This window comes from Sphingobacterium cavernae (genome assembly GCF_008520265.1).
Taxonomy (GTDB): Bacteria; Bacteroidota; Bacteroidia; order Sphingobacteriales; family Sphingobacteriaceae; genus Sphingobacterium; species Sphingobacterium cavernae.
In genome coordinates this window covers 57,672-115,342 of sequence record NZ_VIQM01000040.1, presented here as the reverse complement: position 1 = coordinate 115,342, position 57,671 = coordinate 57,672, and the positions used below count along the sequence as shown (strand labels likewise).

The following is a 57,671-nucleotide window of genomic DNA, read 5'->3' as shown; positions in this document are numbered from 1 at the left end:
ATCCGACGGTAATGATTCAAAAATAATCGTCGCTCCGGCTTCAGCTAAACGCAATAAATTCTTAAAAGTATTGACAGAAAAACACTTAGTCTCGGGCACATAAATCGCCTTGTAAGGATTCGCATTTTCTGCTGTGACAACTTTATTGTCTAACACTTTACTCTGTGAAATAAAGGCATCAGAAATAAAATCAAAACTATATCCCTGTCTTTGTAAACGTACTGATTGTTTGTAAAAAGATGTTGGATGTAGCCATTCGTCAACATGATGAACAGATAAAGTTTTAAATGCCCCTTTTGTATCATGCCACACGTCATAGACAGGCCAATAAATAAGCAATTCATTATCCGCTTTACCAGTTTGTAATACGGATTGTACGCGTGTCACGTAAGAATTCAAGCCCGGCAAATGATCCCAAAAAGAATTATTAGTTACAAAATTTGTTGATGCATAAAACAGCCATCCTGGAAAAGCTACATCCTGTGGTGTAAATGTCGTGCCGTGATAAACCACATGATTTACCCCAGATAAAAACAGCTGCTCCACTTCGGGTTTAGCCTGTGATAATGCCGTTTTAAAATGTTCTGTTAGCCAAGTGAACGTTTCTGAAGTAGTAAATTTCTTTCCAGAAAGATGAGTCCCAGAAGATGCAAACTTAAACATCATCGGATCTGGATCCACATTTCGAATATCTTCTTTGTCTCGACGAAGTCCTGGGATATCAAAGAAACTCGAACCGAACGTTTCGCATTCTGCAATATCTGTACTTGCATACAAATCAATTAAATTCCCTGGTGATCCGTGTGCTTGATTACGTGATAATGCTCCGTGCGTGTTGGCAAATTTTGTAAAAGGAACTAAAAAGTTGTTTTTCAAACACAGACTAATCACCTCTCTATAATCAGATTTTATGCGTGCTTCTTTGTCTTTATTTTCGCCCTTTCCCGAAAAATCCAGCAGGTGATTTTGTAATTTATAACCTTTAATACGTTCAAATTCTGCTAAGAATGAATCTGTCCAGTTTGCTCCGTAAACCTCATAACTGTCATTGAAGAATGAACGAACGTTCAGGTCCTTTCCTTTGAATGAATTTGCAAAATGATTAAGATATGATTGAGCAGATTCTTTGCCCAAATGATCTACTGTGTATCCTTCACCACCTGGAGCAGCTCTTTTGACTAATTGGCGTGTTCGCCCCGTGAATAATGCAATTACCTTAATATCTTCTTGTGCTGTCCATTCGCCTTCCTTCGCAACTAAATAATTATCTAGATTAACTTCCTCACCATTTGCTTTGAATGCACGTAGCGCTTGTAGTTTAGAAAATGTTTGTTTCTTATCGCTAACCTGAAGAGGAAATTTCAATTTCTCACCTTTCTTCAAATCAACCTCATCCAAAAAGAATTTGGTAGCAGCTTGTTCTTGGGTCACAAATGGCCCTCCGAATGGCCAGCCAGTACCTAGATTCATGTCTACACCCATACCTAATTTGGAAGACTGATCTGTGGTGACTTTCAACATCTCCATCCATCTATCAGATAAAAAGTTGATATAACGTTTTTCAAATCCTTTGGCACCATATATAGGTGTAATCTCCACGCCTCCAAATCCAGCTTGATTTATCAGCTTTAATTCACGCTCTAGATTGGGTTTATCTACAGCCGATCCCATCCACCACCATCTAGTCCAAGGTTTCATTTCTTTGGTTACTTGTGGCCACAAATCCTGTGCAATAGCTTGAAAAGAAGTCAAACTACCTGCTAATAATAGTGTTAATATTTTTTTCTTCAACATAATTTAGTCTAAATGAAATACAGTATTCAATGGAATTGATACAGGCGATAGGTCTTCATTGGTTTCCATGATATCCGACATATGTTTCCACCATTTTTGTACTATTAAATGATTCCCTAACTCCTGGGAAGAATTTCCCGAAAGCTGTTGTACTGCAAATAATATGTTAGTTTCTTCATCCAAAAATATTGTGTAATCCGAAATACCGCTTTCTTTAAGCAATGTGACCAATTCCGGCCATATTTCAGCGTGACGTTTTTTATATATATCCTGCATTCCAGGCTTCAATTTCATCTTAAAAGCTACTTTCATCGCTATTACATTTTTTTGTGAATATCAATCTCTATAATAGATAATGTGCCTTTAGCATTCGCATCATTGCGCGCGACCCCATCATCCAGTTTTTTCCCTCCAATTTCGGCGTGTTTATTTTCCTGTGCGGTGTACGAAGCCCCCTTCAACTTTACTGTTACCTTTTTGCCTTTTGTTCTTGGTAGTTGGATGGTATAATAACCCAATGTTGGTTTGGTAACAATATCTGCAATCAATTTATCATCCACATAAATTTCAAGTGGGTATGCTCTAGATCTAAAATTGTTCAACTTCACATCTATCTCATCGATAAAATCGGATTTGGCTAATGTGTACTCTACCCATGCGGTTTGCATTTTGCCATCGTTTACCCAATCCGATAATTCATTATCATCAAATGAAGAATTAACTTTATCTTGGTTGGTAGCTGCTTTGGCAGATTTTATTGGCAAGGTAATTCGCTTAATTTTCAAAGCTGGCTCCGACAATCCCGCTCCTCTGTCTAAATTAGAAGGGAGATTTTTGGAAGATAATTTCTCAAATAAACCATCCTTCACAAGGATCGGCTGTACTCCCCATGAAATATTATCCGAAAGCAGACCATTTGAATGTGCCGACAATTTCACTTCGCCGATTTGGTTATACAGTGTTCGCAACAATACTCTATTCACACCAGCCTCGACAGGCAATGATTCAGCTAGTATAAAGTTATTTGATCCCTGAGCAATTCCGCCACGCCATTCCATAGGTCCATCAAATTTAAAGTCAATCATATTTGTCGCTGTTGGGCAACGATTTCCATCCTTATCGACAACTTCGACTTCTACTAACACCATATCGTTGCCATCGGCAAAAAGACCATTTTTACCATGCTGATAATTCAACTTCAGGCGATAAGGTTCTCCAGCGGTTCGGATTGTTTTTTCATTTAATTTATTTCCATTCGCATCGTAAGAGATAGCTTTAAGGACACCCTTCTGATATTTCACATTCGAAAAAGTAAACAAAAACTCTTGAGATCGATGCCCCTCTCCAACCTTTTTATCGTTAATAAATAAATCTACTTTTTCTGCAGCTGATACCACAAAAACATCTTTGGTCGTGCCCTCAGCATAGTTCCAATGTCCAACAATATGTAATCCCTTTGGATCTGGTTCTACCCAACCATTCCACATCACTTGATGTGCGTAGAAAGCATCTTTAGGAATGCGCATCGCATCTACTTCGCCACTTCGACGGTAATTTTCTTTGCCTCTAAAGTGTGTATTTGAATCACTAAAAATAATATTTAAGCCACCCGAACTAACACGATTTCCTGTTCCAGGTCTTACTTTATAATATTCGTACCATCGATTAACAGCCTCAGCGGCAAAAGAATCTTGATTTCTGTTGTAATCACTTGCATTATTCCCTTTGTAAAGTGGACCTTCACCATTCTTGTGGTATGGATAGGTATATTCATCCCAATATTTGCGCAAAGCCTCGTCGCGCATATATTCTGTTGCAATCATGGGATGACGTGCACTTTTATTGATGTAAAGCATTTCGCCTCCATACTCCGCGATCTTGCTGTCCAGCATTTCACGGGAGCCAATAGCTTTTCCTCCATGTGGATCGTATTTATCGCGGATTTGTTTCATCTCAGCCATATGTTCTTCCGAGATAGATTCATTTCCACATTCATACATCAGCACACTGGGACTATTACGGTAATAAATTATAGCGTCACGCATGAGTTCTGTCCGATGCTCCCAACGACGTCCAGTTACATCTCTTTCTGCATCACCAGCTGGCAACATTTGCATTAATCCGACGCGATCGCAAGACTCCACATCTTGTTTCCAAGCAGTAACATGCATCCACCGAACTAGATTAGCGTTGCTTTCCACCATTAGTTTATTGCTAAAGTCGCTCAACCAAGGTGCGACCGATAAGCCCACAGCAGGCCACTCATTACTTGTACGCTGCGCATAACCTTTCATCATCAATACTTGATCATTCAAAAAGACCATACCATTACGAAATTCGGTTTTCCGAAAACCAGTTTTTGTTTCAACAAGATCAATTGCTTGAGTTGAGTTTGTGAGTTTTGTTGTAATTGTATACAAGTAACCGTATCCCCAATTCCAAAAGTTTACGTTTTGTAATGCTGATTTTGCAAGTAGGGTTTTTGTTTCTCCTACATTGATTTTGTAGGGTTGTGAAAATTCTTTCACCACCTTGCCTGTTGCATCACGAACTTCTACAATGAAATCACCTGATTCATTTTGAGAACTTTCATTCATTATTTCAGATTCCACAAAAAGATCCAACGTACGCTTTTTGATATCTATATTTTTTGCATAGGTATATACGCCAGTAGTTCCCAAGTTCGAGTACAATGGCAAAGTTTGATAGACGCTAGGTTTGAAATGTATCCAAACATTTTTAGGAAGTCCGCCATAATTTGCATTGAAATTTTTGTCGTTCCATTGGTAAGTACTGTTGGTCGCTTTTTCACGGTAAGACCAACTATTATCCGTACGAACTGCAATACTATTTTTTGCATTACGCTTTAGCACTTTGGAAATATCCAATCCAAATGCCATTACTCCGTTTTCGTGAATTCCGACGAATTCACCATTTACAAATATTTCAGCACCATGACGCGCTCCTTCAAATTCCAAAAAAACTTTGTCCAAAGGTACATCAGCTGGTAAATAAAGATTTTTTCTATACCAAACTATATTCGTGGAATGTTCGTGTATTGCTTTGGCAAAAGCTTCATTTTCGTTCCACGCATGTGGTAATGTGACTTGCTTCAACGTGGAATCATTAAAATTTTCTTTGTGTGCGTCTTTACTATCGCCAATATGTATACGCCATTCTGCATTAAGGCTAAGAACTTGCGAAATCTGAGCTTTAACGATATGACTTTGGAAGCCAATTATTAATAACAATAGTATAGTGACTGATTTATTCATCATTAAACTATTTCTTATCTAATAATTTGTATACTTCTACACCTGCTAATAAGAAACACCCTAATCCATAGTCTTCGAAATCTGGAACAGAAGAAAAACTAACGGGCTGCCCATCTTTAGGCTCTTTGCCCGTGCCTTGCAGATAACCCAAAAATCCTGAAGGATGAATTGCTTCTTTTACCATTGCATTCCACGCCAACTCCATCTTAGGTCTATATATTTTCTCGTCTAATAATCCATTCTTAATTCCCCATGCCATACCATAAACAAATAATGCTGTACCTGAAGTCTCTCTTCCTCCATAATTTGTAGGATCGTGCAGGCTCACATTCCAGAAACCATCCTCACGCTGACAAACCAACAAACCTTCCATCAATTCTTTGTAATCTTGTAAATATTCAGCGCGGTGCTTCTCATTCTCAGGAATCAAATCCAATACACGCACCAATGCTGCTACGACCCAACCATTTCCTCTAGACCAGTAGCAATCTTCACCATTTGGCTCTTTATAAGGCGGCACAAAATCTTTATCTCTCCACCACAATTTGTCTGCTTTATTGTACAATCCTCCACCTTCTTCATTCTTAGAATATGCATACATTTTGTACATATAATCAAAGTACTTGTCATCCTTATACATGACGCCTAACTTCGCAAACACAGGCATTGCCATCTGAATGGCATCAATCCAAGTCCAATCGTCGTACTTACCCGATGCGATGACATAATCAATATTTGTTTTAATATCTCTGATACGCTCAGGCTGTGGATCGATTTCATACAAATCCAAATAGGTTTGACCACAAGTTTGATCATCGGCATTTCTAGTTTTGGTGCCATTACGCAATCCCCATTTGTGATTTTCGCCCCAATCTACCGCATAATCATAATAGCGTTTGTCTTTATCAATCGTGTACAAAGCCATCAACCCTTCATAATACACGCCTCTGGTCCAGATATTACTCGGACGCCATCGCGTCGTGTAAAGCGGCTTGCCCGTATCGGGCCACTTATTCATAAAATAATTATTGGTTGATTGCAATACAGCTAATACTTCAGCTTTATCAATTGCTGGTTGAGTGACGGTAGTGATCTTACTTTTAGATGCGCATGCTGATATATAAATCAAGCTGCACAACAAGAAGGCATAAACGGCTATTTTATTTCTTTTCATATTAAATGAGCGGTGGTAAACGTCAAAAAATCTCCTTGCAAACGGTTTTTGTTTACAAGTGTATTGGTAATTGTAATTACGAGTATAAGGTAAATTAGCTTTTACAGCAACCTGTAGTGTCCTGCGAAAAGTCTTTTTTCTATGTTTTAAGCTATTTCAACATCTTCTTTAAGCCGATATTAGCATTTGTTTTTAAGTAATTAGCCACAAGTTTTGCATTCAATTCTGCGCCTGCTTTTATGGTATGTGTAGCATCTTTCTCTCCAAAATAGGTGGACTTCACAACATCTTGTCCTTCCTTTTCGTACACATCTATTATTAAATCTTGAAGGGGGATAAAATGAGCTCCACTTTGCATAGCAGCTTCTTTTGCCCAATCTGCATAATTTGATTTACGCACCTTATTATTATCCCATGAATTTCTTGGTATTGGCGAACAAATAATTGCGGTCGCACCTTTGTCCTGAATGTTTTTTACAAATCGACGAAGATAAAAGCCATAAGTATAGACCATTTCAGTTTGTTTCAAGAGTGGGTTAATCACTTCCTCGTAATTATCGGAATTGCCTTTCAACGTACCTCGTGCACGCAACGTGTCTACCACAGGGCTGGAATCGTTATGACCAAATTGCATGATGACATAATCACCTGGTTTAATATTATCTAGTACTTGTTGCCACAATTTTGGATTATTGTAATAGGTACGCGTACTCGTCCCTCCTAAAGCTTGATTTCTGATTTCAATCTGATTTTCATCAAAATAATTTGCAATAAAGCTTCCCCAGCCCCATTGCCCGTTGGACCCATCGCCTCTTCCATTTTTGACGGTACTATCACCTATTACGAACAGTCGGGGTTTAGTATTATCCTTTTGTAAAAATGAGTTTAGCATCAACAGTGATACGACACTTAAACAGATTAATAGTATATTTCTTTGCATAATTTGTTATTTTAAAAACTTTGAAATTTGATGTTTCAATGAAGTAAGCCCTTCCACGACAGAAGCGGCATTCTCCATTGCACCATCATAATTGGTGTGCGTATGATCACCTGGGAAATATTTGGATTTCACCAATTCAGCTCCTAGCTTGTCGTATTTTTGGGCTGTAATCTCATTGAGGTCAATGAAAGGTATTTTCTCTTCCGCAGCAATCTGTTTGGCCCATAGACCAAAATCTTGCTTTGCTCGCTTTACTCTTCCTTCTGAATCCCATTGATTACGTGGAATCATAGATAGTAAAATAGGTTTTACACCTTTTTTCTTTGCTTGTTTCACAAAGCGTCTCAAATTCTCACCATACGTACGTACTACTTCAAATTGGTTGTTTCCCCAGTCCAGCACAACAGAATCTTGTCCTATTCCACGAAGCACACCTCTATAGCCTTGGCGCGAAGTATCAGGTTTGCTGCCTTCATTATGTCCAAATTGGATTAATAAATAATCTCCTTTTTTCATCAAAGAATCAACTTTCGCCCAACGCCCCTCCTTCACAAAAGTTCGTGTACTTCTTCCCGCCATAGCATGGTTTGCAACTTGAATTTTTGTGGTATCCAAAAAATCTCCCAGCAACGTGCCCCAGCCCCAAAATTCTTTATTGCTATTTCGCACTGTAGAGTCTCCAATAATATAAATTGTGGGTTTTGAAGATTGCCACATAAAGGACATAAGGACAACTCCTAAAATCAACAATGCTATTGTCTTACTAATTTTCATTCTTCCTTGAAGATTACTTTTTATTATATTTTCTTACTACAATTTGGGGTTTGGTTGGCTTATCCATTCCTGTACCCAAATAATAACCTGTATGTGGCGGCTGATTGTATCCTACATTCTGCCAAGCAATGCTTAATCTATATTGCGGATCATGCATTAAGGTGTATACTCTGTGCGATGTGGGAATCGTAGTCGTGTAGATGCGCAATGATTGATTGTCGGCTGAACGCAAAATAAGTTCTTCACGCCAATCACCAATTATATCTGCTGACAAATTTGGGGTGCTCTTACTTCCGTTGATGGATATTGCACCTTCTGCAGTGAATATTCTTCCGTTATTGTATTTTTCGATATAATTTCCGTTTAATAATTCTCTGCTCAAGTCATTATCCCACCAAATCAGAAAATTAATTGATCTAGGTGCTCGACCGACAGATTCTCCTTTCATCGTATACGCATTGTAAGATCCTGACCACCACATGTAGGCTCCTTTGTAATTGGGGTCAACATTTGCAGCTACCCCACGTCCTACATCCTGATCTATAGCTCCTTTGTATAAGATTTCACCAGTTTTCGCATCCAAAAGTGAAACCCCAACTCCTTTGCGTCCGCCTTTTAACTCGTGCACACCAAATATCTCTAAACCAGCACGATCAGGATCCAAATCCGAGACATGCAAGGCATCACCATGTCCTAAACGCGTGCTATACAATCCTGTGCCGTTATCATCTATGACCATAGAACCAAAAATTATTTCATCCTTGCCATCTTGATCCACATCAGCTACAGAGAGACTATGGTACCCTTGACCTGAATAAGGGTTATTCCGACCTTCTGTATCAAAAACCCACCTTTTAACCAATTTTTTATCTTTATAATCCCAAGCAACCAAAGCTGTACGTTCGTAATACCCTCTGCTCATAATAACAGATGGATTTACGCCATCCAAATAAGCAACACAGGCCAAATACCGATCAGCACGATTGGCATTTCGGTCACCCCAAGAAATTAAATCTCCCCTTTCGGGTAAATAATCTACAGTATGCACTGCTGCACCTGTTAATCCATCAAAAACAGTAAGATATTCGGGACCTTCTAATATTCTTCCGTAAAAACGAGATGTTCGTACTGTATCACGCCAATCCGCTTGTGCATTGCCAATGTATTTTCCTAAGCCATCCTTTGTTCCATCGGCAGTTTTGCAGACCAATTCTGCACGCCCATCGCTGTCCAGATCGTACAGCATAAACTGCGTGTAATGCGCTCCTTCTCTAATATTTTTACCTAAATTTATTTCCCACAAGAAGGTACCATCGAGTTTGTAAGCCTGAAAAATAGGTTCGGATGTAATACCATTATGCGCGTTATCTCGAGCAATTCCGACTTGATGTACAACCAATTCGTATACACCATCTCCATCCAAATCGCCCACAGAAACATCGCCTGGCGTATACCCATTAGGTGTCTGTAGTGGGATATTCAGAAAAGGTTCATTTGAATGATTCTTCGAAAATGTAAACTTAGCTACCTCAGACTCCTTCTTACCGTCAATAAGTGTCAACGCATAAGTCACATCTCTATCGGACTGCAAACCTTTATCTTCATAATTCGTTCCCGCTATAAGTGGTGCTATATTTAGCTTAGTTTTCTTTTCTTTACCATATTGTCGATAAAGATTAAAAGCTGTAGCATATTCATCGGTACCGAGCAAACGCCAGCTCAAAAAAACAGAAGTCGGACTTGTCTTAATGCCTACCAAACCTCTATCCAAATATTCCATCTTTCGCTGTGCGAAATTCTGGCCTACTGTTAATAATAACACGAATAAGATGGTCATGCTGCGCATAAATCCCCTTTTCAATAATCTATGAGACAACATCTGTTATTATTCTTTCACCACCTTTTTGCCGTCAACCACAACATTCTCCAGCGTAAAATTCTTAATATAACTTTGTTTAATATCGCCTGAACGTGAGGCACGTACATTCATATTGATAAATGAGAAATCAGAAATTTCGTATTGAGGTGAATTGATGACATCAAATAAAATATCACAGTCCAAATCAATATTTTTGAACACAATATTTTTAGCATATGACATCTTAATATCTTTCTCCCCTTTTAAATCAAAGAATTGAGTCCATGGTTTAATGAAAAGTACACTTTTCGCATTGCCTTTTATGTTTTCAAGAGTAATGAATTTATATTCTTGAGGGGTATCTGGACGCATCTTCAATTGCAATACTTTTTGTGCTTGATCAACCGTATTATTTCTAAAAATAACGTTGTAGCTTAAGATCGATTCGCTGCCACAAGTCAATGCACTGTGACAAAATCCAAAAGAACAGTCTTCAATAATTATATTAGAATTAGGACCATTATTCGGGTCAATGTCTGCTTTTGGTCCTTTACCACCCTTTAGAGCAATAGCGTCATCATTAACTGACATATAGCAGTTCTTTATCAGTACATTTTTACACACATCCAAATCAACCGCATCCGAGCTCGGCGCTTTGACAGGCTCTTTCGGTGCTGTGATATGAAGATTCAAAAGTTTTAGATTTTCTACTTTATAAAAATGTGTTGTCCAGAATGGTGAGTTACGCAATTTGATACCCGAAATTTGCACATCTTTGCTGTTAGATACATACAACAAACGTGGTCGCATTTCATCCATATTGGTACAATTCGGATTAAACGCTCTACGCAACCAAAATGCTTTCCAATAACGCAAGCCGTTACCATCCAACATGCCTTTTCCTGACACCGTAAAACCATTGACCGCATCCGCATTGACAAGAGCCGAAAAATACTTCAAGGTCTGTCCTTCCATACGCGTAGTCACTAATTCAAAATGAGATATATCATCACTTCCCTTCAAAACACCACCTTCTTCCAAATGCAGGTGCGTATTGGGTTTGAAAAATAATGATCCGCTCAAATAAACACCTTTGGGAACAACAATAACGCCGCCACCTGCTTGGTGCGCTTTATCAATGATCTCTTGAATTTTTTTAGTCTGAAGAATTGTACTATCCTGTAGTACTCCGAAGTCTGTAATTTTATATTTTTTACCTAACTTATTTACGTCAACTAAAGTAGCGTCCGAAAACCACGCGCTAATAGCTTCTCCATTGGGAAACTTTTGTTGCGCATGAGCTGAAAAAGCACCAACACATAGGAAAGCAACAAGAATGTAAACTATACTATTTTTCATTGATTATAGTATCTAAGGTTTATAATAAGGCGAATAAAATGGCCTTTGATAGATGACTAAAACTATCAACAATATGTCGATTATCCAACCTGTAGCGTCCTGTTTTAGGGTCATTATATCTAATTCGTTACAAAAAAAAGCAAACCACTAAGGGTTTGCTCTTCACCATACAATTATTTAATAAACTATAAACCTGCTAATCTGTAAGGACGTTCACTTTCGGCATCTCGAATTGTGTATTATCCTTCGAACCTTTTGGCGTCCCAAAATAGAAATACAATGTCCTATTGACTTGATCACGCATTTTGTTTAATTCTCCTTCTGGACCATTTACGCCTGCATTGTTGTTAATTCCCAACGCTAATTTTGACCCTATTGCCGGAATTGCATCGAGGAAACTTACATTTCCTGTAGGTAATTGCGGATAGCTTTGTGGACCAGACATTCCATAAAAATCAAACAACCTAACAAACAAATCGTCTTGATCTGTAGCAACCAAAAATTTACCTTGTACACTATTAAACTGTATCCAATTGATATTTGAAAAATAACCTTTGAACTCCGGAAAATTCCAAGGACCGATTCCTGGATGTGAATCATTGTACATTTTTTCCCAGGTATTGCGTGTCACGCCGTGCATTCTGTTTTTCCAGACACGGTAAGGACCATTTCCTAACCATTTTGCAGATAACATATAACTTTCAGGAAAATCAAAACTTACCCCAGCAAACGGAACATCAGCATTTATGTGATAGGCATAATCCAATTTTAACCAACCGTCTGGACGCATGGTCCAACGTATATATTTCAAATCTCCGCTGTATGTCGCTTCTACAATTTTATTTTCGCCTTCTTCACTTGTACGTACACTAACAAAATTTGACTTGCCATTTACTAAAACTGGTCCATTTCGGAAAGCCATTTTCATGCTGTAATCATTCGCCAAATCAACGAGCAATCCTGTCTTCTTAGAAATAAAAGCCGTGATACCATTTGCTTTTAGGCTGAAATTCACAGAATCTTCTACTAGTTCAACTGTTGTTTTGGTATCAATTGGAAGAATCGTAGCTGTCAACGCCTTACTAACCTTCACCTGCCAAGACCAAGTGTAAATTTCATTGCCATCAGGACCAACCGCCGTCAATAATAATGCATCGTAGTTTTTCCAATTAGCAGCCAAATTCATTTTTACATAACCACTATCTGTAGGATTAATAGTAGGACTCGTAATGGTATGTAGAACTTCTTCCGCAATTCCAGATTCATTGTCATAAGGTTTGCGATAATTTACTAGGCGATACTCAAATTTACACGCGTTCAAATTGATGAAATGAAATCTATTTTCAACCTTGATATTTCCATCAAAATTTGCAGGAAGCTTTTTCATTTTAATGTGAACTGGGGAATAAATCTCGCGAATGGCATAAAAACTTCCCTCTTTTTGACGATGTGGTCCCAATATTCCATCTGGTGCATTGACACCATTCACATCCAACTGGTTGTTGAAATCTGTGCGCACAAGCCCTTCGTCTGCCAAATTCCAAATAAAACCACCGGCGCCTAATTTAGATTTCCAATGTAATTCCCAAATATCAGCTAAACCTGCAGCCGCGCCACCATCATCTTGCGCATGCAAAAATTCCGTAGGCATATAAATATTTGGACCTTCCAATATCTTTTTCGTAGAATAAAAATCCTCGTAATGATTACAATCAATACCGTTAATCTCGTTTCCTGGACGGTGATGAGCATGAATTACCGTTCTATTGGAAAGATCATATTTTTTATATTCATCCACTAATTCTTTATTATGACCACCTTCATTTCCATTCGCCCAAAAAATAATGCTCGGATGATTTACATCGCGTATTACCAGCTCCTTTACTAACTTACGACCTACTTCGGTACCGTAAGCTTTTTGCCATCCTGCTAATTCATCCAGCACATACAAGCCCAAGGAATCACAAATCTCTAAGAATGATTTATCGGGAGGATAATGCGCACAACGTACCGCATTCATATTCATTTCTTTGATTAATTTGACATCCATCAAATCTATGTTCCGATTAACAGAACGTCCTGTCTCTGGCCACCACACATGACGATTTACGCCCTTTAGCTTTATTTTTGTGCCATTCACATATATCCCATCGCCTTGACGCACTTCAAATGTTCGGAAACCGAATTTTTCAGTTTGCGTATAGACTGTCTTATTATTTTGAATTAAAGTATATGTAGCAACATAAAGATTTGGTGTCTCGGCAGTCCATAGTTTTGGATTAGAAACTTTAAATTCAGTTGAAATAACAGAATCTTTCGGTTTTACATCCGTCGTTTTCGTAGCTACAATTTTCCCTGCTTTATCTTTAATATCTATTTTGACTTTAGATTTTGTTTGAACGCCATCTAAGTAGACATTGCTTTTGAATGTACCATCAGCCTTTGCATCAATAGCTGTCCATGAAATATTTTGCTGTGGAACAGCCTGTAAATAGACTGGACGATAGATACCACCGAAAATCCAATAATCTGCCAATCGTTCTGCATTGTTTACGGTTCTTTCTTTTGACATCTTCCGAACAACAACTTCCAAATTATTTTTCCCGCCAACTTTTAGCTTATCCGTAATGTCATATTCGAAGCGATAGAATGATCCCTGGTGCACATCTCCAGCTAATTGACCATTTATTTTCACCTCTGTATCGGTCATTGATCCCTCGAAAACAATACTTACTTTTTTACCTTTCCAATTGGATGGTATAGTAAAAGTATGTCTGTAAACGCCATATTCTTCATTGAATTGAAAATTTTTGCCATAGGTTACGTAATCGCGTCCATAGTTATAACTTCCAAAACCTTGTTGTTCCCAGTGACTAGGAACAGCAATTTTTGACCATTTGCCTGCTTTGCGACCACCCGAAACCCAAAAATCCCATTCTACAGTATTTACATTGTCTTTACCTGACAGAAACTGTTTTTCCTTAGTTGACTGCGCAATGCTTAGTATTGCATTGAAAACAAACAATATTGTAAGAAGATAAAACTTGAAATATCGTGGCATAGGTAAATATGAAATTTATAACTGATTATTGATCTAAAATAGAAAACATAAACCACCTCACTGTCCTGCACTATCCTATTACTGCTTCATATTCTGATTAGCCCATTAAGCAGTAAACAACACAGTAGCTATTGTGAAAAATCAGTAAATAAGGATCTGATCCAATACAATTCCTTCATCAAGAGCACGGATATTAATCTGGAGTTTATCTGATCCCGAATTAAAATATTTAATACCTCTAATAGTTCGATTGGTCAACACATTTTCTTTCCATTCTTCCGATCTTCCCACTGTTTGAATCTCGTATATCTGTTCTTCACTATCATTTATTGATACTGCAAAACGAAGTTTCTCTCCGTTCACAGGATGATTTGGAGCCAAAGCGAAATCAATATTTAAAAATTCTTTCTTACCAGTGCTTACTGTATAATTGACAGCTGTAGAGTCGTTCAAATGTATTGCTTTACTATTGTATCCTAATCCATATGATTTAGGAATTTCTCCTGTATAATAATCGTAATCTGTCCCATCTATTATGGCGATATAAACCGTTTCAGATTTCATTTCTGTTTGTGCATTTTCACGGGGAATAAGATGAAAAACCTCTAAGTTGCGCGGTTTGTAATTCATCATTCTCTTCCATTTCCCATTTGCTATTGTATCATACATCTGTGTCAAAGATTCTACTTTATCAAATGCTAAATCACTGTCTTCCCATGACCCTTTATCGTGTCTTGCTAATTGCGCGTATAAATGCTTGTGATTCATGGCTGCTGAAGCACGTACCGGATATTCCACAAGTTGAAACCAACTACTTTGTTTCTGCAGTGGGATCTTGTTCGATAATTTGGCAACTCTTCTATCCAATTGATCATAGTCTTCAATCCTATCACGAATTTCATTCTCCGACCAAGGTAAATCCTTCACTTTCTTTGTATATGAATCCTTCTCTTCGGTGCGTGTATTGCCCATGAATTCGGGTTTGCGAATATATGCCAAACGATAATATTCATTAGCTATTTCAGTCAATTCGCTTCCTAATTTTTTGCCAAATTCTCTACTATACCAGTCATTCATATATTGATCAAGGCCTTCCTTACTATCCTGAATTTTATTAATATTCCATGCCATGTCCAAGAACATTTCTATTGTAAATTCTGCAGGCTTGATATCTCCAACATTCAGAATCCAAATATTTTTAACGCCTTTATCATATGCAGTTTTCATCTGTGAATAGACGAGAGCGGGATGATTGGTGGACAACCACAAATAATCATGTGGCCTTCCCCAATACGATGCGTGGTAATACATCCCACTTCCTCCTGATCTTTTCTGTTCTTCTGCTGTCGGAAAATGGCGAATATATCCGTAATTGTCATCGCACCACACCAATGTCACATCATCAGGAACTTCTAGACCGAGTTTGTACACATCCAATACTTCTTTGTATGGGATGAAAACTTGAGATACTTGCTCTACATTTGGATTAACGAAATCGGCAATTAATTTACGCTGGTCTTTGATTATATTAGTGAGTGCTACACGTTGTTCTTCAAGTGTGTTTGCACCCAACATTTTACTATCGTGCACTCCCCGTATCCCTAACGTGTAAATATTATCCGAACCGGCTAATTGTCTAACTCTTTCTTCCCAAAATTTAACGACATGATCCCGATTATTCACATAGTCGTATGTACCATTACCAGCAATTTTCCATTCAGCATTGGTATTACGCATCATAGGTTCACAATGCGAAGTACCGATGTAAATTCCATATTTATCGGCTATTTCTTTATTTTTTGGTGTCAAATAAAAAGCAACTGTACATTCGTGCATTGCTGGCCAAAAAGTATTTGCCCGTAATCGTAATAATAATTCGAAAATTCGTTCATGTGTACGCGGACCAATTTCTCCAGTTTTACTTTCTGGATCGTGCGTAAGTGAACTCCACGGCAGCAATGCAAAATCTTCATCATTTAGAAAGATTCCACGATGTGCTACTGATGGATAATCAATATGTTTAAAGTCAGAAACAAAATTGTATTTCTTACGCTTCAATGGTGTAGAATCAGCCCACCATTCCCAAGGTGAGACACCAATCATTCGGGATAATTCCAATATGCCATACGCTGTACCGCGTTTATCACTACCGAAAACAATTAACTGATTTTTGATGACTTGAATTAAAAATCCTTCTGGTTGTTGTTCTAAAGTTTGTATGTCTGCACCACTCAAATGTTTTTGAATGGATGGTGAAATTCCAAGTGTTCCTATGAGAATTGTTCCCTGTCTACCTTCAAGAATATTTGCATCAAAAACCGCTTGATAATCATTTTTAAAAATATCTAATGCTGTACGTACAACTTGATCCGGAGTTGACATATCTAAAGCTATCTTTAGTTCCTTTCCTTGCTTAAAAAGGACTTCTGCTTGTAATTGAGAAACATTAAATAAAATAAAAGAAATTGCAATGAGTTGATACCCTATATTTTTCATCGGCATAGTATACATAATGAGGTGAAGTCTGAACGACAAAAAATCTGAACCTATTTTAAGGCTCAGATTTTTAGTAGATTTTATAAAAAGAATTATTGAATCTTGAAAGGCAAATACCAATTATTCATATCCATAAGCTTTGCTCTTACTTGGGCTGCTTTCGGATTATTCGCTTTGTTAAGCTTTTCGTATACTTTATTTGCTAAGAAAGAAGCATCGTTTCTTCGACGCGCAATTCGTACCAAATCAGACCATCTTCCGCCTTCAAAGGCCAATTCTAATGCTGCTTCTTCTATGATCTTATCTTCCAAATCTTCAATTGGAACATTGTATTCCACCATCATCGAACCATAATTATTTGCTGTACCAGGCCCGAATTTAACCCCTGGAAAATCAATAGCTGGAAGCATAGCTCTTCCTCTTACTCCCACATTACGGTACCAAACTCCTCTAACAATATATTGATTATCACGCGCATCGAAATGATAAGGCGATGATTCTGAATACATAACACGATTTGCACCGAAGCCTTTATGTGAAATTTGAGATTCTAATTCAAAAAAGCTTGCTGGAGCCAATGTTCCATTGGAGTTAAATGCACCATAATAAAACGCCGATTTAATACCGTTGTTTAATAATGCATACGCAATACGACCTTCACCATCACGGTTAGCTGCCTCAGCAAAGCGTAAATGTGCACCAGCAGCTCGCGCAATATTCCATTGACCACCTTTATTAAGAAGTGTCAATTTAGCACTTGAATTATCCGTGTACTTCGTTATGACAGGATCACCCGAATTATCTATTGTATAAGACATTTTTCCACGTGCGTCCCAAGGAATCCCGTTGATATTCGTCTTGCTATCCCATACATCCATGATATGTTGTGCGGGTCTTATTTGATATTTACCTTCTTTGGAAGCTAATTCAATAAACGGATTGCCCGGAGCAAAAGAATTATGGTAAGGTATAGCCCAATTCCATTCTGTATTCCAATGCCTATTGGTATTTGGAAGTGCAAATAAACTGCGCCAACCCTCGGTAAGTGAATTTACCAATGAGGAACCCTCTTGAGCGCGAGCAAAGGAAACTTGTATATTTGCATCTGCGCTATCATACCAGCCCACGCGGTTATGGTTGAATTGTTGACCTATATTTGAATTATTATCTTCTGCACCTAACAATTTTTTGTACCAACGAGCAGCTTCCAAATAATTTCCTTTCCACAGGTATAATTCACCTATGATATGCGGTTTGTTTGCAAATACTTTATTTGTAATGTACCCGTCTGTAGTGAATAACAGAGACGCTCCAGCAGGATATGCGAAATATTCTGTATAAGGAAGATCCTTTACGTCATTTATTAATTGATCTATAAGATCAGAAAATTTAGTCTTTTGAATAGTGTTTAAATCTTTAATCTGCGTGACGTCTTCAATATTGGTGTCGATATATGGAATTTCGCCAAAATGTATTCCTAATTGTAGATACAACCAGGTTCTTAGAACCATAATATCTGAATAACGCTGCTCAAACTCTATATTTGATAATTTGCCTTGCTGCTGCATAATTTTAAAATTATGCAACGCGTCATTACAACTAAATATAACTTTATAAAATAAGGATGGGTCCGCATAAGGGTTACCTGCAGCAACTTCGTGATTGGATAATTGCTGTAAATAAGGATTAGCATTACGTGTCACATCTACCAAATCTGCGCGAAGCTCATTCCATAAAATGTATTTGTCTCCCAGGGACGCAAACTGACCATATATCCCCAATACAGCTGCATCTGCATCCGCTAATGTATTGTACATTAACGATTGATCCAATTTGTCCTCGGGGTGCAGATCCAAGGTTTTACTACACGAAATGGCAAGTATACTGATACAAACTGTACCTATTAAAAAACTTTTCGAAAATCTTATCATATTCATAATATTATAACCCTAAACGTACTCCGAATTGGAATGATCTAAATTGAGGCTCTAGCGTAACATCAATACCTTGATGGAAAATATTTGCGGATTGAGCAAACTCAGGATCATAACCTAAATACTTCGAAAATGTGAATAGATTATTCGCTGTACCATAAATCCTTACATATTTGATTATTGCTTTATCAACAGGGAATAAATATTCCGCCGACACCTGTCTCAATCTTAGATACGATCCATCTTCAATCCAGCGATCTGAAAATCGTGCATTTCCCATTGGATCATTGTACGATGCTTTAGGTACAGTTGTCACCTGTCCTTCAGCCTTCCATCTGTTGTTTAATAATTCTGTTTGGTTGTAAAAATTACTACCTGATTCTAACTGTGATCTCGTATAGTTATAGATATCATTTCCTAACGAATGCGTAATTAAAGCTCCAAATTTCCAGTTTTTATACGTGATGGTATTATTCAAACCTCCGTATAAATTTGGTGATGGATTACCAATAATAGTTTTATCGTTATCGTCAATTATCTTATCTCCATTACGATCTGTGAATTTAGCATCACCAGCTCCGAAAAGAATTTTTTCACCCGCAGTATTAAGTACACCTAATCCAGCAGCTGCCGCTTCTGCAGCTGTACTGTAAACCCCTTCGAACGTGTAGCCGTAGAAAGCATTTGGGGATTCTCCTATTTTGGTAATCATCGTTCCGCCTGCGTATTCCGTGTACATTGTCTCTGGAATATCGTAGATAGAAGCTTTCGTATGGCTAATGGTTAGTGCTGCATCCCATTTCACTTTGGAGTCTACAATTCTTCCAAATACCGAAGCATCTACACCTTTCACATCCAAACTTCCATTATTAAACAAATAATAATTTACTCCAGAAACTACATTTCCGCGGTTATAGGCTAACATATCTTTTGTGCGATTTCTATATACATCTACAGAAACATTAAAACGCTCTTGTGCAAAAGATAAATCCAAACCAGCATTAATTTTCTCTACATTCTCCCATTGCAAATAAGGATTCGAAACACCATTGCGTACTAGACCTTGTACACCTAAGAAGTTTTGGGATACATAACTATCTCTAGCATTAAAGTTGCCAATATCATCATTACCCACTATTCCGTAGCTTACTCTTAATTTAGCAAGATCCAAAACCTGGCTATTTTTCAGGAAATTCTCATTTGAGACAATCCAAGCTGCACCTATTGCAGGAAACACAGCATATTTATGACCATTTAACTGAACACCCTGAGTCACTTTATTTCCAAATCGTGAGGAACCATCCAAGGAAAGGGAAGCATTAAAAATGTAACGATTTCTAAAAGTGAAATTCGACAAGGCATATCCCGTTTGGTTTGCCCATTTGCCAATATATCCGCCATAGCTACGCGAAGAAGCTGTTGAATTACCAATACTTACCAAATGATCCGTAGCCGAATTAAAACCTAAAGCATAATCTTGTTCTGCATCGTGTTGCTGATACCTGAATCCTCCTATTGCTTGAATCTTGAATTCAGTGTCGTATTCCTTTTTAAATTCAAGACGTATGTCATTGGAAATGCTATAATATCTCCCCACTTGCGTTCCCAATCTACTGAATACTTCCATATTATTAACCGTATCCTTAGCTACGCCCTTTTTAGGAATAAAGAAATCCTCTTGCGATTTATCATAAGTCACGGCAGTAAGATTACTCAATGTCAATTCATTATTGAAGTTATAATCAAAGTTGATGGATCCGTGAAAACGATAAGCTTTCTTATTATTAATACCATTAAATACCAATTGCATAGGATTTGAATACCCGAAATAATCTGCTTCAGCGTAATTCGGCGAAACGGTTCCATCTGCAGCCAAATCATGTGTATTCAAAAATGGTGCTTTCATCATCGACAAAAAGATAGGGTTTGTTTTAGGAGATAAGCCCTGATCTTTTAACCCTTGTTGTCCGTAGCCCACGGAAATATTAGTCCTTGCGGACAATTTCTGTGCTAAACGCATATCACCGTTAAATCGAGCTGAATACCTATTTTGGTTCGTATTATCGATAATACCTTTTTCGTTATTGTAACCTACAGACAAAGCATAGTTTGCGATGTTATCACCACCGGTTACACGCAGAAAATAATTTTGATCTAAAGAATTTTTTAAAACCTCGTTTTGCCAATTTGTCTCGTTGTGATAAACTGGATATTGTAAGAAATTGGGATTATCATTATTGAATGGCATAGCTCCGATTTCTTCTCCTGTAAACGGCGAAGTAGCTAATACATCATTCAAGTAACTTCTGTAATTGTAAGATTTCATCATCGGAATAGCTTTGGGTCTGAAATTATAACCCGTGCTAACTTGTAGATCGATCTTTGTTGCAAGTTCCTTGGCATGTGTCGTATTAATCACCACAATACCATTGGCTGCCCTAGCACCATATATAGCCGTTGATACAGCATCTTTCAATATAGTGACATCCTGAATATCGCGAATATCGATATGTTGAAGTGGATTATTCTCATGTCCTGACGTAATTGACGGCGTCAACATCTCAGCATTATATACGACACCATCTACGATATATAAAGGTTGATTTTGCGCATATAGCGAACCGATGTTACGAATAAATAGATTAGCCCCCATACTTGGAGTTCCTGATTTACGAACAACATTTACACCAGATAATTTACCTTGCAAATAACTTGTAATAGTCTCTGAATTTTGTTCCCATGCGTTGATCGTAGCTTTTTGAATGGAACCTGCCGCAAATAGGACACTATTATCTCCAAAAACTGTTTCGGTAGACTCAAAATTTGAATTGTAACCAACAGGATAGATTTTAATCTGCATAGCCTGATCAAATAATACAGGAACAGACTTCTCCACATAGCCATCCATTGAGACTTGAATAACAGCCCAACTATTATTAACATTCAATTCAAAAGCTCCGTTGGTGTCGGTCAATTTAGCCACGGCTTTACCATAGGTAATACGTGCTCCCACTACAGGTTTATTAGTTCGGCTATCTATCACTACACCTTTCACCGATTTCGTTTGTTGCACGGACACATTTGTAGCTTGTTTATTTTGACTGTACGCAGATACAGCATGCACACTCGCTAGTAGGCAAAACGTCGTAATCTTTAAATTAAAAATATTATTAAACTTTATCATGCGTATAGATTATTGAATAACAGGAACAAATCGTAAATATTCCAAAATAATAGGTCCGGTGCCGTTAGACATTACAATAAGGGGTAAGTTTCCAAAATTGTCTTGTGTTACTTCGCCCAAATACACTTCATTATGATTCAGCGGTTGCACGTCAAATTTGAAACGAGTGTCGCTATTTCCTAGGTGATTGATTACTGATTTTTTGTATAAATCAACCTCATTTGCAGAGGTAAGCGCAGGATTTAAGAAGTGTACATACTGTGAAAAAGCTGCAGTTTGCGGATCTCCAAATAATCCCATAATCGCTCTTCCATACACTTTATATTTCACCACATTCATAGCTGTAGCCCGGTATTTAACATAAAATGCTGTTACACCATGCCCATGAACTTCAATATCATTGTATAAATTCCCTAGCGTATCTCTTTTGTCTCTGAAATAAGTATTGCCACGTTTGTCGGATTGCTTATAGCCAATCGGATTGACACCCAATACTACTTTTTCTTTAATCTGATTCGCAATGTCAAAATTGATGTTCTTGATTCTGTACACCACACCATTACTTGTTTTGTGTCGTGCTATTACACTCCCAGCTGGGATTGTAAATTTTGTTCCACTGATAGTCGTTAATTCCTGCGTTAATTCATTCTCTAATAAATCGCCTTCAACAATAAAATCTCTTAACAAGAATTTTTTAGCAAAATAAGTGGTCGTACTATCTGGTCGATGGGTATTACCTTCTTCGTAATTGGTTTTAAAATAGGGATATAACTTCGTATACTCCGATTCAAATACGGCATCATCTACGACAAAGTATGTATACTTCCTATTTTCCGTTGTCATATTTCGACGTACCTCAGACACCCAAGCTGGACTTGTTTTATACAAAGTCTCCCCATTCTCTACATAAGCTGTATCAAATGATAATATAGCCTCTACTTGTTTAGTATTGCCAAATTCTTGCAATACTAAATTATATATACTGCTTAATGGTTTCAGAGGTTGACCAATAACATGATACAATCCGTTACTAGCCGTTAAATTTTTTGATGATGGTATTACACCATCGAATGATCCGCGTGTAAACTCAACAAATTTATTTCTGAAATTTTGCGCTTTAATAGTATCCGAATTATCATTAACTCCGTAAATGGAATTAATAATATGATAGCCTACAAAACTGCGTACTACAGCAGTGTCATTAAAATTATATTCATTCTTTACTGCATTAATCGCATCATTTGTCGGTATAAGTACCGTATAATTCTTAGACGCTTTCAAGTGATCAGCATAGCCAGATTTTTGCAATAGATCTGCAAAAGAACTGTAGTCTGAAGTGGTCGAAATTATTTCAAATAAATTCAACTGCGAATTATTTCCGTCACTACCAAAATGTTCTTCCCATTTGTCACTGCAACTGGCTAGACAAACACAAAGTATCGGCATTAAATATTTTAAAATTTTCTTCATGCTTACGTAAATCTATTATTGTGGTCTATAGAATAATTCTCCTGGATAGTGGTGGAATCTTGGATAAATCTGTTCTGGATCATCAGCTGGTATAAAATGAATCATATCCAACCATACTGCATTACTTTGCCATCTAGGTTCAGCTACAGCAGTAAATCTCAATGTATGTCTATCTGTCGTTTCGACATTGATAGTGCCGACTAAACGACCAATATTCAACGTACCGTCGCCATCTTTAGGTCTTAAATTTTGCGTAATACCATTAGGATTGTAATCGCCTACAGTCGCATAATAGCGTTTATAACCTTGCGCTAGTAATAAATTGTCTGCATTTGGATCATCACGTAATACTGTAGTGCTGACTCCTGATCCCCCATTCAAGGATTGATTCAGCATGACAAGATTTGGCAGCACTTGTTCATCCGCTTTGCCAGGATTGAATGTCGCTTGCAAAGTTGCAGCATTACCATTTTGCACATAACAAACCCATACTTTATATCTTCCTTTAACCAAGAATGGTGTCTTAATTTCAAAACTTTGTGCACGTGCAGCACTAGTCCAGCTTAATGTCAAGTCTAAAAAGTCACCGTTTACATATGGTCTCTTATCATTGATAGCTGAAATTCCATAACTATTAGTAGCCAATGTGCTTACATTTAGTGGTAAGAATGTAAATGAATTGGCTATAGGCTTATCATTTGCAATCAGTGATACACGTCTATTGCGGTAAGCACCGCCTAATGCCGATACCAGTTCTGGAGAAGACGCTACATCAAAATAAACAGGAACTTGTTGTCTCACCTTGATTCTAAAGGCATCCTTCGTCTCATGTAAGACACCATTAGATGCTTGGACGTCAGACCTACTACGATTTAATTCAGCACCTGGCTCTAATACTCCATTGAATATATCTTCGTTCAATAATATTTTCGAATTTTCGAATTTGGTACTTATAATTTCTTTTGGTGCTAACGTGTACAAAGACATAGACTGAATGATGTCCTCCAAAAATTTACCATCATTCATGATGTGGTATGCCATATACAGCCAAAGACTGTCTTGTGGATTTTTTGGATTATTTAGATGCGAATAGCGAGATTTGAATGCGGCGTAATCATTGATTCCTTGCGCCTTTAATAAAGAATCAGATTCAACGATGACTGTTTGAAAACGTTTCTCAACAGGTACAGTATTTCCTCTTTTAAAATACAATGTATCATAAAATCCTGTCTCTTTCAATGCTTGGGTGAAGATGGAATAACGCGTATCTTTCTCAATCATCTCCGCTAAACTTAGATCCGGTGGTGTCAATACTTTATCAATAATATGCACAAGTCCATTACCTGTCTGGATATTACTTTTGGTAACAAAAGCATGTTTATTGATACGGAATGTTTGATTCGCTACATCTGTAAATAAATATTCACCAAATAATGTAGGTGATTTTATTTTACCATCGGTAAATCTAGTGGTACCTACTGTATCTCGTACAACATGGTATTTGACAAAATCAACCAATTCTGCTTCCGTAAAATCCGAAACATTAGATTTTCCTTTGCTTTTCATCCATTCGGTCACCCCATCATTTGTAGGAGCAAACATGGTGTATGTACCATACGCACCTAAAAATCCAGCAGTCTTTGATTTATAGAGAATGTCAATTAATAAAGAAAAGTTTTCCTTATTATTCTCCAAATAGCCAGTGATATTTACCTCTTCGGAAGTACTCTGTTTGTATTCCTCTTTCATACAAGCCTGAAGAAAAAATACTGCTAATATTGTCAATACACTGTACATCCAATATTGATTTAAAACTCTTTTCATATCAATTTATTTTAGATAAAATGGATTCTGAACCAACTTACTATCTTTGAACAATTCATCTTCTAGAATTGGCAAATAGTGACTATCTGAATCTCTCACTTTGTTTAATGCAGATTGTTGTACAGAAGAATCTACAACTTTAGTTACTACATCAATCAGTACACCTATATTACCGTAATTCTCCTTTTTGGCTAATCTCAAAACATCAAACCATCGCTTTCCTTCAAAGCAAAACTCACGTGCTCGCTCTTCGAAAATAAAAAGTACAATATCATCCAAGTCGTTTTCGTTGACCTCTCTATTACTCGCTGCTAATGCTCCTCTACTTTCTCTCAATTGATTAAGCAGCTGTATCGCTTCTGTTCCTCTTCCCTGCTCAGCGGCAGCCTCAGCTTTGAGTAGTATTGCATCAGATATTCTGAATATTGGGAAATTAAAATAGCTCGGATTTTCAGTGCCGTACTTACTAATCATCCCATTACTTCTGTATAACACACCTTCACCACGACTATCTGACTGATCGGTATCAACTTCAGTATTAGGTGGAAAGAAATCAACATCAATGACTTCAGCCAAAGCGATGTAAGGAATTCTACCTACATATACAAGAGGTGTAAGCGGATTAGGACGTGAATCTGTATGGCTGATTTCGAAGATTGTCTCTGAAGTCGGATTATCAAAAGAGTTAGCTGTAATACGTCCCATTAACTGATATCGATTAGTGCTCAACACTTTGTCTAATTCAGCTTCAGCAGCAGCATACTGCTCTTTCCACATATACAATTCCGCCAACATCATGTGTACAGCAGGTTTTGTAACTCTGCCTGTATTGGAAGAATTAACAGAAAAATTATTGGCTGGGGAAATATGATAATCTGGTACTAACCCTTGAGCTTTTTTAAGATCTTCTTCCAATTGATGCAAAACACGATCAGAATTTACTTGACCTATATTCTGTACATCTGTATCTCTGTATGAACCATTTAATTTGAGAGGGATTTCCTGAAATGTACGAATCAAATAGAAATACAATAAACTTCGAATGGTCAATGCTTCACCCACATAACTATTATATTCACTATCTGTGAAAGTGGGATCACTAGTTTTGGCGTCTGGTGCAAAATCTATTAACAAATTACAACTGTTTATCACACTGTACATAGCAGCCCAATTAGAGATATCATTTGTACTTAGAATATTATAATTCTTAACTAATCGATAATCGTCCAATGCATAACTAGATACATCTACCATATCGGCTCGTAACTCACCCCAAATAAATATTTTGGTCTCGACAGGACCAGCATTCAACGCTGAATAGATTCCCATCAAAGCTGCACGCACATCTTCTTTGGTTTTCCAAAATTCTGCTTTTGTAATACCATCTTGTGGCTGTAAGTCTAACCATTTATTGCAAGATGTCATTACGATTCCAAAAAGGGTTAGCAGGCTAACAATATATATTTTTCTCATTGTCTCTTAATTAAAATCTTGCAGTAATACCAAATGTTAAAGTTTTCAGCGGAGGAGTCATCGAATTATCCATCAACACAGAGAATGCATCTTTGTATCTCACAGCTACGTCTGGATCTTGTCCTGTGTATCGTGTGAATGTGAATAAATTCTCTACTGTCAAGTATGTGCTCAACTGACCCATCTTTATACGTTCTAAAATACTTTTGTTGAAATCGTATTTAAGTGTGACTGATCTTAGGCGTAGGAAACTTGCATCTTCCACATATCTACTAGACCCAAGTGAATTGTATCCTGAACCAAACAAAGCTCTTGGTACATCTGTCACGTCCCCTTCTTGTCTCCAACGACGCAATACAGCCGTGCTTTGATTATTATAACCTAACATATCAGTAGTATTCATTTTAGTGCCGTTAATAATATCTGATCCATGTCTATAATTAAAGAATGTAAGCAAAGACCACTTTTTATCGTAAACGATATTTACTCCAAATCCTCCGGTTAATTTTGGATTACTATTGCCTAGATAAACAATATCTTTATGATCTATGACTCCATCGAAATTAATATCTTCGTACTTAGCATCGCCTGGTTGGAACACATAATCAACCGTGGGATAATTAAAACGCATATAAATAGTTTCGCCATCTGGACTAATTATTTGATTGCCTTCGCGATCAAGAGCTATAGTCTCATCGGTGTTTTTGTATACACCTTGGTAACGAAACCCATAGAATGATCCAAATGGATTGTCCTCTTGTAAATACGTAAAGAATGATTTATTTCTTAACGATGCTCGCGCATTCTCACGTGGATAAAGTGGCGAGATTTCACGAATAACGTTTCTGTTATTAGCGATATTAAAATTTAAGTTTACTGACCATTTTTTATTTTTAACGGCTGCATAATACACACTTGCCTCCCATCCGTCATTATCCATAACACCTACATTCATACTTAATGAATTAAATCCATTGTAATTAGCAATCTGGATATCATTCATCATCAAGTCAGATGTTCTGCGCTTGTAAACATCCGCACCCAATATTAATCTGTTGTTAAACAACTCAATATCAATACCTAAGTTGTTCTGTGTAACAGTCTCCCAACGTAAATCTGATAATTCTATATTCGATGAGTAGACTCCATTTTCGCCCAAATAGGAATAATCATATGTGTTGTAAATATTGATATAGGAATAATCATTTCTTGGCGCATTACCACTTTTACCCCAACTCGCTCTAAATTTAATATCGTTTACAAATCCTAAGTCTTGAATAAATTTCTCTTGTCCCATGCGGTAAGCAGCAGATAGAGACGGAAAGTATCCAAACCTATTAGCAGCACCGAATCTAGAGTTACCATCCATACGAACACTTGCTGCGAATATATATCTATTCTTGAATGCATAGTTGACTTGCCCCAATAAACCTACAGAACGTGTTTCTGTAACAAATGATTGTGCATTACCAGTCAGCGTCCGTGAGGGAATAGATGGATCCTGTAAATACGATGAACCGGTGTTAGTTGATGACAAACCTTGAATAGTATACCTGTCTTCATTCGTGAACAAAGTAAAATTACCTGTCAGCAAATGATCAAGGCCAAAATCCGGAGTCAATAATAAGCTAGTCTTTGTGCTCATGTTAAACTTGTCATAATCTGAGTCACTAGCCGCATTGACAGAGTTTTCGATAAATGGTCGACCAGTTGCTACCTGAGGCAAAAAGGTTTTCGTTTTATTATTATTTATATTCAATGAAAGGTTACTTGTCAAGGTCAAAATATTTGGAATGATCTTGTAGTTAACCGCAAATCTAGAGTTCAAAACATCACCCAATTGATTACTTAACCCATTATTAGCCATTGATAATGGATTGTATGTACCTGAATAAGTCCCTTGCGCTGTACTTACCGGTGTAAATAAATTGCCCGTTAAATTACCATACTCATCATATTCCCAAATAGCTTGATTTGGCATCTTTCTATACGCAATATCTCTAATAGTCTTAAAATAATTTTGATTAGTATTCACATGCGAATAGGACAAATCCGATTGGAATGTGATACGCTCGGACACGATATAATCCAAGTTAATACGTGCGGACAAACGATCCGACGATGTCCCTTTCGTAGTTCCCGCATTATTGAAATAACCAATGGATCCCATATATCGTGCTTTCTCACCACCACCACGTATTTGTACGTTATGATCTTGGAAATACCCCAATTGTGTAATAGCATCCACCCAATCGCTATTGTTACTAAAATTGTAATAAGTAGACGTATTATATGGATCATACTGGAATTGTTGTGCATTTTCTGAAACAGAAAATACTCTACCTGCATTATAATATTCCTCCAATAACAACGTGGTGTACTGGTCTCCATTTAATAGTGGTATAGGACTTGGCTGTTTTGATATAGATCCTTTGAAAGCATAGCCTAAAGTTGGCTTGCTTACTGTACCGCGTTTGGTATTAATGATTAATACACCATTAGCTCCTCTTGATCCCCAAATGGCAGTCGCTGCCGCATCTTTTAATACAGATATATCTTGAATATCTGTAGGAGCAATATTTAGCAATTGACCATAAGCATTGTCGTCTGATGTTGCAAAATCAAAATCATCTGGAATTGTAATATCATATGGCATACCATCTACAACTACCAATGGATCTACAGCGCCATTTAAAGAAGATGTTCCTCTAATTTTGATTTGCATACCTGCTCCTGGATCACCCGATACTGTAGCAATATCTACCCCAGGAAGACGACCTTGTAATGCTTGATCTATTGAAGCAGACTGCATTTCTTGGAGTTCTTCCATACTAATGGTTGCAATAGAAGCTGTAGACCTTGCTTTCGAAATCCCCATACCTGTACCATCGTCCACTGGCTTAGAAGCACTTATCACAACTTCTTCAACTTGATTAGATACAGATTCTATCTGAACATTTATAGTTGTTCTGTCTCCAACAACAATATTTGCTGAGGCTCTATATCCTGTACTAGTGACATACAAGCGTAATCCACTCAACTTTGTTCGCAAACTATAGTTCCCTTCCACATCGGAGGTTGTACCCACAATAGTCCTATTTTCTCTATCCTTCAACACAACTGTTGCGCCTGGAACAGGTTCTTTAGTTTCTTTATCGGTAATTTTACCAACAATCACTGTCTCTGCATTCTGAGCTACAGCGGTTGTGTGTATTAAACAGAATATAAGTCCGATGGTAACGATTAATAAATTAAAATGTCTTGTCATAGTGAGATACTAATTATATTCCGTTTTTTAGATAACCTGAAAGTGAATGGATCAATACACGTTGCCCCAATTGATTACTATTGGCAACATCTGCCTCAACTAGATTAGATTGATTGTCTCTAATTTGCAACCTATTATTTTGGTTTATTATTACATCTAGTGCTAAAGTCTCACCCTCTACGTTTTTACAAAGTGTTTCAAAAGTTCCAACTTTCTTCCCATCAATAGCAAACGTATTACGCGTTATATGGTATTGTAAAAAGAGTTTAATTTTGTTACGAAGCACAACATCTTTAGTGTTTTCTGCAGGTGGTAAATCACCATTTGCAATGGCTGCATTTATAGCTGCATTATTAGGTATTAATAAGGTATAATTAGCACCAATATCCACTCCTCGAATAATTCCATCTGTTGCAGAAAACAAGTCACTAGATTTTAAATACTTAAAAAATCTATTATAAGGTGAGGTGGCATTCTCGGCACCCAGATTAATTAATAGATTTCCCACATTTGTATTGGATGAAGTTAATGCACCCGCGAGATAGACTGCTGCACCATTTAGTGGACCTGATTCACTATTCCCAATACTTATGGAATCTATTGCCAAGTATTGTCTATTCGAAATACTGTCTTGCGTTCCACTTGACATGATTTTCATGTTATCGAATTTTATATATTCTCCAGAAAAAGTTTCTAATATTCCCTTACCACTTAATGTGGGTATAGGATCAGTTTCTAATGGTATAATGTGTGATGATAATATCTCACGCATTTCTGGTGTTCCATTTCCACCTTTGTAACGGATTGGATCGGAAGTATTATACGCGTCATAATCAAAACCCATTTGATATAAATCTTCATCAGACACCAAAACTAACATATATCGAATCGTAGGGATACGAAGGGTCAAGTGTAATCCCACGCGCTCCAATGCAAGTCTCATGAAACTATATTTTGGATCTAATAACACATTTCCATAAACAGATTGGAATACATTTGCACGTTGAGAAGAGTTGATACCATAGAAAGCACCATTACTTAATAATTTGGTTTCGTTTATATTTTGCGTAGCCAACTTAGTCGTCTCACCCAATACATTTGGCGCACTACTAAATTGTGATGGCCATAATTGGGTAAGATAAAAATGAGATTTTATATACTCAGATAATACTAAAGGATTGCTGTAGAACAAATCTTTAATAGTAGTACCTGAAGGATAATATTTCAATAACACACGTTTAGCAAAATCTTGTAAGGCCTGATTTGTAGGAACTGTGATTGAAAGATTATTATATTGTGCATCATTCACATCTTCCTTCACATAATTTTCATTATTCAAGGCTAACATTATAGAATTATCATAGCCTTTTACGAATACAGAATCTCTTTTTCCAGTAAGTACTTCATTTCTACGCGTAAGTGTAGGATTATACGTATACGTCGCAAACAAGTCTAACATACCTTTGAATTCACTGTATTTGTCATTTCCTCGCAAATATTGGTCGATACTTTTCTCTGGTAACAAAACCTTATCAACGACATGTATATATCCATTTTCCGCAAGTATATTACTTCGATTAACATCTATAGTAGCACCCATCACATTAAGACCTGTATAGGTGGAATTAGGAAAGAATGCATTGTAATCTCCAGCAGTAAGACTTCGAGCCGACATATAACTGTTAAAAAAGTAACTCAGATGTTTATTGTTATTATCTGATTCTACGTACGGAATGTTCGCCATCCTATTTGTTGACACTATTTTCCGAGTATTTCCATTTGAAAGGATTTCATCTTCTACAAAATCATAATATACTGTGCGTCTTCTAAATGCTTGACCTGCGACCCAACCTCTAGCTGAAAAATAATCGTTCAATTTTTCTAAGCGTTCACCATCATATACCATCGCAGTACGCACGATCTTTTCTGCCAGCTTCTTATCAATTTTACTACTATCGCTGATATTGTTTTCACTCATAAATTGCTGAAAAGCACGATCCGTTGGGGCAAACACAGTCCATGAGGATGCAGATCCTAATGTATTTCTATAGCCCGCTTTTTCGATACAGGATAAGAAATACGTAAAGTCACCCATAGAATCCAATTGTTGATAAATGGGACTTGCTAAACCTTTCGGTCTACCATAATAGGCGTCAAATGCTTCCTTTCTACATCCCACAATGATAGTCGCGAAACATAAACACGTAAATAAAACAGTTCTCTTAATACTCATACAATAGTCTTGTAGGTTTATATTGGTAAATCATAGGTCTATTATCAGTGAATATCTCAAGATTGAAAATTCACGATAACTGTTTTTGAAACAGGGACTAACAGCATATGTTCTGATTAATGCCTACTCCATTCCTCTTGTTAATAAAAATTTTGTTTTCCTTCTATAATTGGTAAAACCACATCCTTTGATGTTGGATAGTGATTAATTGGTTATATGCTTTTCTAATGTTATATATCAAATATATTACATCGCATAAAATACAGCAACCTGCACTATCCTGTAATATATGTTATCACAATATGTCTTTGAATTAGCTAAAAGTAAGTACTAACACGAAAACAATCTTCATAACAGATTGTAAATCAGTATATTATTAATTGCCATCCGGCTTTAATTCGCTACTTAGCACACTTAACGGCCAATTCCAATTTTCAAAATTATCTGGGCTCTTAGTCAAATAGTTGCTAAAATCGATGATATTTTTTGCTATAGGGAGCTTTAATCGCTGAATTTCCGACAACATCATCTTCGCAATTTGTCCTGCTCCGTAAGTATTAAAGTGCGTGTTGTCTTGTAATGGTTGGGGTTGATCCGGAAATGTATTGGCTGGATAATGCACAAAAGCTCTTTTAGAATCTTCTACACCTAATTCCGTATAAAATTCACGTGTCAATTTATTTAAATCGATTAAAGGGACATTTAGTTCTTGTGCAACTTTTCGTGCAGCCTCTGGATAATCCCCTAATGTATAATTTAGATTTCCACTCGCATCAAATGACCGTCGAGCTGTTGAAGTAACAATTATTGGAATGCCGCCAATAGCTCTAAATTGTGTTACAAAATATTTTAATCTCTCCGTATATCCGTTATCTGCACCTGCCTTTTCTCCAGTTTCCTTTTGATCATTATGACCAAATTCTATAAACAAATAATCGCCAGGCTTGGCAACAGAAAGTATTTTTTCTAATCTATTGGATGACAGAAAAGAACTTAAAGCTAATCCTGATTCGGCGTGATTGGCTACCACGATTTTCGAATCAAAATAACGTGGAATCATCTGCCCCCAAGAAGCCCAAGGCTCATGTTCTTGATTTACGACTGTTGAGTTACCCGCTAAAAACAACGTTGTGGCAACTTCAATAGGCTCAATAATAATACGTTCTATATTATTTTCACCCTGAAATTCTAAAGTCAGTTTATTGTCCCAATCTAATTTTTCGATTTCACGTGGAGCTTTCAAACGTACAGACTTATTCTCTCGTATTTTTGGTTTTTTGATGTGAACATTGAACTGTTTAGTTACTTTCTTATTTTTTGGAATTTCAACTTGATCTAAAGACCAACGTCGAGATTCTGAACGCACCGTAGAATGAATTGTATGGCTCTTTAGACCTCTGTAGATAATCGTGACATGATAGTTTCCCTCAGGCACGTTAGCAGAAAAATAAAATGGCTTGTTACTATACAAGGATTGCTTCTTTTTACTTTTCACGAATTCAACAGAATTCTCCGTTCCTAAATCAAATCCATAGCCTTTATTGCCATACTTTATTAGATTATTCAGTATGAAAACCTCCTTGTCCTTAGACTTCTGCCCTGTAAAATCGAATATTTGTCTGTGTTGAGCAGAAACCATCGAAAATTGCAATATTGTGATTAGTATTATTAATCCTTTTGAAAACATAATTTAAGTTTTTATAAATAGTATATCATAAAAAAACGCTCTAAACTTCAAGAAGATTTAGAGCGCAGATTTATCACAAAAAATTATTACATAATATTAAGCTCTATAATATCTCAATTCAATAATATTATTAGGAAATGGTAGTGTGTTCCAGTGTTCATGTATCAATAATGCCGCACCAATAGCCGTAGCTTGTGCCATAGAAGCAGCATAAATTTCAATTGTAGGAAACCTTCTAGCTAATAAATTCATATAAATATGATTTTTACTAAAGCCACCATCTACAAATATTCTTTTAATATTTTGACCAGCTAAAACCAATTTTGTTGACTCTACTTGAGCATTTACAAGACAAAAAATCAGCGCATGATAAGCTTCTTCGTAGGTTTTGAACCTGTCTAAATCTAATTCAGCGAATGTATTTAGTGTGAAAACAGCTATACTTTGTCCCAGATTCAGTCCTTCGATAATACGCCAGTTGATCTCAAAATGTTTGAATCGTGCTGTAGTCACATTAAAGTGATCAGCTATTCGTTTTGACTGCGTCTCGTGTTCATATCCCGCAAACAATCTTGAAGCCTTTACGGGTGTTCCGTTGTACGTAAGATAAAATAAGCAATCCTGATCCAATTCTGCCTTAGTCAAAGGTTCATCGTTGAATGGATTCATCGAAATACACCAAGTACCCGTTGAAATCAGTACAAATGGTTCATGAAAATTGACCAAATAAGGAATCAAAGCTGAAGAACTATCGTGCAAACCTGTTCCAACCTTGTACGTACTTCCAGGAAATGTACTTGAAAATACTTCCTTGCCGTTTACAATTGGCGCAAGCTTCTGATCTATACCGCTATCTTTAACCCATTGATGGTAATTCTTCGTATTGAAATCCCACAATGCAGTGTGACATCCAATACTTGTCATATCCGAATACAATTGTCCCGAAACCAAAAAACTTAGATACTGAGGCAAATGCAATGCATACTTCATCGTATTGAAAACCTCAGGTTGCTCTTTCATTAAGCGATAGATTTGCTTGCCCGAATTAAGACTTCCCAATGATGGAGAAGCGGTATCCAATACAAATTTATTTTCGCCTCCATAGGATTGATGCAAGTCATCCTGTAGCTCAACGGGATATTCTTTCAAGTAATTATACAGCGGTGTCAGCGGTCTACCATTTTGATCCAAATAGACAAAACTCGCTCCATAGGAAGTGAAATTAATTGCCTTAATATCAAATTCAGCTCTACGAAAAACTTCGTGTAATGAATCAAATACAGATAATCGTAAACTTTCTAAATTTTCGCAGTGGAAGCCATCCTCATCGACGGTTTCCATGAATCTTGCCGAACGTTCAAAAACGATTTGATAATGTTCGTCAAATAAAAATAACTTTTTGTTGGTTTTACCAACGTCAAATATTGCAATAACAGGTATACGCTCCTTTCCCATCCTTCCTTATCTAAGTATTACAATCCTGTCGCTACAGTGGATTCGCCACGTTCATCTATTAATTGTTGTCTCACATTAATGTCGTTGAACAATTTAATTGGATTTAATGCAGCACCTTCACGCAATCTTGCCTCTGCAACAAGAGCACGCAAGTCTGTACGAAAAGCATCTTGTAATATTTCTTGTGCAGCTACTACATTATTCTCTTGCTGTGCTTTTTTTAGCGCTTGACGATCCACGAACAATGCTTGTGCATAGGCGATTTTAATTGCTTCTACAGATTGTAATAAATCGGCTAATGGGTCTTTCAAATTGTGCGAAGCATCAATCATCCATCCCAAGCCTGTTGCGTGATCAATTCCTCGTGCATCCATACCCTCTACCAATTCATTGAAAATCAAAAATAATTGATAAGGCTTGATCGCTCCAGCAGTCAAATCATCATCCGCATATTTACTATCATTGAAATGGAAGCCTGCTAATTTGTTTTCCATTAATAACAAAGACACGATTTGTTCGATATTTGCATTTGGCAAATGGTGCCCTAAATCCACTAATGTGTATGCTTGATCTCCTAATTTACTCGCTAATAATAATGATTGTCCCCAATCTGCAATAGTCGTCGAATAAAAATTAGGCTCAAAGGCTTTGTATTCAATAAACATTTTCCAATCCGATGGAAGATGCTTGTATATTTCTCTTAAACTTTCTAATGTATTTTGGAATGCCTCACGGAAATTCAATTGACCTGGAAACGAAGAACCATCTGCCAGCCAAACTGTCAACGCTTTAGAACCTAAAGCAATACCATGCTTAATCACCTCAATATTATGCGCTACCGCTTGCTTACGTACATTTGGATCTACATGTTGCAATGATCCAAATTTGTAACTGTATGCTTGATTCGGTTGATCCTGAAAAGTATTTGAATTCACCGCATCAAATGCCAATCCAAAGGATGATGCTAAAGCTTTAATTTTCTCCGCATCTTGGGGAATATCCCAAGGAATATGAAGTGAAATCGCTCCACTCGACTTGTTCAATGCATGTAATAAGCCTACATCCTCAATTTTTTGCTCCAAATTTCCCGGTTCACCTTTGCCACTAAAGCGACCAAAACGCGTACCGCCTGTCCCTAATGCCCAGCTCGGAATAGCAATATTAAATTTTTGTACTTTCGCTACGATTTCCTCAAAGTTCGAAATACTATCCTTTAAGAAATCGACTTGTTTAGTATGTTTAGCTAATGATTCTTGGTTATGTTGATCTATGATAGATTGCTCGATTTTCATAAGTATATAGGTTTAGATAGTTAGAAAAATAGAAATTATTTTTCTAACTATCGTACTTGATTTAATAATTGTTATCGGACAAATGCCATGGCTACTCCGCCATCTACATTCAATACATTTCCTGTGGATTTGCTTAGCTCACCGCCTACAAATGCAAAACAAGCATTGGCTATATCATCTGGCAAGATTATTTCGTTCAACAATGTTCGTTTTGCATAGTAAGCAGGTAATTCTTCTACCGTAACACCGTAAGCTTTAGCTCGACCTTCGGCCCATCCTCCAGCCCAAATATTACTATCTGAGATAACCGCATCAGGGTTAACCACATTTACTCTAATTTTTGAGGCGCCAAGTTCCGCTGCATTCAATCTGCTAAGGTGCAATTGCGCTGCTTTAGCAGAACCATAGCCCGCATTATTCGGACCACTAACCAAGGCATTTTTACTTACAATATTGACGATATCACCACCAATATTTTGTGCTTTCATTACTTTAGAAGTAGCCTGTGTAACGATAAACTGACCTTTTACCAATACATCATATAATAAATCCCAATCTTTTTGGGTATGGTCTTCAATAGATTTTGAAATGGATAGTCCGGCATTATTCACCACAATGTCCACACCGCCAAATACTAATGCAGCCACCTTAAGTGCTTCTTCTATTTGCTCTTGATTCGTTACATCTAGGACAGCAGTCGTAACATTATCCGCGCCAAACAAGCCAACAAATTCTGCTTTTGCATCTGCTAATCTCTCTTGATTCAAATCGTTTAAAACGACTACTGCTCCCTCTTGTGCAAAACGCTTTGCAATAGCTTTACCTATACCACCTGCACTTCCAGTTACCAAAGCGATTTTACCCGATAATGCTTTTGGCTTAGGCATACGTTGTAGCTTCGCCTCTTCCAATAACCAATATTCAATATTGAAAGCTTCTTGTCTCGGTAGTGAAGTATATTCACTCACCGCTTCCGCTCCTTTCATTACATTGATAGCATTAGTATAAAATTCCGAAGCCACACGTGCTGTTTGCTTATCTTTTGCAAAAGCAAACATTCCGACTCCTGGATAGATTATGATTACTGGATTTCTGTCGCGAATAGCAGGGCTATTCGGGTGTTTACATGTTTCATAATAATCCGTGTACATTGCTCTGTACGCTTCAAATAATGGAAGCAATTTTGATTTTATCGCTTCTATATTTGATAAGTCTTCGTTTTTATCCAAATTCAGAATCAAAGGTTGAATCTTAGTGCGTAAGAAATGATCTGGACAGCTTGTTCCCAAAGGAGCTAATTTTTCTAAATCATTGGAATTGATAAATTCCAATACCCTAGCATCGTCAGAGAAATGACCAATCATAGGACGCTCACTTGAACAAAATCCTCTTAATATGGGTGCAATAGCAGCAGCCTGTGCCAATCTATCTTCTTGTACTAGACTATCTACTTTTTGACCACCAAATACAGGTCTTGACTTACCGTAATTCTCTTCCAAATAAGTTGCACAAGTCTCGATGACATCCAATGAATTCAAATAACATTCATACGCCGTATCTCCCCATGTAAAAAGTCCATGCGACCCCAACATAATTCCACGGATACCTGGATTTTCGGCTAAGCATTCGCGCAATTGCAAACCTAAATCGAAACCAGGCTTTTGCCATTCTACCCAACCTATTGTTCCTTTGAACAAATCTTTTGTAATTTGTTTTCCATCTTTTGCTGCCGCAATAGCAATCGCAGCATCTGGGTGCAAATGATCGATATGTTTGAATGGAAGAAAACCATGCAACGGCGTATCAATAGAAGGCGCCTTCGATGATAAATCGAATATACAATGGTTAAAAAGCTCGACCATTTCGTCTTCATGCTCGATACCGCGATACACTTTCTCAAGATTACGAAGTCGTTCTACATACAATGCAGCTAAACCTGACTTCTTTAATGTGCCGATATCACCACCAGAACCTTTAATCCACATTACTTCCACTTCTTCACCTGTCAATGGATCCTTATCCATTACTTTACATGATGTATTACCGCCTCCGTAATTCGTTATCCTCAGATCCGATCCCAAGATATTTGATCGGTATAATAATAACGCTACTTCATCTCCTTCTAAGGATTTAGCTTTTTCCTCATCCCAAAGGTAATTCACATGTTGATATGTTTTTGTTTGCATAAATCTTTGTAATATTTATTCTAAAGTTTTCGCGAATCCTACCACACAAATAGATAGGATGATAATGACAATACCAGATATAATGGCCGTATAGGTTGGTTTACTCACACCTTTCCATTCTTTTAGGAACACACCCCATGCATTTGAAATCAATATGATAAATGCCATGTGTAAAATCCATGAACTTGCACCATTCCCAAGGCGACTCTCACCCATGCCGTAAAAGAAAAATTGCAAATACCATGTCGTACCTGCTAAAGCGCACAACAAGAAATTTTTCTTTAAAGGAGCTGTTGCTTTCGAGTAGTCTGTAAGGGTCTTATTTTTTAATAATAAATACGCACACCAAATAAAATTCGTCGTAAATCCTCCCCAAAGTATGACGATATAGGTAACATTATTCTGATATAAGAATTCTCCTTGTCCTGGGTTAACTGATTTCCAAAGTGCATTAGCGACATCAGCCATCGGCTTTCCTGCTTCAATAGCAAAATTGAAACATGCACTTAAAGCCCCTGAAATTAATGCCACAATAATCCCAACACCAAAGTTGTAATCTGTTTTATCGGTGACACCAGCACTTGATAAGCCTTTTTCTTTCAAAACTCCAGCTTTTCCACACAGGTAAATCCCCACAATACAAAGAATTAATCCCGCCATTACACACAATCCCGACGCGGTCGTAAAGAAGAAATCTATGCTATGCTTGCCATCTGCTGGATTAAAATAATAGTAAATTGCAGGCATCAGTGCACCTAACACCATGCTCAATCCTAGTATAATACTGCTTCCCAACGAAACACCTAAGTATCGAACACCTAAACCATACGTCAGTCCACCTATCCCCCACAATACACCAAAAAGAAATGTATAACCTAACACACTTGAATTAGCGTCTCCTATTATTTCAAAAAAATTAGGAATCGTAAGCCAAGCTGCCAATGGAGGAACGATTATCCATGAAAATAATCCACCCAAAATCCACATCGCTTCCCATGACCAGTCTCGTACTTTTTTATATGGAACATAGAAACTTCCAGACGCAAAGCCTCCTATAAAATGGAATAATACCCCCGCAATTGCATTCATAATTTGATTAAGGTTTTATATAAAAACTAAGATATTTGTAAAAATTAATTTAACTGTTATGGACTGTCATGTTGAATACAGCAAGATATTTAACATTTATACAGATAGATGAAAATGAAATAGCTTATAAAATACTGGTTAATAGGATAACACAATTCGGTACATGTACGGTCACGGTTTCCAATCTAAAACTTTGACAGTCGTAGATTTACTGTCTGAAAGTCCTTCACCATCTACTTGTACTGTATGCTGCACAAATAAGCTTAATTTTTCTTTATTTCGCCAATATTCGGTATCGTAGGTAGGTTCCCATGCGGCTACAGATTCTGGATACAAATCTTCAATCGTAAACTTATTAGGTTTGTTTTGTGACCAATGAAGAAAAGAAACTGCATTATTTCGTTCTTCGTCTCTAAAAAGCATCCAAATCTTAACTTTATCGCCCTTACCTTTCACTAATAACTGTGGTCTCGAGATGGGAATTTGCTTTGTTCCATATCCTCCTAGCGTAAACGAAGTCTTTCTAAAATCAAAAGATTGCGTAACCCAATTGCCAAGATTAAAATACACCAATTTATATTGCGGTTTGTCTGAGTTTTTATCTCTCCAGTAGGAAACAATAAAAGGATTTCCGTCTGCGTCAGCAGACATCGCTGTTTGGTTTATTAAATCACTTTTTTCGGGTATTCTGACTGCATACTCCGCTGTCGATGCTGTAATTGGCAGATTATACTTTTGTCCAGTAGTTTTTTTCCAGGTTAGTCCTTCATCATCTGAATATGCATACGCCATGTCATGGTTACTAGCTACATCTGGACTCTCCCGCCATACCCAAGAAATATGTATTTTTCCTTTGTTATCTATATAAGCTTGCCAGTACGCATTACGTTTGCCTTCTCCATCGATTAATTTATTTTGTAATCGTGTCCATTTTTTATCGCTAACACTGTATTGATTTATCATCAAATTCCCATTTCCTGAGCCACCATCCCGGTACATAAAAAATAAATTACCGTTAGGCAATTTGAAAAATTCGGGATAAGATACCACCCTTTCTTGTTGGCCTACCATTGGGATTTCATCCGAAAAATCTAAACTATTTGGTTTCAAAGATTTTATATACCGTAATTTAGAATTGTGGTGGTCAAAAGCAATATGCAAATAATCATCTCCATCCAACATGATACTAATCACATTGTGTGCGTCATTTGCATTTCCCTTGAAACCGGTGCTTTGCGTAAACCAATCTTTGCTATTTAATTTTCTCTGTCCAACTGTTAGGTCCCCCTTTTCATCGTAATAAGCTATGTATTGGTAAGTGGAGTTGCTGACGAGAGAATTTTTACGAAACACAGCCGTATTGACTGTATTCTTTGACCACCCCTCACCTACTTTAGATAATTGGACTTTCGGCTGAGCGAATAAGAAGGAATGAAAAAAAAGGATTAAATAAATTAAAATTAATTTTCTAGGCATGTTTAAGTTGTTTATAATAGGTGTCTACAAATTACAAAACAGATTTGTCATATTATAACAAATCTGTTTTTGCTGTTGTGTTTTATATTATTACTATTTCAATATCAAAATGTTAATACGCATTCCAAGCTGGAGGATCTATACCGTGTAGATGCTTTACAAAGAAGTCTCGACGTTTACGCTCGCCATAATCACCTCCTGAAGAATGACCCATTCCGGGGACCATAATCATCTCGTGATCTTTATTTGCCTTGATTAAAGCATTGGTCAATTGATACGTAGAAGACGGATCAACATTGTCATCCACCTCACCTACGATCAGCAGCAATTTACCCTGTAATCGATATGCATTTTCGACGTTCGAACATTCGGCATATTCAGGGCCCACAGGCCAACCCATCCATTGTTCATTCCACCATATTTTATCCATTCTATTGTCATGACAACCACAGGATGATACAGCTACTTTATAAAATTCTGGATAAAATAAGACCGCGCCCGTTGAACTTTGACCACCTGCTGATGTACCATAGATACCTACTCGCTCCACATCCATGTAGGAATACTTTTGCGCTGCAGCCTTTATCCATTTTATACGATCTGGGAAACCTGCATCTTTCAGATTCTTCCAAGCTACATTATGAAATTCTTTAGAACGATTGGATGTACCCATACCATCTATTTGAACGACAATAAACCCCAATTCTGCTAGCTCTTGCATGCCACTTGGATTCGTATTGAATGTTTTTGGAACGAAAGAACTATGCGGACCCGCATAAATATATTCGATAATGGGGTATTTTTTCTTCGGATCAAAATTAGTTGGACGTACGATTATTCCCCAAATATCATATTTGTCGTCTCTACTTTTTTCTGTAAAGATTTCAGGTGCTTTCCAACCCAAATCATACATATTGGATTCATTTGCTTTCTCCAACTCCAGCACTACTTTGCCTGAAAGATCACGTAACACGGTAACAGGAGCTTTATTAATCAAAGAATATTGATCTACAAAATAAGAATGGTCTGCATTGAAATAGGCCGTGTGATTCGCATCTTCTTTGGTTAATTCTTTCAAGTTTTTACCATCGAAATCCACTTTATAATAGTGAATTAAATATGGATCTTGATTCGTATTCTTACCACTACCTTCAAATATTATCTGACGATTTGTTTCATCTACATAAACCACTTTACGCACTACCCAATCGCCTTTTGTGATTTGATTCAGGACCTGACTCGATTCACCATCAATGCGATACAGATGATTCCAACCATCTCTTTCCGAAGCCCAAATTATCTCCTTTCCATCGTTTACATCATATCTGTATTTTTTGCCACTGTAATCAATAAATGTTTTGCTGACTTCATTAATGATATACTTACTCTGTCCGTTTTCAGCGTCCAATTTTACAACTGCATACTGTTGATGACCGCGCTTATTGAATTCAAACGTCACACTTTTGCTGTCTTGACGCCATGAAACATACCCCAACGAAAATTGATTATCGACTAACTGCTTATCTACTTCAAATAACTTATTTGTTTCTATATTGCAAATCACTGGATAATATTGGGGCAAAGCGTCACCTGGCTTAGCATAGTGACGAGTTTGTAATTTAGGCTGTAACTGATCCAAAGGAGAAGATTCCAATAAGGTCAATATGCGTACCTCTTGCCTTGTTGCGCGCGTCGAAGCGACTTTTTTACTATCGGGAGACCATTGAATATAAGAAGTATAATATTCACCTGGACTACCATCGAAGGTTAATTGCTTTTCAGATTTCAGATCATCTACTAATGCATAATACACATTATGATTTTTGATGTAAGCTGTTTTCTTCTTATCTGGCGAAAGAACAGGTCGACCGTGTGTATCATCGCGACGTTGCCCCCAATAGCCACCCCCTCTCGTATTTTCTTCCGTATTGCGTACTTTTTTTAAACTCGCGCTATTTCTATTCCAATGCCATATGGCATTTTTAAACGTAAACTCCACCGAATCCTTCTCCAACAATTTGATCGTATATCCACTCAGTGTATTGATATCAGCTTTTTGTCCAGAAGATTTTTCTAATTGCTCAGCCAGAAGTTTAACATCAAATAATTGCTCTTTTTTGCGCGCAGTCGCATCCACCCAAATAAATTCCTTACCTGCTAAAGTTCGTTGTTCATAGAAAAACGCATCACCTTTAGCATTCCATTTGATGTTTGACGGAATATGATATACCGCATCCGCAGTGGCTGCACGAAATTTCTTAGCCCTTGTGTAATCTTCTACAGTTCCTTGTGCTAAAAGAAAACCTGTATTTGCTATCAACACTAAAGCAACTAAAATTTTTCTAATCATGTTTTTGATTTTATAGGGTTATAAATAGAAATGTTCATTAGAGTCAAGATAACTTCCAAAATATTTAGATAATTCCTCCTGATCGGCCTCTACTTCCCCTCCTGTTTAATTTTTAAATTGGTAAAATTTCCAAGATGTCTCGTGATTGGGATCTAATTTTTGATTTGTCAAAATAGCTCTTAGCATTTCCATAGGCATATAATTTTCTTTAATCACACGATCATGAAATTGCTTAAACGTCATTTTGCCCGAATCCACCATTTCTTTTTTAATATCCATCATCTGCAAACCACCTACTAAATAAGCTAATTGGTAAAGCGGACCATATGAACCTTCAAACGAACGTTTAATTTCGCCATGTGCATTCGCACGCTCAAAACCAACTCGGTCTACCAAATAATCAATACATTGTTGTGGCGTCCATTCTCCCAAATGAAATTTGATACTAAAGGTAATACGCGCACAACGATGCATGCGCCAAAATAGCATACCACTTCGTTCTTCTGGAGTTTTTGCAAAACCCTTATCGTACATCATCAATTCCCAATATAATGTCCAACCTTCTGTCCAAAAAGGTGTATTAAATGCTTTTTCACGATAAGGCTTATACCTTCTATTCATGAAATATTGCAAATGATGACCTGGATTTAATTCATGTTGAACTGTTCCACGTGAGAAATAAGGATTGTTTCCACGCATACTCATCAACTTCTGTTCCTGCGTCATCTTATTGGTGGGATACGAAATACTGATTTCGCGACCGCCAGTAAAGAAAGGATTGACCAACTGACGTTCGGCAGTCATCATTATCATACCCCACGTTTCATCCGCTAGCGGTGGAATATCCATCAAATCATGTTTACGGATAAACTCTTGCGCATCGTTATATAATTTAAGAATGAGCTCTGGCTGTCTGCCTTCGGGAACATACGTGTTTTTAACTTTCTCTTGTGCCGTTTTCCAGTCTTTTCCGAAACCCATTTCTTGAGAGGCTTTCAGCAATTCTGCTTCACACCATGTGAATTCTTGATCTGCTAATCGCAACAAATCATCGGTGCTATAAGCAATCATTTCATCCTTGAGTTGCTTATTAAAAGCGGCTTTTCCAATTGGCGTCCCCCCAATATTACTACCATCCTCAAATACTTTCCAATCACTTTTCTCAGCAATCAATTTACTATACGTAGTCAATTCCTCCGATAATTGTTTGTATGGTACAGGCACCCACCAAGTAAACATGGGTTCGTACTCGTTATAGAAATCAAAGGCACTAGTCAATCGCAACTTCAATGATCCGATAACCTCTTTCAAGAAATTAACATCAGCATATGGAATAGAATTTATACGACTAAGCTTTTCTGTTGCCTCTTTGATTTGTTGAATTGCTTGCTGTAATTTTCCTGCAATTTCTTCCCCATTCACCGTTGTACCGCGCCTTCTTAACTTTTCGAAATCATAGATTATTTGATCGAAAGGAATATAATCTTTCAATCGTTCATATGTTTTCAACTGCTCTTGCAAAGCTTCCATATCAAGTTTCACCTTACGATTCAACAAAATAAAATCGACTTGACCATTAGTGGTTAATTTGTCATAAGGAAATTCTTTTAGTTTTTGAAGATATTCCTTGTCCAATGCGATCAACCGCTCAACTTGCTCAGGAGATTCCATAGCTGTTTGACTACCCCAACCTTTAGGCATAGGCCCATAAAAATAATTGATTGCTTGCTGATCGTGTCCATACTGTACCACTAAAGGTTCAATGGGTGTCGTATGTTGATATAAGTCCTGTGCCATTACAACATTGTTCGTGAAAATCAGGGTAAGAATTAAAGCATCTATTTTGGTAGGTTTCATATGGTTGGCGTATACTCTTATTTGATTTACCCAAAACGATCTGGGCTAAATAAGGTAATATTCGTTTCAAACTTTCTGTTGGAAAAAATATCACTAATGGCTTTTCCCATTGCTGGCCCCAAACTTAATCCCATCATACCAGCCCCAGCAGCAATTGCTAAGTTTTCATATTTGGCTGTTCTTCCCAAATATGGAAGTCCATCAGGTGTGCAAGGTCGATAGCCATGCCAAATGTCTTGCTTTGGATATTCTACATCCAGATTTGTTAAGTATTTTGGGATAGAATTCACAATTCCTTCTACACGATTTTGGTATATTTTATTGTTTGGAGAACCTAATTCCATAGTTCCTCCAAATCGTATCTTTCCATTCATAGGTGTGACTGCAACACGTGCTTCTAATAATAGCGCAGCATGTTCTAATTTCACATCACTTGGTGGTGTATACATAAAAGAATAGCCTTTCCCTGGCATCAACGGTAGCTTTAACTGTAATTTATTGGTTAACTCCATCAAATATGCCCCCGGCGATAATACAAATTCGTCAGCTTGAAAATTGCCTTTATCTGTTACGATTTCTTTTATTTTTTTACCCGAAATATTGTAGCCTTTTACGCATGTTTGCTCGTGAAAGATCGCTCCTCTGGCTTTCAAATAAGCAATAAGCTGTTGCATAAGTTTCATTGGATTGAGCTTTCCATCACATTTGTAGAGTATCCCGCCCAAAACATCGAATTCCACATCTGATTCCAAAGCTTGCATTTCAGCCGCTGATTTGATTTCTACATCCAATCCCAAATCTTGCGCACGTTTCGCCAATTCTATTTCTTCATGCTCTACCGCTTTGGTTTTGTAAAGCATCATAATTCCATTTTGATTTAATTCAAAATCAAAAGCAGCATCTTGACTTAAAGTATCATAAAGTTTGCTGCTATATACATTCAAATCACGCAAAGGCTCCGCGTGGGTGTCCACATGATTTTTGTTAGCGTATCTCATAAACTTTAGTCCCCAATCCATCAAATTCCAACTTAATGAAGGACGAACATAAAAAGGACTTTTCTTATCAAACATCCAACGAATACCTTGAGAAATCATGCCTGGGGATGCCATAGGTGTAAAATGACTTGGTACGATCATCCCAGCATTGCCATACGAACAATTGTTATCTAACGTATTTTGTTCAATAATCTGCACATTCCATCCGTCATTGATTAAATAATATGCAGTCGACAATCCTGCAATTCCGGCTCCAACAATGACTACGGTACCTTTATTCATTCTAAAAAAATCTAATTGCTTTTATATAACTTGAAAACCTTCTTTGTAAGGATCTTGATCATCAATAAAAATGGTATTATAGCCTGTGATTCTAGCCCATCCTTCTACCGAAGGAATAATTGCCGACTGTCCATTCACCTCTGTCACGGCTTCAACTTTTCCTGTAAATTGTGAACCGATGTAACTTTCATGTATAAATTCTTCACTTGCTTTCAATTTGCCTTTGGCAAACCACTGTGCCATACGCGCAGATGTTCCTGTTCCGCAAGGTGAACGATCTAATGCATTTTCGCCAACAAGGACGGCATTGCGACCCGAAGAATTACTTTTTGTTGGCTTGCCTGTCCACTGTATATGACTCAAACCGTGAATATTTGGGTCCTCTGGATGAATAAATTCATATTTCTCATTCAACAAGCGACGAATAATCTTGCCATAATGAATCAATTGAGCGGCTGTAAAATCAGAAATATCTCTAAAATTTGGCTGTGGATCGATAATGCCATAAAAATTTCCGCCATAGGCTACATCCACATAAATATCTCCCAGATCAGGGCAATTCACAAGCAAAGCCTCTTTGTAAAGGAAAGATTTCACATTGGTCAATTTTACGGAAGTCACTTTTTCACCTTCTTGCATATAATCCACTAAAACAAGCCCAGCTGGTGTTTCTAAACGTAATTTGCCCGGTACTTTGGGCTTAACTAAGCCTTCTTCAATAGCTATAGTTACCGTCCCAATCGTCCCATGTCCACACATCGGTAGACAACCACTTGTTTCGATATACAGTACGCCAACATCATTTTGATCATCAATAGGTGGGTATAAAATACTCCCACTCATCATATCATGCCCACGCGGTTCGAACATTAGCCCAAGTCGTATCCAATCGTATTCTTGCATAAAATGGAGCCTACGCTCCATCATACTATTTCCATATAAAAAAGGGCCTCCCCCCGCAACTAAGCGAACTGGACAACCACACGTGTGTGAATCGATACAAAAAAAAGTCTTCTTCATAAATTAAGGTAAAATGCACTTGTTATTTACGATTCTTTCAATGTTTGTTGGATTAGCATTTTGAAGCTCGGCTGGCAACAGTTCATCAGGCCAATTTTGGAAACTTAAAGGTCTCAAAAACCTTTTCATCGCGTCTGGACCTACGGACGTAAAACGGCTATCTGTGCTAGAAGGAAACACCCCTCCGTGCTGCATCCCGTACACCACTTCCACACCTGTTGGCATTCCGTTAAACAACAGTCTGCCACATTTATCTTTTACCAAATCAACTAAAGTTGAATATGCCAAGACATCTTCTTTTGTTGCAGCAAAAGTGATTGTTAATTGACCACCCAATGCGAAGATAGTTTCTTCCATTTCTTGGATAGAATCACATTCCACGAGGATTCCACAAGGACCAAAAACTTCTTCTTGTAAATGGCTGTGCTTCAAAAAATCAGTTGCTGATACTGCATACACTACTGCCAACGGCAATTCAGCATCTAAATTTGACTGCCCAACAATATCTGCTTCATGTGTAGCATTCAACAGTGTAATAGCGGCATCATACGATTTACGAATCCCAGCATTCAACATATGACTCAAAGTCGCTGAAGCTAATTCTTCTTTTAAAGCAAGTTTTAAATTTTCAGAATCCTCATTCTTCAATACGAATAGAAGTCCTGGATTGGTGCAAAATTGACCACATCCCATAGTCAAGGAAGCAATGTATTCTCTTGCGAAGGTCGCTGTGTTCGATTGTAGATATTGTGGCAATGCTATTACAGGATTTAAACTTCCCATCTCTGCGAAGACAGGAATAGGCTCTGGTCTATTTGCTCCAATTTTGAATAAAGCCATGCCACCTTGGAATGAACCTGTGAAAGCTACAGCTTTTACAGTGGGATGAGCGACTAAACCCTGCCCCACTTCATGCGAACCACCTGAAGTATAACCAAACACAGTATTAGGAGCACCAAATTCTTTTAAACCGTCATATATGGCTTTCGCCATAATGTGCGAGGTACGAGGATGCGCTGAATGTTCTTTGTAAATAACAGAACAACCTGCTCCAATCGCACTTGCGGTGTCTCCACCAGCCGTAGAAAAAGCAAAAGGAAAATTTGACGCACCAAAAACAACAACAGGTCCTAAGCCTACATTGTATTTTCTAATATCATTTTTTCCTTCACCATTGTCTATACGCACATCCAATAACGTACCCGAAGCAGTTACATCTGCATAAAGTCGCCATTGCAGGATTGTTCTGGATTTCTCCCCGTTCAATCTTGCCAAAGGCAAATTGGTTTCTTCATGCGCCGTTTGAATAAGTTCATCACCCAAAGCTTCTATCGCTGCAGCTATAGAATACATTAATTCAGCTCGATCTTTTCGAGACAAATGCTGTAGATATTTATAGCCATCTACAGCATTTGCTACCAAAGCATCAAGTTCTGTTAGGTTAGATTGTAGCATAATTATACGCAGTTAATTGCGGTCTTACCGCTATAGCATCTTCTATAAGTTTTTCAATTCTTTCTTTTTCTTCACCTATTAACGGTAAACGAGGTGCGCGTGTATATGGCGTAGAGAGACCTTCATACGTTGCTGCTAGTTTGATATATTGTATTAATTTTGGATGTATATCCAATTCTAACAAGGGCATAAACCAACGATAAATTTCAACAGCTTTATTGTATTCTCCTGCTTTTACCAAATTGTATAGTGCCATAGTTTCGTAAGGGAATGCATCCACAAGACCAGCCACCAAACCATCAGCTCCAACCATCAACGATTCCAAACAAATCGTATCTACTCCTCCTAAAACTTTCAAGCGATCGCCAAATCTATTTTTCAATCTAGTAACATTAGCCAAATCACGCGTAGATTCTTTTACAGCTTGAATGGTTGGCTCTTCTAGCAATTCTGCCATCATATCTAATGTGATGTAGGTTGCATAGTCGACAGGATTATTATATACCAGAATAGGTAACGAAGTACTTTGCGCAATAGCTTTGAAATATGCTACGACCTCTCTATCGTCTGGTCTGTAGCGCATCGGCGGTAGCACCATTAAACCGTCCGCACCTATCTGCTCAGCACGCTGTGCAAATTCAAGGGCATCTTTCGTCGTGTTTTCTGTAAGATTAAGAATAACAGGAATTCTACCCCCTACAATTTCTAATGTCTTCTCAAGCAATAAATACTTTTCCTCTTGAGATAGGACACTTGCTTCACCTAGAGAACCCGCCAAAATAATACCGTGTACACCAGCAGCTATCTGCGCCTCCGTGTTCTTCGCGAACATGTCAAAGTCTATTGAATAATTTTCATCAAAAGGTGTTAAAACTGCGGGATAAATACCTTCCCAGGTCAAATTTGCCATATCTATTTTTTAATTAATAACTTACTTTCAAAAGTATTTATTAACCTATGCAAACACTAACCACCAATTGACATATAATAACCAATAATTAACTTATATCACTCATTTATTGATTCATAGATTTATTGTATCGCGCTACGTATTCTTTGGGTGGTAATCCCGTGATGGATCTGAATACACGATTAAAATTGGTGATACTATTGAACCCACTATTATAAGCTACCATCGAAACACAGTCGTACCGTTCACTGACCAACAATCTACACGCTTCGCTCACACGTAGCTCATTGAGGTAGAAAACAAAAGTCTTGCCCGTAGATTTTTTAAAATATCGGCAAAAAGCTTGAGGCGTCAAATTTGCTTTTTCAGCAATAGCATTAAGGTGTAAATCCTGACGAAAATTCTGCTTGATATAATTACAAACACTCACTATACGAATCGATGTGACATCATTTATTTCTTTAATAATTGCTCCTGATAAAGGAAGAACATTTTTCGAAATTGTATTTAAAAATTTCAACAGGTGAATAAAATTGATTACTCGATCCGCACCATCAGAATCCTTCAAAATTTCAATACGTTCACAAACAGCATTTAAATATTCTTTGGGAACACGAAATCCTTGATTAAAATTTGTTAAAAAAGTATGTAAAGTTTTTAATTCAGGAAGGTTAAAAATATATTCTAGTGCACCTTTCAAATTAAAAAATACGGATATCGTACGTACGTGTAATGGTAATTTAGATCCTTTGAAAACATGCGATTGATTCGCACCAATGAGGAAAACTTCTCCACTCTCAAATTTGTGCATATTATCATCAACGATTAATTCTCCACTACCTTCTGCAACCCAAACCAGTTGATACTCCGGATGCCTATGAAAATGTGGGTAAAATGAATCCAAAATTTCATCCTGAACAACTATAGTTCGATCATTCGGGATGTTCAAATTATAATGCAGTGCTTTCATGGTTCACAATTTTGGTTAGATGTAGAATTAAAAATAGGCATTCTAATCTTACATTCACAACTAAAAAAACATATATGGTAAAATTTAAGTATAAATGGATAATATTCAGGTATTAAAAATTTAATATATCAACATATTTGTACTGCATGCAAATTGAAAATATTGCAGTGCTATTCTACCACCAAGAATCTAGCTTATGCTAGAAAATTTGTAACCGAAAACTGATGAAAAAAACATTCATATTTTGTTTAACTCTTTCCTTAAATGTTTTTTTTGCTGCGCAAAAGGGATATACACAAAATCCTTTTTGGGAAGAAGTAAAAAAGCAACCTGCAACTTTAGGAATTGATAAAGGATCGAAAGATTTTCAGCTTACTCAGTTAAATTTGTCCATACTTAACTCATCACAAACTGTAGCGAGTCTGAAAATGAAAACAGACAGCATATTCGACTATACTCCAGATGAGTTACTGGAAAAAAGAGATAGGGATAAGTTTTTTCACTTGGGTGATTTAAATATTAGTATTAAGCCTGTCGGAAGTTCGGATTGGAAAAATTATTCGTCCTCGACCAAAAGAATTGATGTAAAACCGATTATGGATAAAAAGTCCCTTGCAGCTGCTAATATGTCTGTTGCATTAGGTGATATTCCACTGGAAGTGAATCGTTATTGGCAAAATATCCAAGGAGATTTGGTGTTGAAATTCGAAATTAAAAACACGACAAAAACCAAATATGAAATCGGCGCATTGGGTATTCCGATGATTTTCAACAATAATTTGGATTGGAAAAATTTGGATACAGCACACATGGACAATGTTTTCTTTGATCCGTACATAGGAAAAGATGCTGGTTATTTGCAAGTCAATAGATTACATGGTAACGGACCTAGTTTGTTGGTATTGCCTTATGAAAATGCAGGATTCGAAGCGTACAATCCACTCAACGCTGATCCTACACCTCGTAGTATTACCTTCGAAGGTTTTCACGAGTGGGTGATCCATAGCAAAGCCTACGCGGAGACAGAATGGAAAGGCGTAGAACAATGGAATACACCAACTTCGACCGTGTTAAAACCGGGACAAAGCAAATCTTTTGCTGTTCGTTTTGTATTGGCACCTAGTATCAAACAGATTGAAAATGAATTGATCCGTCAACAGAGACCTGTAGCAGTTGGCGCTTCCGGATATGTTCTTCCGCTCAACAATACCGCCAAGCTATTTGTTAAATCCACCAAAGCAATCAAAAACATACAGTCTTATCCTGCTGATGCATTAGAGATACGCAAAGAACAGAACACGGCAAATAAATGGGCAAACTATACAATAAAAGGTAAAAAATGGGGTCGCGCTCGCGTAGATATTACGTACGCCGATGGTAGCTTACAAACTGTCCATTATAAAGTCATCAAAGCGGAAAAAGATGTGGTAAAAGATCTTGGTCATTTTTTGACTACTACACAATGGTACGAAAATCCAAATGACTTGTTTGGTCGATCACCTTCTGTAATTTCATACGATTATGAGACTAAATCGCATATCACACAAGAAAAACGCGCTTGGTATGCAGGACTAAGTGACGAAGCTGGAGCAGCAAGTTGGTTAGCCGCCATTATGAAGCAATTATTGCAACCGCATCCCGAAGAAATTAACAAGTTAAAACGCTTCGTAAATGAAACTATGTTTGGCAGAATTCAGCACAAAGAAGGAAAAAACAAATACGGTGTCGTAAAAAGTTTATTCTATTACGAGCCCGATTCTATGCCAGCGGGAACCTATAGTGAAGATATTAATTACAAAACATGGTCTGCTTGGCCAAAAAAAGAAGCCGATAATATTGGAAGATCGTACAATTATCCCCACGTGGCTGCAGCGCATTGGGTATTGTATAAATTGAGTAGAAATTACAATAGTCTTGTCACCGAAGAAGGCTGGTCCAATTACCTAAGACGCGCTTACCATACAGCTATTGCTATGGTAGAAAAAGCGCCATACTATGCGCAATTTGGGCAAATGGAAGGAAGTGTTTTCTTATTTATACTCCAAGATTTGAAAAAAGAAGGCTTAACAGCCGAAGTTACTCATTTGGAATCCACCATGCGCAAAAGAGCTGAGCATTGGCGCAAATTAAATTATCCATTTGGTAGTGAAATGCCTTGGGACTCCACTGGACAAGAAGAAGTGTATTTGTGGTCTAAATATTTTGGCTTCAATGACAAAGCGCTAGTGACACTAAATGCAATCCTAGCATACATGCCTACTGTGCCTCATTGGGGATACAATGGTAGTGCTAGACGGTACTGGGATTTTGTGTATGGGGGCAAGTTATCGCGTATCGAACGTCAATTGCATCACTATGGCTCAGCACTCAATTCTATTCCTGTCCTACATGAATACCGTAATAATCCTAGTGATTTCTACTTATTACGTGTTGGCCATGCAGGCATGATGGGCGCTTTAGCCAATGTGACGGAGGATGGTTTTGGTCCCGCAGCATTCCACTCTTATCCTTCTACATTAGCCAATGATGGTATTTCGGGAGATTATGGAAGTGGTTTTTATGGCTATGCTGTGAATTCAGGCACCTATATCATTAAACATCCCGAATTTGGCTGGTTAGCTTTTTCAGGCAATTTGACGCAGCAAAAAGATCTTATCACTGTAGAAGTCACGACAGCCTCGCAATCGAAAATTTTCTTAGCGGAAGAGACCTTATGGATAACCACAGAAGTCGGCGAGATAAACAAATTCACTTACGATGAAAAAACAAAAGAAGTGACATTAGCATTTAACAGCACTGTCAATGATGTAGAAATAAACAACATAATACTATCTTTGAATGCGGAAAGTGGCTATCAGGTGGAAGGTGTTACTAAAAATTCCAATGGTAGATACTTAATACCTAAGGATAAGAAAACAGTCACTTTAAAAAAGAAATAAAATATGTTTTCAACAACTACTTATATTCGACGAAGACAACAATTAATACAAAATATCAATACAAAAGGGATTCTCCTTTTCTTAACCAACAAGGAGAATCCTATTAATTTTGAACACAATTGCTACCCTTTCCGACAGGATAGCAGTTTTTTGTATTATTTTGGAATAAAAGCTGCTGGTATTTGTGCTGCTATAGATTTGGATGCAAATGAAACATTAATATTTGGCGACGAGGCAAGTATAGATGATATAGTATGGACTGGACGATTAGAAACTTTGCATGAAAAAGCTACTAAATCTGGTGTTGTAAAAATACTACCCAGTAAAGAAATTCGTAATTTCTGTGAAAAAGCTATTGCGCAAAATCGTACGATTCATTACTTACCACCTTACCAGGGTTATAACAAGATCTTGATTGCTGAATTAACACAAACACAAATTCCCAATTTACAACCTTCTGTAGCTTTCATAAAAGCTGTTGTACAGCAACGTGCAGTCAAAGAAGAGCAAGAAATTCACGAGATCGAAAAAGCGTTGACTACGACAGTCGAAATGCATAAATTGGCTATGCACATTACCAAAGCAGGAATGAAAGAATACGAAATCATTAATGCCATGCGTCATTATGCCGAAGATCAAGGTTGCACATTCGCCTATCCACCTATTGTCACAAAGCATGGTGAAATATTGCACAATCTGCATAGCCACCATACTCTTGCAGTAGGAGATATGATTTTGAATGATTCGGGATGTGAAACAGACAAAGGTTATGCAGCAGATTTGACACGCTCCTACCCTGTTGCAAGTAAGTTTTCTTCGGTACAACGTGATATTTATACAATAGTACACCAAGCAATTGCTTCTGCAAGCAGAATATTATCACCTCAAATTAAATTTAAAGAAGTGCACTTACGTTCTGTGACATCATTAATGGAGGGGCTAAAAGATCTAGGAATCGTGAAAGGTAATATCGAAGATGCTGTGCAAGCAAATGCCTTTACGCTTTTCTTTCAGTGTGGAACAGGCCATATGATGGGGCTTGATGTGCACGACATGGAAGATTTGGGAGAGCAATACGTCGGCTACACAGAGGATGAACCCAAAGACACAACAACTTTTGGTTGGAAATCTTTGCGATTAGCAAAGAAGCTTGAAACTGGTAACGTCCTTACTGTCGAACCCGGAATCTACTTCATCCCTACGCTTATCGATATGTGGGCGGCAGAACGAAAACTTTCCGAATTCATTAATTACGATAAGCTCGCGCAATACAGAGATTTTGGCGGTATTCGTATTGAAGATAATTATGTCATTACAGATGATGGTTATCGAACATTAGGTCCAAAACTCATGCAATCATTCGAAGAGATTGAAGATTACCGCGCCGCTCATCTTTCATAAAAAAATCCCTCTAGATATACGTTAGAGGGATAAAATATATAGATACGGTTTATAACTTCCTTTGATTTATTTCAATGTCACATCTAGATACACCGAATGTCTTCCATACGTATCATAGAACGGTTTGAATTGTATTCCGTCAATGTTGAATTCTAAAGTTTTTGGATCACCTTTAATACTCTTAGCCAAATCTTTAGCATCTAGCGTGACCCTTCTCCAATCTACTCTCGCTTCAGTCTCTTGTGCGGCTAATAGAATCGGTCCATAGAACAAACTAGCTATATTTTGTTGATCCATTACAGGATCCAAATGGAAATCAAACGGCATTTGCAATTCGATTGCATCGCCATTTTTCCAATTTCTTTGCAATACTAAATAAGAACCTGCTTCTGCTTTAACCTTTTGTAGTTTACCATTTATCTTCACTGCAAAACCTTTTTTTGCCCATTGCGGTACACGCACGTGAATCGCAAAATTACCCTCACCTTTTACAACTAATCTGGTGTGATCTTCTTTCGGAAAATTTGTAACTTGTTCGATAATGACATTTCGCTCCTTCCAATCCAATGAAGAAGGGATAAACAAATTCACGTAAAGCGACTGATTATCCGTACTTCTATGATAAATAGCGCTTTGCAATTTTGTATTACTTTCTATGGCTGTTCCGTTACAACATGTGAAGCCTGTCATATTTGGATTTCCAAATTGTTTTATAGAACCGGGACGAAGGGGAACATGATATGTATTTGCTGGTGTATGTTCATCCACCGAAGCTAAAATATGATTATATAAAGCTCGTTCGTAATAATCCATATATTCCGCTTTCTGATCAAACAGGAATAAGTTGGAAGTTAGCTTCAACATATTGTAGGTCGCACAAGTTTCATTTTGACCACCCGCCGAAAATCCATTTTCATACAAAGTAGACGGTTCTTTGGTGAAACATTCAGCATTAGCCGGATTGCGCGCACCAGCCATACCGCCAATACTGTACATATAATCGTTAACAGCTTTGTACCAAAAATTGTCAGCGACTTTGTAATATTCATCCAAATTAGAAACGCGGTACATTTCAATACTTCCAACGATTTGTGGAATATGCTGATTAGCATGTAATCCACGGAATGAATCCACATTCTTGGCAAGACCATGCGCATGATCCGCATTCCCGAAGAACAAGTCTATATTATCAAAAAGCTGTGCCGTTTTAAGATATTTAGAGTCTTTGGTGATCGCGGCTAATTGGGCTAAAGTTTCGTTCATTCCTCCGAACTCACCAGCGATATACGTATTCCACATGCTAATTAATGTTTCTTTTGGCAATGCATTCAACCGTACATGCACCCAATCAGTCATGCCAATAGCGATATCCAGAGCTTTTTTATTTCCGCTTACTTGATACACATCCAAAAGCCCAGCCAAGATCTTATGTAAAGTATAGTACGGAGCCCATACTTGATTTTTTTGTCCTCCATATTTTGCACCATTTTCCAACATGATAAATTGATCTGGAGGGTAAGCACTTATAAATCCTTTACCCCAATTCCAATAATCTGTACGAATTCCTTCAACACTCAAATCCGAATCATAACTTTCTCTATTGGCTCCAACAGGAACTTTCAACGGATCAATCACAGAAGTACCCTTTTCATTTGGTTTTCCAGATAATTGTGCCAATTCATATAAAACATCCAGCATATAGGACATTTTTTGTGCAAAATTTTCATGCAATATTTTATCATACGTCGTACTTGCAAAAGCCTGTGCCAATGCCGTAAGGTAATGACCTGTAGTGTGACCCCGCAGTTTGGTGTCTTGACTATCCCACACACCTAATGGCTTAGCATCAGCAGGTTGTGGCTGACCGAAAGCATTCCGGAACATATACAGAAAGGAATTAGGATCTGTATTGGCTAAAGTTCCTAAGAATTTATTTCTATTTTCGAGTAACTTAGTCTGCTTGTTGTTTGCGTCCGTATTCAATGAAACTTGTTCCAATGGAAAAGCAGCTAATTGTACTGCTGGAGCTTTACTTTCTGATTTTCCTTTAACTGTTACTACTGCTTTTGGAATCAGAGATGAACCAGGTATTTTACCTCTAATGCTGTATTGTCCAGCCTGCATCACTTCGGCATTATCAATTGGCGCAGGCCAAATGACACGCACCTTTGGTCCTACCATATTATC

The 57,671-nt window shown here is 37.4% G+C and carries 33 protein-coding genes (2 of these 33 cut by a window edge); 2 read left to right on the top strand and 31 right to left on the bottom strand.

Annotation, left to right across the window (positions count from 1 at the left end; translation table 11 throughout):
• The 30 genes from FLS47_RS08015 to FLS47_RS07870 all read right to left on the bottom strand — a co-directional run.
• A protein-coding gene (locus tag FLS47_RS08015) for a glycosyl hydrolase (RefSeq protein ID WP_149913851.1) crosses the window boundary here: on the bottom strand, positions 1-1,794 show its 5' portion. The gene continues 951 nt to the left of window position 1, outside the view; 1,794 of the gene's 2,745 nt are visible here — the first part of the coding sequence; its start codon is at positions 1,792-1,794; the stop codon falls past the left edge of the window.
• Positions 1,795-1,797: 3 nt separating this feature from the next.
• Positions 1,798-2,106: an L-rhamnose mutarotase gene (gene rhaM, locus FLS47_RS08010; RefSeq protein WP_149913850.1), complete on the bottom strand. Its 309-nt coding sequence runs from the start codon at positions 2,104-2,106 to the stop codon at positions 1,798-1,800.
• 5 nt (positions 2,107-2,111) lie between these two features.
• Positions 2,112-5,072, bottom strand: coding sequence for a glycoside hydrolase family 2 protein (locus FLS47_RS08005; protein WP_223225186.1), 2,961 nt, complete (start codon positions 5,070-5,072; stop codon positions 2,112-2,114).
• A gap of 4 nt (positions 5,073-5,076) precedes the next feature.
• A complete protein-coding gene (locus tag FLS47_RS08000; protein ID WP_149913849.1) occupies positions 5,077-6,243 on the bottom strand; it encodes a glycoside hydrolase family 88/105 protein in 1,167 nt (388 codons plus the stop codon).
• A 151-nt stretch (positions 6,244-6,394) separates the two neighbouring features.
• Positions 6,395-7,183: a rhamnogalacturonan acetylesterase gene (locus tag FLS47_RS18490; protein WP_149913848.1), complete on the bottom strand. Its 789-nt coding sequence runs from the start codon at positions 7,181-7,183 to the stop codon at positions 6,395-6,397.
• A 6-nt stretch (positions 7,184-7,189) separates the two neighbouring features.
• The gene (locus FLS47_RS18485; RefSeq protein ID WP_149913847.1) at positions 7,190-7,957 is read right to left on the bottom strand and encodes a rhamnogalacturonan acetylesterase; all 768 of its coding nucleotides are present in this window, start codon (positions 7,955-7,957) and stop codon (positions 7,190-7,192) included.
• 13 nt (positions 7,958-7,970) lie between these two features.
• A complete protein-coding gene (locus tag FLS47_RS07985; protein ID WP_149913846.1) occupies positions 7,971-9,803 on the bottom strand; it encodes a rhamnogalacturonan lyase in 1,833 nt (610 codons plus the stop codon).
• A 39-nt stretch (positions 9,804-9,842) separates the two neighbouring features.
• Positions 9,843-11,174 (bottom strand): rhamnogalacturonidase, encoded by a 1,332-nt coding sequence (locus FLS47_RS07980; protein WP_149913845.1) that lies wholly within the window; start codon positions 11,172-11,174, stop codon positions 9,843-9,845.
• Positions 11,175-11,370: 196 nt separating this feature from the next.
• Positions 11,371-14,235, bottom strand: a complete 2,865-nt coding sequence (locus tag FLS47_RS07975) for a glycoside hydrolase family 2 protein (RefSeq protein ID WP_149913844.1) — start codon at positions 14,233-14,235, stop codon at positions 11,371-11,373.
• 141 nt (positions 14,236-14,376) lie between these two features.
• Positions 14,377-16,731: a glycosyl hydrolase 115 family protein gene (locus FLS47_RS07970; protein WP_149913843.1), complete on the bottom strand. Its 2,355-nt coding sequence runs from the start codon at positions 16,729-16,731 to the stop codon at positions 14,377-14,379.
• 92 nt (positions 16,732-16,823) lie between these two features.
• Positions 16,824-18,662 (bottom strand): RagB/SusD family nutrient uptake outer membrane protein, encoded by a 1,839-nt coding sequence (locus FLS47_RS07965; RefSeq protein ID WP_188347387.1) that lies wholly within the window; start codon positions 18,660-18,662, stop codon positions 16,824-16,826.
• Positions 18,663-18,672: 10 nt separating this feature from the next.
• A complete protein-coding gene (locus FLS47_RS07960; RefSeq protein ID WP_149913841.1) occupies positions 18,673-21,849 on the bottom strand; it encodes a SusC/RagA family TonB-linked outer membrane protein in 3,177 nt (1,058 codons plus the stop codon).
• A gap of 9 nt (positions 21,850-21,858) precedes the next feature.
• Entirely contained in the window at positions 21,859-23,319 is a 1,461-nt protein-coding gene (locus FLS47_RS07955; protein ID WP_149913840.1) for a fasciclin domain-containing protein, read from the bottom strand.
• A gap of 15 nt (positions 23,320-23,334) precedes the next feature.
• Complete coding sequence (locus tag FLS47_RS07950; RefSeq protein WP_149913839.1) at positions 23,335-25,143, bottom strand: fasciclin domain-containing protein; 1,809 nt, start codon at positions 25,141-25,143, stop codon at positions 23,335-23,337.
• A gap of 6 nt (positions 25,144-25,149) precedes the next feature.
• Positions 25,150-26,616: a RagB/SusD family nutrient uptake outer membrane protein gene (locus FLS47_RS07945; RefSeq protein WP_149913838.1), complete on the bottom strand. Its 1,467-nt coding sequence runs from the start codon at positions 26,614-26,616 to the stop codon at positions 25,150-25,152.
• 10 nt (positions 26,617-26,626) lie between these two features.
• A complete protein-coding gene (locus tag FLS47_RS07940; protein ID WP_149913837.1) occupies positions 26,627-29,884 on the bottom strand; it encodes a SusC/RagA family TonB-linked outer membrane protein in 3,258 nt (1,085 codons plus the stop codon).
• 13 nt (positions 29,885-29,897) lie between these two features.
• The gene (locus FLS47_RS07935) at positions 29,898-32,117 is read right to left on the bottom strand and encodes a fasciclin domain-containing protein (RefSeq protein ID WP_149913836.1); all 2,220 of its coding nucleotides are present in this window, start codon (positions 32,115-32,117) and stop codon (positions 29,898-29,900) included.
• A gap of 376 nt (positions 32,118-32,493) precedes the next feature.
• On the bottom strand, positions 32,494-33,804 hold the full coding sequence (locus FLS47_RS07930; RefSeq protein WP_149913835.1) for a rhamnogalacturonan acetylesterase: 1,311 nt from the start codon (positions 33,802-33,804) through the stop codon (positions 32,494-32,496).
• A 96-nt stretch (positions 33,805-33,900) separates the two neighbouring features.
• Positions 33,901-35,259: an FGGY-family carbohydrate kinase gene (locus FLS47_RS07925; protein WP_149913834.1), complete on the bottom strand. Its 1,359-nt coding sequence runs from the start codon at positions 35,257-35,259 to the stop codon at positions 33,901-33,903.
• A 17-nt stretch (positions 35,260-35,276) separates the two neighbouring features.
• Positions 35,277-36,551 carry a TIM barrel protein gene (locus FLS47_RS07920; protein WP_149913833.1) on the bottom strand — a complete coding sequence of 425 codons (1,275 nt, stop codon included), beginning with the start codon at positions 36,549-36,551 and terminating at the stop codon, positions 35,277-35,279.
• A gap of 71 nt (positions 36,552-36,622) precedes the next feature.
• Positions 36,623-38,737 carry a bifunctional aldolase/short-chain dehydrogenase gene (locus FLS47_RS07915; protein ID WP_149913832.1) on the bottom strand — a complete coding sequence of 705 codons (2,115 nt, stop codon included), beginning with the start codon at positions 38,735-38,737 and terminating at the stop codon, positions 36,623-36,625.
• A 15-nt stretch (positions 38,738-38,752) separates the two neighbouring features.
• The gene (gene rhaT, locus FLS47_RS07910) at positions 38,753-39,826 is read right to left on the bottom strand and encodes an L-rhamnose/proton symporter RhaT (protein WP_149913831.1); all 1,074 of its coding nucleotides are present in this window, start codon (positions 39,824-39,826) and stop codon (positions 38,753-38,755) included.
• 171 nt (positions 39,827-39,997) lie between these two features.
• Positions 39,998-41,302: a BNR repeat-containing protein gene (locus tag FLS47_RS07905; protein ID WP_149913830.1), complete on the bottom strand. Its 1,305-nt coding sequence runs from the start codon at positions 41,300-41,302 to the stop codon at positions 39,998-40,000.
• A gap of 112 nt (positions 41,303-41,414) precedes the next feature.
• Positions 41,415-43,652: a S9 family peptidase gene (locus tag FLS47_RS07900; RefSeq protein ID WP_149913829.1), complete on the bottom strand. Its 2,238-nt coding sequence runs from the start codon at positions 43,650-43,652 to the stop codon at positions 41,415-41,417.
• 105 nt (positions 43,653-43,757) lie between these two features.
• Positions 43,758-45,509, bottom strand: coding sequence for a DUF885 family protein (locus tag FLS47_RS07895; RefSeq protein WP_149913828.1), 1,752 nt, complete (start codon positions 45,507-45,509; stop codon positions 43,758-43,760).
• Between the two features lie 26 nt (positions 45,510-45,535).
• A complete protein-coding gene (locus FLS47_RS07890) occupies positions 45,536-46,789 on the bottom strand; it encodes an NAD(P)/FAD-dependent oxidoreductase (protein ID WP_149913827.1) in 1,254 nt (417 codons plus the stop codon).
• Between the two features lie 21 nt (positions 46,790-46,810).
• A complete protein-coding gene (locus FLS47_RS07885; protein WP_149913826.1) occupies positions 46,811-47,809 on the bottom strand; it encodes a 4-hydroxyproline epimerase in 999 nt (332 codons plus the stop codon).
• A gap of 3 nt (positions 47,810-47,812) precedes the next feature.
• A complete protein-coding gene (locus tag FLS47_RS07880) occupies positions 47,813-49,264 on the bottom strand; it encodes an aldehyde dehydrogenase (NADP(+)) (RefSeq protein WP_223225185.1) in 1,452 nt (483 codons plus the stop codon).
• Positions 49,251-50,174, bottom strand: coding sequence for a dihydrodipicolinate synthase family protein (locus FLS47_RS07875; RefSeq protein ID WP_149913824.1), 924 nt, complete (start codon positions 50,172-50,174; stop codon positions 49,251-49,253). The genes FLS47_RS07880 and FLS47_RS07875 overlap by 14 nt, the downstream gene beginning before the upstream one ends.
• A 106-nt stretch (positions 50,175-50,280) precedes the next feature.
• Positions 50,281-51,144 (bottom strand): AraC family transcriptional regulator, encoded by an 864-nt coding sequence (locus tag FLS47_RS07870; protein WP_149913823.1) that lies wholly within the window; start codon positions 51,142-51,144, stop codon positions 50,281-50,283.
• A 224-nt stretch (positions 51,145-51,368) separates the two neighbouring features.
• On the opposite strand from FLS47_RS07870, the gene FLS47_RS07865 reads away from it, so the two are divergent.
• Both FLS47_RS07865 and FLS47_RS07860 read left to right on the top strand, forming a co-directional pair.
• A complete protein-coding gene (locus FLS47_RS07865; protein ID WP_223225184.1) occupies positions 51,369-54,083 on the top strand; it encodes a DUF5695 domain-containing protein in 2,715 nt (904 codons plus the stop codon).
• A 3-nt stretch (positions 54,084-54,086) separates the two neighbouring features.
• The gene (locus FLS47_RS07860; protein WP_149913822.1) at positions 54,087-55,484 is read left to right on the top strand and encodes an aminopeptidase P family protein; all 1,398 of its coding nucleotides are present in this window, start codon (positions 54,087-54,089) and stop codon (positions 55,482-55,484) included.
• A gap of 66 nt (positions 55,485-55,550) precedes the next feature.
• Here FLS47_RS07860 and FLS47_RS07855 read toward each other — a convergent pair whose 3' ends face one another.
• On the bottom strand, positions 55,551-57,671 hold the 3' portion of the coding sequence (locus FLS47_RS07855) for a beta-L-arabinofuranosidase domain-containing protein (RefSeq protein WP_223225183.1). 915 nt of this gene lie beyond the right edge of the window; the window shows 2,121 of its 3,036 coding nt (coding positions 916-3,036); the start codon falls outside the window, past its right edge; the stop codon is at positions 55,551-55,553.

What these genes read in the sequence shown, in the direction of transcription:
- rhaM (WP_149913850.1), bottom strand. Translation starts at nt 2,106, where the DNA reads ATGAAAGTAGCTTTTAAGATGAAATTGAAGCCTGGAATGCAGGATATA.
- FLS47_RS08005 (WP_223225186.1), bottom strand. Translation starts at nt 5,072, where the DNA reads ATGATGAATAAATCAGTCACTATACTATTGTTATTAATAATTGGCTTC.
- FLS47_RS08000 (WP_149913849.1), bottom strand. Translation starts at nt 6,243, where the DNA reads ATGAAAAGAAATAAAATAGCCGTTTATGCCTTCTTGTTGTGCAGCTTG.
- FLS47_RS18490 (WP_149913848.1), bottom strand. Translation starts at nt 7,183, where the DNA reads ATGCAAAGAAATATACTATTAATCTGTTTAAGTGTCGTATCACTGTTG.
- FLS47_RS18485 (WP_149913847.1), bottom strand. Translation starts at nt 7,957, where the DNA reads ATGAAAATTAGTAAGACAATAGCATTGTTGATTTTAGGAGTTGTCCTT.
- FLS47_RS07985 (WP_149913846.1), bottom strand. Translation starts at nt 9,803, where the DNA reads ATGCGCAGCATGACCATCTTATTCGTGTTATTATTAACAGTAGGCCAG.
- FLS47_RS07980 (WP_149913845.1), bottom strand. Translation starts at nt 11,174, where the DNA reads ATGAAAAATAGTATAGTTTACATTCTTGTTGCTTTCCTATGTGTTGGT.
- FLS47_RS07975 (WP_149913844.1), bottom strand. Translation starts at nt 14,235, where the DNA reads ATGCCACGATATTTCAAGTTTTATCTTCTTACAATATTGTTTGTTTTC.
- FLS47_RS07970 (WP_149913843.1), bottom strand. Translation starts at nt 16,731, where the DNA reads ATGAAAAATATAGGGTATCAACTCATTGCAATTTCTTTTATTTTATTT.
- FLS47_RS07965 (WP_188347387.1), bottom strand. Translation starts at nt 18,662, where the DNA reads ATGATAAGATTTTCGAAAAGTTTTTTAATAGGTACAGTTTGTATCAGT.
- FLS47_RS07960 (WP_149913841.1), bottom strand. Translation starts at nt 21,849, where the DNA reads ATGATAAAGTTTAATAATATTTTTAATTTAAAGATTACGACGTTTTGC.
- FLS47_RS07955 (WP_149913840.1), bottom strand. Translation starts at nt 23,319, where the DNA reads ATGAAGAAAATTTTAAAATATTTAATGCCGATACTTTGTGTTTGTCTA.
- FLS47_RS07950 (WP_149913839.1), bottom strand. Translation starts at nt 25,143, where the DNA reads ATGAAAAGAGTTTTAAATCAATATTGGATGTACAGTGTATTGACAATA.
- FLS47_RS07945 (WP_149913838.1), bottom strand. Translation starts at nt 26,616, where the DNA reads ATGAGAAAAATATATATTGTTAGCCTGCTAACCCTTTTTGGAATCGTA.
- FLS47_RS07940 (WP_149913837.1), bottom strand. Translation starts at nt 29,884, where the DNA reads ATGACAAGACATTTTAATTTATTAATCGTTACCATCGGACTTATATTC.
- FLS47_RS07935 (WP_149913836.1), bottom strand. Translation starts at nt 32,117, where the DNA reads ATGAGTATTAAGAGAACTGTTTTATTTACGTGTTTATGTTTCGCGACT.
- FLS47_RS07930 (WP_149913835.1), bottom strand. Translation starts at nt 33,804, where the DNA reads ATGTTTTCAAAAGGATTAATAATACTAATCACAATATTGCAATTTTCG.
- FLS47_RS07925 (WP_149913834.1), bottom strand. Translation starts at nt 35,259, where the DNA reads ATGGGAAAGGAGCGTATACCTGTTATTGCAATATTTGACGTTGGTAAA.
- FLS47_RS07920 (WP_149913833.1), bottom strand. Translation starts at nt 36,551, where the DNA reads ATGAAAATCGAGCAATCTATCATAGATCAACATAACCAAGAATCATTA.
- FLS47_RS07915 (WP_149913832.1), bottom strand. Translation starts at nt 38,737, where the DNA reads ATGCAAACAAAAACATATCAACATGTGAATTACCTTTGGGATGAGGAA.
- rhaT (WP_149913831.1), bottom strand. Translation starts at nt 39,826, where the DNA reads ATGAATGCAATTGCGGGGGTATTATTCCATTTTATAGGAGGCTTTGCG.
- FLS47_RS07905 (WP_149913830.1), bottom strand. Translation starts at nt 41,302, where the DNA reads ATGCCTAGAAAATTAATTTTAATTTATTTAATCCTTTTTTTTCATTCC.
- FLS47_RS07900 (WP_149913829.1), bottom strand. Translation starts at nt 43,652, where the DNA reads ATGATTAGAAAAATTTTAGTTGCTTTAGTGTTGATAGCAAATACAGGT.
- FLS47_RS07895 (WP_149913828.1), bottom strand. Translation starts at nt 45,509, where the DNA reads ATGAAACCTACCAAAATAGATGCTTTAATTCTTACCCTGATTTTCACG.
- FLS47_RS07890 (WP_149913827.1), bottom strand. Translation starts at nt 46,789, where the DNA reads ATGAATAAAGGTACCGTAGTCATTGTTGGAGCCGGAATTGCAGGATTG.
- FLS47_RS07885 (WP_149913826.1), bottom strand. Translation starts at nt 47,809, where the DNA reads ATGAAGAAGACTTTTTTTTGTATCGATTCACACACGTGTGGTTGTCCA.
- FLS47_RS07880 (WP_223225185.1), bottom strand. Translation starts at nt 49,264, where the DNA reads ATGCTACAATCTAACCTAACAGAACTTGATGCTTTGGTAGCAAATGCT.
- FLS47_RS07875 (WP_149913824.1), bottom strand. Translation starts at nt 50,174, where the DNA reads ATGGCAAATTTGACCTGGGAAGGTATTTATCCCGCAGTTTTAACACCT.
- FLS47_RS07870 (WP_149913823.1), bottom strand. Translation starts at nt 51,144, where the DNA reads ATGAAAGCACTGCATTATAATTTGAACATCCCGAATGATCGAACTATA.
- FLS47_RS07865 (WP_223225184.1), top strand. Translation starts at nt 51,369, where the DNA reads ATGAAAAAAACATTCATATTTTGTTTAACTCTTTCCTTAAATGTTTTT.
- FLS47_RS07860 (WP_149913822.1), top strand. Translation starts at nt 54,087, where the DNA reads ATGTTTTCAACAACTACTTATATTCGACGAAGACAACAATTAATACAA.